Annotated in this window: 44 protein-coding genes and 1 tRNA gene (2 of these 45 only partly in view); 32 read left to right on the top strand and 13 right to left on the bottom strand. The window is 67.2% G+C overall.

The window, feature by feature from the left end:
- The 11 genes from H7A87_RS12255 to H7A87_RS12205 form a co-directional block, all read left to right on the top strand.
- Positions 1-766, top strand: partial view of a glycosyltransferase gene (locus tag H7A87_RS12255; RefSeq protein WP_119128569.1) — the 3' portion only. Its footprint begins 434 nt before the window's first position; only the last 766 of its 1,200 coding nucleotides appear in the window; its start codon lies beyond the left edge, outside the window; the stop codon is at positions 764-766.
- A gap of 36 nt (positions 767-802) precedes the next feature.
- Positions 803-1,597, top strand: coding sequence for a polysaccharide pyruvyl transferase family protein (locus H7A87_RS12250; protein ID WP_104582017.1), 795 nt, complete (start codon positions 803-805; stop codon positions 1,595-1,597).
- A gap of 4 nt (positions 1,598-1,601) precedes the next feature.
- Positions 1,602-2,393 (top strand): WecB/TagA/CpsF family glycosyltransferase, encoded by a 792-nt coding sequence (locus tag H7A87_RS12245; RefSeq protein WP_104582018.1) that lies wholly within the window; start codon positions 1,602-1,604, stop codon positions 2,391-2,393.
- 35 nt (positions 2,394-2,428) lie between these two features.
- Positions 2,429-2,890 (top strand): cupin domain-containing protein, encoded by a 462-nt coding sequence (locus tag H7A87_RS12240; RefSeq protein ID WP_104647970.1) that lies wholly within the window; start codon positions 2,429-2,431, stop codon positions 2,888-2,890.
- Between the two features lie 91 nt (positions 2,891-2,981).
- Positions 2,982-4,001: a TraB/GumN family protein gene (locus H7A87_RS12235; protein WP_167766596.1), complete on the top strand. Its 1,020-nt coding sequence runs from the start codon at positions 2,982-2,984 to the stop codon at positions 3,999-4,001.
- A 135-nt stretch (positions 4,002-4,136) separates the two neighbouring features.
- Positions 4,137-5,168 (top strand): 3-oxoacyl-[acyl-carrier-protein] synthase III C-terminal domain-containing protein, encoded by a 1,032-nt coding sequence (locus H7A87_RS12230; protein WP_180496661.1) that lies wholly within the window; start codon positions 4,137-4,139, stop codon positions 5,166-5,168.
- 35 nt (positions 5,169-5,203) lie between these two features.
- Entirely contained in the window at positions 5,204-6,052 is an 849-nt protein-coding gene (locus H7A87_RS12225) for an MBL fold metallo-hydrolase (RefSeq protein ID WP_104647969.1), read from the top strand.
- Entirely contained in the window at positions 6,049-7,008 is a 960-nt protein-coding gene (locus H7A87_RS12220; RefSeq protein WP_104582021.1) for an NAD(P)-dependent oxidoreductase, read from the top strand. Before H7A87_RS12225 ends, H7A87_RS12220 begins: the two co-directional genes overlap by 4 nt.
- Positions 6,999-8,153 carry a glycosyltransferase gene (locus tag H7A87_RS12215; RefSeq protein ID WP_119128848.1) on the top strand — a complete coding sequence of 385 codons (1,155 nt, stop codon included), beginning with the start codon at positions 6,999-7,001 and terminating at the stop codon, positions 8,151-8,153. Before H7A87_RS12220 ends, H7A87_RS12215 begins: the two co-directional genes overlap by 10 nt.
- Complete coding sequence (locus tag H7A87_RS12210; RefSeq protein WP_119128571.1) at positions 8,131-8,742, top strand: hypothetical protein; 612 nt, start codon at positions 8,131-8,133, stop codon at positions 8,740-8,742. Before H7A87_RS12215 ends, H7A87_RS12210 begins: the two co-directional genes overlap by 23 nt.
- Positions 8,732-9,988 (top strand): glycosyltransferase, encoded by a 1,257-nt coding sequence (locus tag H7A87_RS12205; protein WP_119128572.1) that lies wholly within the window; start codon positions 8,732-8,734, stop codon positions 9,986-9,988. Before H7A87_RS12210 ends, H7A87_RS12205 begins: the two co-directional genes overlap by 11 nt.
- Before the next feature lie 135 nt (positions 9,989-10,123).
- Here the strand turns inward: H7A87_RS12205 and dxs are convergent, their stop codons facing one another.
- The 5 genes from dxs to H7A87_RS12180 form a co-directional block, all read right to left on the bottom strand.
- Positions 10,124-12,040, bottom strand: a complete 1,917-nt coding sequence (dxs, locus tag H7A87_RS12200) for a 1-deoxy-D-xylulose-5-phosphate synthase (RefSeq protein WP_115677728.1) — start codon at positions 12,038-12,040, stop codon at positions 10,124-10,126.
- Positions 12,041-12,439: 399 nt separating this feature from the next.
- Positions 12,440-13,096: an HNH endonuclease gene (locus tag H7A87_RS12195; RefSeq protein ID WP_053045183.1), complete on the bottom strand. Its 657-nt coding sequence runs from the start codon at positions 13,094-13,096 to the stop codon at positions 12,440-12,442.
- A 451-nt stretch (positions 13,097-13,547) separates the two neighbouring features.
- A complete protein-coding gene (locus tag H7A87_RS12190; RefSeq protein ID WP_119128573.1) occupies positions 13,548-15,341 on the bottom strand; it encodes an acyl-CoA dehydrogenase C-terminal domain-containing protein in 1,794 nt (597 codons plus the stop codon).
- A 37-nt stretch (positions 15,342-15,378) separates the two neighbouring features.
- Positions 15,379-15,855 carry an LEA type 2 family protein gene (locus H7A87_RS12185; protein ID WP_104647964.1) on the bottom strand — a complete coding sequence of 159 codons (477 nt, stop codon included), beginning with the start codon at positions 15,853-15,855 and terminating at the stop codon, positions 15,379-15,381.
- Positions 15,856-15,980: 125 nt separating this feature from the next.
- Positions 15,981-16,517, bottom strand: coding sequence for a lipocalin family protein (locus H7A87_RS12180; RefSeq protein WP_119128574.1), 537 nt, complete (start codon positions 16,515-16,517; stop codon positions 15,981-15,983).
- A gap of 179 nt (positions 16,518-16,696) precedes the next feature.
- Here H7A87_RS12180 and H7A87_RS12175 point away from each other — a divergent pair.
- The 3 genes from H7A87_RS12175 to H7A87_RS12165 all read left to right on the top strand — a co-directional run bounded on the left by H7A87_RS12175 (position 16,697) and on the right by H7A87_RS12165 (position 18,153).
- Positions 16,697-16,772, top strand: a tRNA-Phe gene (locus H7A87_RS12175).
- Between the two features lie 322 nt (positions 16,773-17,094).
- Positions 17,095-17,352, top strand: a complete 258-nt coding sequence (locus tag H7A87_RS12170) for a hypothetical protein (protein WP_104582079.1) — start codon at positions 17,095-17,097, stop codon at positions 17,350-17,352.
- Positions 17,353-17,550: 198 nt separating this feature from the next.
- Positions 17,551-18,153: a hypothetical protein gene (locus H7A87_RS12165; RefSeq protein ID WP_119128575.1), complete on the top strand. Its 603-nt coding sequence runs from the start codon at positions 17,551-17,553 to the stop codon at positions 18,151-18,153.
- 13 nt (positions 18,154-18,166) lie between these two features.
- On the opposite strand, the gene H7A87_RS12160 is transcribed toward H7A87_RS12165, so the two are convergent.
- The gene (locus H7A87_RS12160; RefSeq protein WP_104647962.1) at positions 18,167-18,841 is read right to left on the bottom strand and encodes a methyltransferase domain-containing protein; all 675 of its coding nucleotides are present in this window, start codon (positions 18,839-18,841) and stop codon (positions 18,167-18,169) included.
- 507 nt (positions 18,842-19,348) lie between these two features.
- Between H7A87_RS12160 and H7A87_RS12155 the strand changes: the two genes are divergently transcribed.
- The gene (locus tag H7A87_RS12155; protein ID WP_104648251.1) at positions 19,349-20,971 is read left to right on the top strand and encodes a hybrid sensor histidine kinase/response regulator; all 1,623 of its coding nucleotides are present in this window, start codon (positions 19,349-19,351) and stop codon (positions 20,969-20,971) included.
- A gap of 258 nt (positions 20,972-21,229) precedes the next feature.
- Here H7A87_RS12155 and H7A87_RS12150 read toward each other — a convergent pair whose 3' ends face one another.
- The 5 genes from H7A87_RS12150 to H7A87_RS12130 form a co-directional block, all read right to left on the bottom strand.
- Complete coding sequence (locus H7A87_RS12150) at positions 21,230-21,508, bottom strand: oxidative damage protection protein (RefSeq protein WP_104647961.1); 279 nt, start codon at positions 21,506-21,508, stop codon at positions 21,230-21,232.
- Between the two features lie 22 nt (positions 21,509-21,530).
- Positions 21,531-22,604 carry an A/G-specific adenine glycosylase gene (gene mutY / locus H7A87_RS12145; RefSeq protein WP_119128577.1) on the bottom strand — a complete coding sequence of 358 codons (1,074 nt, stop codon included), beginning with the start codon at positions 22,602-22,604 and terminating at the stop codon, positions 21,531-21,533.
- Positions 22,605-22,680: 76 nt separating this feature from the next.
- Complete coding sequence (locus tag H7A87_RS12140; protein WP_119128578.1) at positions 22,681-22,944, bottom strand: hypothetical protein; 264 nt, start codon at positions 22,942-22,944, stop codon at positions 22,681-22,683.
- A complete protein-coding gene (gene ftsY / locus H7A87_RS12135; protein ID WP_180496659.1) occupies positions 22,945-24,585 on the bottom strand; it encodes a signal recognition particle-docking protein FtsY in 1,641 nt (546 codons plus the stop codon).
- Positions 24,586-24,790: 205 nt separating this feature from the next.
- On the bottom strand, positions 24,791-25,507 hold the full coding sequence (locus H7A87_RS12130; protein ID WP_104582088.1) for an AraC family transcriptional regulator: 717 nt from the start codon (positions 25,505-25,507) through the stop codon (positions 24,791-24,793).
- Positions 25,508-25,667: 160 nt separating this feature from the next.
- On the opposite strand from H7A87_RS12130, the gene H7A87_RS12125 reads away from it, so the two are divergent.
- The 13 genes from H7A87_RS12125 (at position 25,668) to H7A87_RS12065 (ending at position 43,376) form a co-directional block, all read left to right on the top strand.
- Positions 25,668-26,606, top strand: a complete 939-nt coding sequence (locus tag H7A87_RS12125; RefSeq protein WP_119128580.1) for a proline racemase family protein — start codon at positions 25,668-25,670, stop codon at positions 26,604-26,606.
- A complete protein-coding gene (locus tag H7A87_RS12120; protein WP_119128581.1) occupies positions 26,606-27,856 on the top strand; it encodes an FAD-dependent oxidoreductase in 1,251 nt (416 codons plus the stop codon). The genes H7A87_RS12125 and H7A87_RS12120 overlap by 1 nt, the downstream gene beginning before the upstream one ends.
- A complete protein-coding gene (locus tag H7A87_RS12115) occupies positions 27,853-28,098 on the top strand; it encodes a 2Fe-2S iron-sulfur cluster-binding protein (RefSeq protein WP_024937895.1) in 246 nt (81 codons plus the stop codon). Before H7A87_RS12120 ends, H7A87_RS12115 begins: the two co-directional genes overlap by 4 nt.
- Complete coding sequence (locus H7A87_RS12110; protein WP_119128582.1) at positions 28,091-29,404, top strand: FAD/NAD(P)-binding oxidoreductase; 1,314 nt, start codon at positions 28,091-28,093, stop codon at positions 29,402-29,404. Before H7A87_RS12115 ends, H7A87_RS12110 begins: the two co-directional genes overlap by 8 nt.
- On the top strand, positions 29,401-30,309 hold the full coding sequence (locus H7A87_RS12105) for a dihydrodipicolinate synthase family protein (RefSeq protein ID WP_119128583.1): 909 nt from the start codon (positions 29,401-29,403) through the stop codon (positions 30,307-30,309). Before H7A87_RS12110 ends, H7A87_RS12105 begins: the two co-directional genes overlap by 4 nt.
- A gap of 186 nt (positions 30,310-30,495) precedes the next feature.
- On the top strand, positions 30,496-32,112 hold the full coding sequence (locus H7A87_RS12100) for an aldehyde dehydrogenase family protein (RefSeq protein ID WP_119128584.1): 1,617 nt from the start codon (positions 30,496-30,498) through the stop codon (positions 32,110-32,112).
- Positions 32,109-33,308: a Xaa-Pro peptidase family protein gene (locus H7A87_RS12095; RefSeq protein WP_119128585.1), complete on the top strand. Its 1,200-nt coding sequence runs from the start codon at positions 32,109-32,111 to the stop codon at positions 33,306-33,308. Before H7A87_RS12100 ends, H7A87_RS12095 begins: the two co-directional genes overlap by 4 nt.
- Before the next feature lie 139 nt (positions 33,309-33,447).
- On the top strand, positions 33,448-35,265 hold the full coding sequence (locus H7A87_RS12090; RefSeq protein WP_180496657.1) for a DUF885 family protein: 1,818 nt from the start codon (positions 33,448-33,450) through the stop codon (positions 35,263-35,265).
- Positions 35,262-37,133, top strand: coding sequence for a DUF885 family protein (locus tag H7A87_RS12085; protein WP_119128586.1), 1,872 nt, complete (start codon positions 35,262-35,264; stop codon positions 37,131-37,133). The genes H7A87_RS12090 and H7A87_RS12085 overlap by 4 nt, the downstream gene beginning before the upstream one ends.
- A gap of 155 nt (positions 37,134-37,288) precedes the next feature.
- Positions 37,289-38,875, top strand: coding sequence for an APC family permease (locus H7A87_RS12080; protein WP_119128587.1), 1,587 nt, complete (start codon positions 37,289-37,291; stop codon positions 38,873-38,875).
- Positions 38,865-41,213 carry a S9 family peptidase gene (locus tag H7A87_RS12075; RefSeq protein ID WP_119128588.1) on the top strand — a complete coding sequence of 783 codons (2,349 nt, stop codon included), beginning with the start codon at positions 38,865-38,867 and terminating at the stop codon, positions 41,211-41,213. The genes H7A87_RS12080 and H7A87_RS12075 overlap by 11 nt, the downstream gene beginning before the upstream one ends.
- A complete protein-coding gene (locus H7A87_RS12070) occupies positions 41,210-42,850 on the top strand; it encodes a DUF5597 domain-containing protein (RefSeq protein WP_119128589.1) in 1,641 nt (546 codons plus the stop codon). Before H7A87_RS12075 ends, H7A87_RS12070 begins: the two co-directional genes overlap by 4 nt.
- Positions 42,851-43,079: 229 nt before the next feature.
- Entirely contained in the window at positions 43,080-43,376 is a 297-nt protein-coding gene (locus H7A87_RS12065; RefSeq protein WP_119128590.1) for a hypothetical protein, read from the top strand.
- A 635-nt stretch (positions 43,377-44,011) separates the two neighbouring features.
- Here H7A87_RS12065 and H7A87_RS12060 read toward each other — a convergent pair.
- Complete coding sequence (locus H7A87_RS12060; RefSeq protein WP_220452890.1) at positions 44,012-45,178, bottom strand: DUF5694 domain-containing protein; 1,167 nt, start codon at positions 45,176-45,178, stop codon at positions 44,012-44,014.
- Positions 45,179-45,677: 499 nt separating this feature from the next.
- On the opposite strand from H7A87_RS12060, the gene H7A87_RS12055 reads away from it, so the two are divergent.
- The 4 genes from H7A87_RS12055 to H7A87_RS12040 all read left to right on the top strand — a co-directional run bounded on the left by H7A87_RS12055 (position 45,678) and on the right by H7A87_RS12040 (position 56,560).
- A complete protein-coding gene (locus H7A87_RS12055; RefSeq protein ID WP_119128851.1) occupies positions 45,678-48,035 on the top strand; it encodes a Tat pathway signal protein in 2,358 nt (785 codons plus the stop codon).
- Between the two features lie 186 nt (positions 48,036-48,221).
- Positions 48,222-50,561: a S9 family peptidase gene (locus tag H7A87_RS12050; protein WP_119128591.1), complete on the top strand. Its 2,340-nt coding sequence runs from the start codon at positions 48,222-48,224 to the stop codon at positions 50,559-50,561.
- 583 nt (positions 50,562-51,144) lie between these two features.
- Positions 51,145-54,042 (top strand): TonB-dependent receptor, encoded by a 2,898-nt coding sequence (locus tag H7A87_RS12045; protein WP_119128592.1) that lies wholly within the window; start codon positions 51,145-51,147, stop codon positions 54,040-54,042.
- Between the two features lie 142 nt (positions 54,043-54,184).
- Entirely contained in the window at positions 54,185-56,560 is a 2,376-nt protein-coding gene (locus H7A87_RS12040; RefSeq protein ID WP_119128593.1) for a glycoside hydrolase family 127 protein, read from the top strand.
- Between the two features lie 327 nt (positions 56,561-56,887).
- Here the strand turns inward: H7A87_RS12040 and htpG are convergent, their stop codons facing one another.
- Positions 56,888-57,671 carry the final stretch of a molecular chaperone HtpG gene (gene htpG / locus H7A87_RS12035; protein WP_119128594.1) on the bottom strand. 1,121 nt of this gene lie beyond the right edge of the window, so only the last 784 of its 1,905 coding nucleotides appear in the window; its start codon lies beyond the right edge, outside the window; the stop codon is at positions 56,888-56,890.

The following is a 57,671-nucleotide window of genomic DNA, read 5'->3' as shown; positions in this document are numbered from 1 at the left end:
TCCGGCAGCCAAGCTGGTCTATCGCGCCTCCGATGGACTGAGCACGATCAACGTCGCGTCCTATATCGAACGCGAGTTCGACCGGGTTGCACCGACGCTGGATGTGATCGCACTGGTGTCGCCGGCAATGGCGGAGGAAGTGGCAAGCCGCGACAACGTGTACCACGTCGGTCACGGGGTGGACCACAACCTGGATCAGCTGGGCGACCCGTCGCCGTATGGCGAGGGCATCCATGCAGTCGCGGTGGGCTCGATGTTGTTCGATCCGGAGTTCTTCGTGGTGGCCAGCAAGGCGTTTCCGCAGGTCACGTTCCATGTGATCGGCTCGGGCATGGGCCGGCACCCCGGTTACGGCGACAACGTGGTGGTCTATGGCGAGATGAAGCACGCCGAGACCATCGGCTACATCAAGCACGCCCGTTTCGGGATCGCACCTTACGCGTCCGAACAGGTGCCGGTGTATCTGGCCGATAGTTCGATGAAGCTGCTGCAATACGATTTCTTCGGCCTGCCTGCGGTGTGTCCGAATGCCGTCGTCGGGCCGTATCAATCGCGTTTCGGCTACACTCCCGGCAATGCTGAGTCGGTCATTGCGGCCATCAGTTTCGCGCTGGAAGCACCGCGCGTGCGTTACCGCCAATGCCTGAATTGGTCCGACACCACCGACCGCGTACTCAATCCCGGTGCGTACCCGGAAACCCGTTTGTACCCGCAGCCAGATGGCGCAGCTGTGCGTGCTTCTTCCGAGGCCGCGCTCTCGCACTGATGCGGCGCACCCAACTTTAGAAGGAGACTGCTCGTTATGGCCAATGCTTTGCTGCAGAAATGGATCGAACATGCGGAACGCCGTGCCTTGTTCTGGTGGCAGCCGAAGAATGCCGGCGTCAACATGGGCGATCATCTGTCCAAGGTGATTGTGTCCTGTGTGCTCTCCCTGCAGGACAAGACGCTGATCGAGAAGCGCGATCTCAGCAAGAAACTGATCGCCATCGGTTCGGTGCTGCATTTTGCCAAAGACGGCGACACCGTCTGGGGCAGCGGCATCAACGGCAAGATTCCCGCCGAGCGCAATACCTTCAGCACGCTGGATGTGCGTGCAGTGCGTGGGCCGAAGACGCGGCAGTTCCTGCTCGATCGCGGGATCGCGGTGCCGGAGGTGTATGGCGATCCCGGTCTGCTGACGCCGATGTTCTTCCCCGCCGATGCGCTGGGAACGGCGAACAAGCGCCCCTTCGCCATCGTTCCGCATTTCAACGAGCCGGTCGAGAAGTACAGCGCGTACGCCGATCATCTGGTGTTTCCCAACGTCAAGCCCGCGACGTTCATGAGTGCGCTGCTGGGTGCCGAGCTGGTGATCAGCAGTTCGCTGCACGGGTTGATTCTTGCCGAGGCCTACGGGATTCCGGCGGTGTACCTGGACTGGGGCAACGGCGAGGATCGTTTCAAGTACGACGACTACTACAACGGCACCGGACGCATGCAGTGGCACTCCGGCAACAGCGTGGAAGAATGCCTGCAGCTTGGTGGCAACGGCGACTTCGACCTGGAAAAACTGCAGGCCGGGCTGCTGGCCGCGTTTCCTTACGACCTTTGGTGATTCGATGATGCAGGGCCGGCACGTGGATACGGAGACGACAGCAACCGCCAGCGCCACCACGCAAGGCGTGGTGATTCCGCTTGGCGGGTTTCCGGTGCTCTCCACCACGCAGGAAGCGTTTGCACTGGAGTTGTTTCACGCATTGGCCGCCCGGCAACCACGCCGGGTGTTTTTTGCCAACACCAATTTCATCGTGCAGTGCCAGGCACTGCGGCTGCGCATGCGCGAGCCCAGCGTGCGCATCGTCAATGACGGCATCGGCATGGATCTGGCGGCCCGCCTGATCCACGGCCGCCGCTTTGCCGGCAACCTCAATGGCACCGACCTGATTCCGTATCTGTGTCGCGAAGCGGCGCAGCCGCTCAAGTTCTTCCTGCTCGGCGGTCGCCCGGGCGTGGGCAAGACCGCTGCCGCGACCTTGACCGGCACCCTGGGCCAGCAGGTGGTGGGCATGTGCGACGGCTACGGCGAATTTGCCGCCGCTGGCGAGGGCCTGGCCGAGCGCATCAATCGTTCGGGTGCCGATGTGCTGCTGGTGGCCTTCGGTAACCCGCTGCAGGAGCGCTGGATCTTGGATCATGGCCAGGCCTTGAACGTGCCGCTGGTCTTCGGTGTCGGTGCGTTGCTGGATTTCCTGTCCGGCACCGCCAAGCGCGCGCCGGATTGGGTGCGGCGCCTGCATATGGAATGGATGTACCGGCTGCTCAACGAGCCGCGTCGTCTGCTCAAACGCTACAGCTGGGACCTGTTGGTGTTCTTCCGCACCTGCCTGCGTGCGGGCAAGCATCTGCCGTGATGCACGTGCGGCGTTGGCTGGCTTAGCATGTACGTATGCATCCGACCGCCGCCACCCTGATCCGTTCGCTCGAACTCGCCCCGCATCCGGAGGGCGGGCATTTCCGTCGGGTGTATGCGTCCGCGCGCCAGGTGACCGATGGCGGCCAGCCGCGCCCGGCGCTGACCGCCATTCGCTTCCTGCTCGCTGCCGGCGAATCCAGCGCCTGGCATCGCGTGGATGCGGAAGAAAGCTGGCATTGGCAGCAGGGCGATGCGCTGGAGCTGTCGATCTACGACGAGGCCAGCGGACAGCTGCAACGCCTGATCCTGGATGCCGCCGGGCGCGGCGAGCCGATGCACGTGGTGCCGGCGGGGTGCTGGCAGGCGGCGCGGTCGCTTGGCGAGTTCACCCTGGTGGGCTGCACGGTCTCGCCGGGGTTCGTCTGGGAGGGCTTCGCACTGCTCGATGGCGCCTCGCCGCTGGCTGCGCACCTGGCCAGCCTGGAGCCACGCTGAGCCAGCGACGACGGCGGTGTCGAACGTTTCCCTAACGCGGCCAGGGCCGGCTTGGCGTAGTGTCCGCGTCTCACACAGGGGGCAAGACGTGATGCGAGGCCAGCGGGCGGTATGCGGCGTGGGAGCGATGCTGGTGTCGTTGCTGGCGGCGGCCAGCGCTGGCGCGAAGCCGCAGCTGGCCGCGCCATCGCCGCCGGCCGTGGTCGAGCTGGAAGCGATGGTGGTGCGCGGCGTGCAGCCCGGCCCGGGCTTGTGGAAGGTCAGCAAGGGCGATCATGTGCTGTGGATCCTGGGCACCGTGTCGCCGCTGCCGAAGCGGCTGCAGTGGCAGTCCACCGAGGTGGAAACGATCATCGCCCAGTCGCAGCAGGTGCTGATGGCACCGACCGTCCAGATCGATGCGGACATGGGATTCTTCGGCAAACTGACCCTGCTGCCCTCGGCGATGAAGGCGATGAAGAACGAAGACGGCCGCCAGCTGCGCGAGCTGCTGCCGGCCGAGCTGTATGCACGCTGGTCGGTTGCCAAGGCGCGTTATCTCGGCAGCGATCGCGGGGTGGAGCGCAAGCGCCCGATGCTTGCCGCCGGGGAGTTGTATCAGGCGGCGATCAAGCGTTCCGGCCTGGCGCGCTCGCCGGTGATCTGGTCGGTGGTGGAGCGTGCCGCCAAGCGCGCCGGGATCAAGCCGACCCCCACCGCGCTGGATTACAAGATCGCCGACCCACGCCAGGCCATCAAGGAGTTCCGCGCCGGCGGCATGGACGACACCGCGTGCTTTCGCAGCATCCTGGTCACCGTCGAGCGCGACCTGCCCACGATGGTCGAGCGCGCCAACGCCTGGTCGGTGGGCGATATCGAGGCACTGCGCCAGTTGCCACGCGAAGATCCGCAAGCGGCCTGCATGAGTGCCATGGCCAGTTCCGGCGCCGCCAGGAAGCGCGGGATCGACGATCTGGAACGGCGCATGCGCGAGCACTGGCTGGGCATCGCCACCACCGCGCTGCAACGCAATCGCAGCACCTTCGCGGTGCTGCCGATCAGCCGGCTGACCGCGGCCGATGGTTATCTGGCGCGCTTGCAGGCGCTGGGGTACGCGGTGGAAGCGCCCTGAAACGGGGGCACGCATGCGTGGCGATCGTCGGCTGGAACGAGGTGGTGAGCGGCTGCGCGCTCGCCGTCCTCGCCGGCAGGCGCTGCGCACTGCGCGATCCGGCGACCGATCGGCTCGGCCCACGCCCGCCACGGTATGCTGCGCGCCTTGTCCAACGAGACCTCCGTGTTGAACGCATTGCCGCTGCGCATCCTGGGCACCGGGCGCCATGTCCCCGCGACGGAGGTGACCTCGCAACAGCTGGATCAACGCTGGCAGCTGCCGGCGGGCACCACCTTCGCGCGCTCGGGGGTGGCCACGCGCCATTACGTGGGCGAGGGCGAGACGGCCTCGTCGATGGGCGCGGCGGCGGCGGCCCAGGCGCTGGCAAGCGCGGGCATCGACCCCGATCAGATCGATTGCCTGATCTCGGCCTGCAGCGTCATGGAGCAGCCGATTCCCTGCCAGGCGGTATTGATCCAGCGCTCGCTCGGGCTGGGCGATTCGGGCATTCCTGCCTTCGACGTCAACGCGACCTGCCTGAGCTTTCTGGTGGCGCTGGACATGGCCGCCAATGCGTTGGCGCTCGGACGCTACCGGCGCGTGTTGATCGTCTCCAGCGAGGTGGCATCGGGTGGGCTGGATGCGTCGACGCCGGCCACGGCCGGCTTGTTCGGCGATGGGGCGGCTGCGGTGGTCGTGACGCGCAGCGCCGCCGATGATGGCTCGGCACTGCTGTCCAGCCGCCTGGCCAGCTACGGCGATGGCGCGGAGCTGTGCCGCATTCGCGGCGGCGGCACGCGCTATCCGCGTGGTGAAGAGCAGGCGCCCGATGCCTTGCGCAGCTTCAGCATGGATGGGCGTGGCGCCTACCGGTTCGCTGCACGCCAGCTGCCTGCATTCTGGGAACAACTGCTGCGCGAGGCCGGCACCACCACGGCAGCGTTGCGCTGCCTGGTGCCGCACCAGGCCTCCGGCGGCGGCCTGGAGCATGTGGTACAGGCGCTGGGGCTGCGCCCCGACCAGGTGGTTCGCATCCTGCAGGACACCGGCAACCAGGTCGCCGCATCGCTGCCGCATGCCTTGCATCACGCCCGGGTCGAGCAACGCCTGCAGCGCGGCGATCTGTTCGCGCTGCTCGGCACCGGTGCCGGGCTGGCGATCGGCGGCATGGTGTTGCGGTACTAGGGCATGTGCGCATGCTCCGACCAGGTCGCGCCCTGATGCCGCCGCGCGTGTCGCTCGAGTTGCTGCGTATCGGCCATTGCCGCCACTGCGAGCGCATGGTGCGTGCGGATGGTCACTGGCATGCGGTGGAATTCCCCGCGTTGAGCGTGCTGATCCGGCATCCGCAACGGGGTGCGCTGTTGTACGACACCGGGTATGCCGCGCATTTCTTCCGCGCAACCGATCCCTGGCCCGAGCGTCTGTATCGCTGGACCACGCCGGTGCGCCTGCCCGCGCACGAAACGCTGGGCGCTCAACTGGCACGCCGCGGCGTGCAGCTGGAGGAGATCGCCTGGTGCCTGATCTCGCACTTCCATGCCGACCATGTCGGCGGCCTGCGCGATCTGCCGAACGCCCGTTTCATCTGCCTGCGTGCCGACTATCAGCAGCTGCGTGCCTGCTCACGCGTCGGCGGCCTGCGGCGTGCCTTGTTGCCGCAGCTGCTCCCCGAAGATTTCGATCGGCGCCTGCGGTTTGCCGAGCAGGCACCGGTGCGCGCGCTGACCGGCGCCTGGCAGGGCCTGGGCGCGGCCTACGATCTGTTCGACGACGGCAGCGTGCTGGCGGTGCCCTTGCCCGGGCACGTACCCGGGCAGATGGGCCTGTGGTTGCGCGACCAGCACGACCGCGAGGTGTTGCTGTGCGCCGATGCGGTGTGGTCGTCGGCAACCTGGGCGACGCTGCAGTGGCCCGCCTGGCCCACGCGTTTGTTGATGCACGATTGGCACGCGTTCCGGCGCACCGTGCAGCAATTGCATGCGCTGTCGCTTGCCCATCCCGAGTTGGCCATCCTGCCTTCGCATTGCCAACCCAGTCTTGACCGTTATCAACCGGAGTGGCGATGAGCCTGCGTATTCTCGTGACCGGCGCATCCGGCTTTGTCGGTGGTTCCTTCCTGCGACGTTTTCAGGGGCAGCCGGGTGTGGAGATCCACGGCATCGGTCGTCGTGCCAGTGATCTGCCCAACTACCATCGCATCGACCTGAGCCAGCCGTTCGCGCTGCAGTGGCAGCCGGATGTGGTGATCCACGCCGCGGCCTTGGCCTCGCCGTGGGGCACGCGTGCGCAGTTCCAGCGGCACAACGTCCAGGCCACCGCCAACGTCATCGACTTCTGCAAGCGTCACGGCTGCCCGCGTCTGCTGTATGTGTCGTCCAGTTCGGTGTTCTATCGCGAGGCGCATCAATACGACCTGAGCGAGGACAGCCCGATCGGGCCGGCGTTCGTCAACACCTATGCGCAGACCAAGTACCTTGGCGAAATGTTGCTGGAGCACTATCCGGGCGACACCTGCGTGCTGCGCCCGCGTGCGGTGTTCGGGCCGGGGGACACGGTGCTGTTCCCGCGCGTGATCGCCGCTGCGCGCAAGGGGGCGCTGCCACGCTTCGTCGGCCAGACGCAGCCGGTAATCGGCGACCTGATCTACATCGATACGCTGTGCGATTACCTCTATCGCGCGGCGACGGCGCCGCAGTTGCAGCCGGCCTACAACCTCACCAACGCGCAGCCGGTGGATCTGCAGCAGCTGTTGCTGGACCTGCTCACGCGCCTGCAGCTGCCGCTGCCGCGACGCGAGGTGCGCATCGCCACTGCGCTGCGCATGGCCAGCGTGGTGGAGGCGGCATATCGCGTGCTGCGCCTGCGCGGCGAACCGCCGATCACCCGCTTTGGCGTGGGCGCGTTCGCCTATTCCAAGACCTTCGATCCACGACGCACGCTCGCCGACCTCGGTCCTCCCAGCGTCAGTCTGGAACAGGGCATCGAGGCATTCGTGCGTTGGCAGGCGGCGCAGTGGGCGTAGTCGTTCCGTTAGTGGCAGCCACCTATCTGGCGGTGCTGATGGTCAAGACGGCTGCGGTGCTGTGGGTGATGCGTGGGGCACGCGCGCTGCCATCGGGGGGCGCCATCGCACCCCAGGCCGAGGTGGCGATCCTGCAGCCCGTGCTGGGCGGCGACGCGCACTTGCAGCAGGTGCTTGCCGCCAACCTGCAAGCGCTGCCGGACGCGCAGTTTTTCTGGCTGCTGGATGCAGACGATGGCCCGGGAAATGCCGTTGCCGAGACCTTGGCGGCGCTGCATCCGCATGTACGTATCGCGCGCATGCAGGTGCCGGCCGCGCCCGCCGGGATCAATCCCAAGGCGTGGAAGCTCGACCACGCGCTGGCGCATGTGCAGGCGCCGATCAGCCTGATCCTCGACGACGATGCACAACTGGGCGCCGGCGCGCTCGCACGTTTGCTGCAGGATCTGGCCGATGCCGATCTGGTCACCGCACTGCCGTACTACCAGGACGGCAGCACGCTGGCGGGCCGGCTGTTGTCGCAGTTCGTCAACAACAATGCGGCGCTGACCTATCTGGGCTGGCTGCCGTTCGCCGCGCCGTTGACCATCAACGGCATGTGCTATGCCGCGCGGACCGAGCAACTGCGCGCCTGGGGCGGGTTTGCCGCGTTGCTCGAGCAGCTCACCGACGATCTGGCCGTTGCCACGTTGGTGCGCGGGCGCGGCGGGCGGCTGCACCAATCCGTCGCGCCGGTGGCTATGCGCACTGCGATCCCGGATCTGGCCAGCTACGCACGCCAGATGCATCGCTGGATGTTGTTCGCGTCGATCCTGCTGCGTCGGCAGACAGTGGGCGTGGGCCTGGCCATCGGCCTGCTGCAGGGGCTGCCGCCGTTGTTGCTGCTGGCCTTGCTGGGGTGTGCCTGCGTGCAGGCGACCTGGCCGGCAGTGGCCGGCGTGCTGTGCACCGTGCTGCTGCGTGCGCTGCTGCTGTGCCTGGTGCAATGGCGGGTGACCGGTGCGGTGCGCCACCGTCCGTTGCTGTCGGTCGTCGCGGAGTGCCTGCAGCCGCTGCATCTGGCGCATGCTGCGCTGGTGCGCACGATCCGCTGGCGCACCCGGCGTTACCGCGTGTTGCCGGATGGACGTTTCCGTGCGGACTGACGGCGCCAGCCTGCAGGTCGCCTTCCTCACCGGGCAAAGCGATCCGGAGCGCTGTGCGTTGAGCGGGGAACAACAGCAGTTTCTGCAGCAGCTGCAAGGCGCGGGCCGGCGGCTGATCGACTGCAATTATCCATATCGCTCCGCGGGCCCACCGCATCGGCGCACACCGCTGTGGCGCGCCAGCGTGTGCAACGCGCGCCAGTATCTGGCTGCACGCGGCGCACGCGCCGCGGACGCCGATCGCATGCGCGTGGTGGCGTTGCTGGAGCAGACACCGAGGACGGTGCTGTTGGCCGGCAGTTGTGGTCTGCAGCTGCTGACCGCGTTGCAGCTGCCGCAGGCGCTGCGCGCGCGTCTTGCCGTGTTTGCCTATGGCCCGGTGTGCACTGCGCCTGCGACGTTCGGACAGCTGCGCATCGTCCAGGGCAGCGGCGACTGGATCTCGCGCCTGCTGTTCGGCGCCGCGCCAGATCTGAGGCCGGCATGCGGGCATCTGCACTATCTGCGCGATGCAACGGTGCTGGCCGAGTGTCAGGCCTTTATCGCGCAGATCGAGCAGGCAGTGCAGGGGAGGGACCATGCGCATTGATCTGATCGCACCCCCGTATAGCGGCCATCTGCATCCGATCCTGGCGATCGCCCTGCAGCTGGCGCCGCATCACGAGGTCCACGTCATCAGCACGCCGGCGGCACTGGCGCGCATCCATGCCTGCGGGCTGAGCGGCGTCAGCGTGCTGGACGCGCAAGCCGACCGGCAACTGCGCGAGATCGCCAATCCGCCGTATGCGGTGGGCCACAATCCCCTGCGGCTGCGCCGCCAGTTGCACCAAGCGCTTGGCCTGATGGCGCGGCTGGGCGATGCGGTACGGCAGCGCTGGCGCGACCGTAGGCCGGACCTGGTGATCGCCGATTTCACCTTGCCCAGCGCGGGATTGGCGGCGCAGGCGATGGGCATCGCCTGGTGGACCAGCATGCCGTCCCCATGCGTGATCGAAACCGTCGACGGGCCGCCGGCGTATTTCGGTGGTCTGCTTCCGGCATCCACGGCACGGCAGCGGATCTGGCATGCCGTGGCGCGGCGGCTGACGCATGGATTCAAACGGAGCCTGCACCTGTGTTATCGCGGTCAGATGCGTGCAGCCGGATTGCCGGCGATCTATCGCAACGACCGCAGCGAGGCGGTGTATTCGCCGCACTGCATCCTGGCCCTGGGGCTGCCGTCGTTCGAGCTGGCCCGGCGCTGGCCTGCGGCAGTGCGCTTCGTCGGGCCGCAGCTGTGCACGCCGCCATCGGCGGTTGCGCCGCCGCAGTTCGTCCCCGGTCGTCGGCACGTGCTGGTGACGCTGGGCACGCACCTGCAGTGGGTCAAGCAGCGGATGGATCAGGTGCTGCGTGCGGTGGCCGTGCAGTTCCCGCAGGTGATCTTCCACTTCAGCGATGGCGATACCGCCGCGCCGCCAGCGCAGACGCAGGGCAACTACCAGCGCCTGCCGTACGTGGACTACGCACGGCAGCTGCATCGCTACGCCCTGGTCGTCCACCATGGCGGTGCCGGCATCCTGTATGCCTGCCTGGCCGCAGGGCTGCCGTCGATCGTCTATCCGCTGGATTACGACCAGTTCGACCACGCCGCGCGCCTGCACAGCGCAGCTGCGTCGCGGTGGCTGCGCAAGCTGGATGACCTGCCTGCGTTGTTGCGCCAGGCGCTTGCTGCCACCGGGGTGCCGGCGGGCGTGGGTAGATTGCAGGCAGAACTGCGCGACATCGAGGCGCAGGCGCGCATCGTGCGGCTGGTGGATGCGTTTGCACGCACCGGTGCAGTGCCGCAGATCTGAGGCCTCATCGGGCGGATCGCTTACGCCCGGCGGCAATCCATCAGCGTCAACACGCGGCGCACGGCATTGCCGGGACCGGCAGGCGATTTTCCAACCGCCTGCCGCAACTACCGCTGCGTGCAACCAGCGCAGGCCTCAGCCTGCAGCCGCATTCCGCGAGGGCGCCTTGCCTGCCATCAACTGCGGCCAGCGCTTGAGCACGGCGGCGCGGATGCCGGCCTGGTCGATGCCGGCTTCGGCCAGCAGGTCTTCGCGGCTGGCGTGGTGCTGGAAGCTGTCCGGCAGGCCCAGGTGCAGCATCGGCAGGGTGACCGCTTCGGCGTTGAGCAGTTCTGCCACGCCCGAGCCAGCGCCGCCGGCGACGACATTGTCTTCGATGGTGACGAAGCCTTCGTGGCTGCTGGCCAGCTCCAGCAGCATGGCCTTGTCGAGCGGTTTGACGAAGCGCATGTTGACCACGGTCAGGCCAAGCTCGCGGCCGACCGCTTCGGCCGCGTCCACGCTCGCGCCAAAGCCCAGCAGGGCGATGCGTGTGCCACTGTGGCGCAGCTGCGCCTTGCCGATCGGCAGGGTGGTCAGCGAGGCGTCCAGGGCCACGCCCGGGCCGGTGCCGCGCGGGTAGCGCACGGCCGCCGGGCCTTCGTAACGCACGCCGGTGGTCAGCATCTGACGGCATTCGGCCTCGTCGGCCGGCGCCATCACCACCATGTGCGGGACGCAGCGCAGGAAGCTCAGATCCAGGTTGCCGGCGTGGGTGGCGCCATCTGGGCCGACCACGCCGCCGCGGTCGATCGCAAACAGCACGTCGAGCTTCTGTACGGCCACGTCGTGCACCAGCTGGTCGTAGCCGCGCTGCAGGAAGGTGGAGTAGATCGCCACCACCGGTTTGGCGCCTTGCGTGGCCATGCCGGCGGCCAGCGTCACCGCATGCTGCTCGGCAATCGCCACGTCGAAATAACGCTGCGGATATTCCTTGCTGAAACGCACCAGGCCCGAGCCTTCGCGCATCGCCGGGGTGATCACCAGCAGCCTGGGTTCGGCCGCGGCCATGTCGCAGACCCAGTCGCTGAAGACATCGGTATAGGTCGGCTTCTTGGCGCCGGTCTTGGCGACCAGGCCCTTGCTCGGGTCGAACGGGCCGACGGCGTGGTAGCCGATCTGGTCGCCTTCGGCCAGTTCGTAGCCCTTGCCCTTGGTGGTGATGACGTGCAGCAGCTGCGGGCCCTTGAGGGTCTTGAGCGTCTTCAGCGCGCCGACCAGGCCGGGCAGGTCATGGCCGTCGATCGGGCCGGTGTAGTGAAAGCCCATTTCCTCGAACAGCGTGGACGGCACGAACATGCCTTTCCAGTGTTCTTCCCAGCGCCGCACGAAGCGCGCGGTGGGGTTGTTCTTCTTGTCGCCGAGGATCTTCTTGCCGCCCTCGCGGATCGCATTGAGGGTGCGGCTGCCGCTGGCACGCCCCAGCATCTTGGTCAGCCCGCCGACCGCTTCGGAGATCGACATGCGGTTGTCGTTGAGGATCACCAGCAGGTTCGGCTCCGGGTCCATGCCGCCGGCGTGGTTGAGTGCCTCGTAGACCATGCCGGCGGTCATCGCGCCGTCGCCGATCACCGCCACAACCTTGCGCTCGTCGCCACTGCGCTGGGCGGCGATCGCCATGCCCAGCGCAGCCGAGATCGAGGTCGAGGAATGCCCGACGCCGAAGGTGTCGTAGATGCTCTCTTCGCGCTTGGGGAACGGCGCCACGCCGTCCTTTTGCTTGACCGTGTGGATCTGGTCGCGGCGGCCGGTGAGGATCTTGTGCGGATAGGTCTGGTGGCCCACGTCCCACACCAGCTGATCGACCGGGGTCTGATACAGGTAGTGCAGGGCGACGGTGAGTTCGATCACGCCCAGGCCGGCCGCAAAATGCCCGCCGCTCTTGCCCACCGATTCGATGAGGTAGGCGCGCAGCTCCTCGGCGATCGCGGTGAGATCGGCCTCGTCGAAAGTGCGCAGATCGTCGGGGGTCTGGATGCGGGACAGGCGCGGATAGCGGGTGGAGTCGATCATCATCGTGTCAATGTTCTGAAGCCGTATTGTCCTCCCCATGCGAAGGCCCGGCAAGCAAACCGGTTCAGCTGTCAGCGGGAAGTGACGGCTGGGCACGGTGGGCAGTGCAGGCGCGTGCGTTGCATCCTTGGCGCAGGTGCGGCAATCCGCCGCACCCGGGTCAAAGGGCCTGTGACACTGGCCAGCGAGGCTGCATGGCCATGCGATGGGCAGGCTGGCCGGGTCGCCGTGAATGCTCGAGGAAGCATCGGGGCTGCGCATTGCGTGGAGGCGCTGTGTGCTGCGGGTTGCGTCGAGTCGACGCGCCCGCCGGTGCGCGTTGCCACACATCGGTCGGACGATCCCACCGCCGTCCCGGCGATCCAGCCGGAGCGTCGTGTCGAGCCAGCGGGTAGCGGCCTACAGCGACAGTTTCGAGCGCTTGGGCAACTGCGCGCGCAGGAACGCCATCTGGTCGGACAGGATGTTGCGGTTGGACAGGATCAGGTGCTCGATCCAGCTGGGGCGATAAGGCACGGCCAGCAACGGCATATGCGCCTGCTGTGGCGTCCGGTTGGCCTTGCGCGAGTTGCACTGGAAGCAGGCGGTGACCACGTTCTCCCAGCTGTCGCGGCCACCCTTGGAGACCGGCATGACGTGATCGCGGGTCAGCTGCGGGCGACTGAAGTGCTGGCCGCAATACATGCACAACTGCGAGTCGCGCGCGAACAGGGCGGTGTTGCTGAGGGTCGGCGTCGGGTCCAGCGCGCGCGAACGGGCATGCCCGCGTGCGGCGATGATGGGATGCAGTGCCAGCGTGCTGCGCTCGCCGGTGAGCCGCGACATGCCGCCGTGGATCTCCATGCAGGGCTCGCCCAGGGTCCAGGACACCGCACCGCGTGCGTACAGGCAGGCGGCGTCCTGCCAGTTGATCCAGTCCAGTACGCGACCATGCGCATCGAGCGAAAGCAGGCGCAAGGTGGGAAGTTGCTGGATTGCAGCGACAGCGCTGCCCGCGACCGGGGCTGAGGAGCCTCCGGGGACGATCACATCACCTGCGTGCGTGTCTGTCTCCATCGGGAAAACAGCTTATACCCGATCGTTGACAGTTTGTGTATCGCAGCGACGGGCCGTGGCGCGCGTCTTGCAATCAAGGGATCAGCACGTGCCCGCCCGGCCGCGATGCCGCCGTGCTGCGTGCCCAGTCCTTGGGCGTTGAAGGCCTGGTTTAGCCGTAGGAGCGCACCTGGGCGCGACATCTCGCTGATCGGTAATGCCCGTCGCGGCCAGGTCCGCTCCTACGACAGCGGTGAATCCTGTGAGTTTGCCGTAGGAGCGCACCCGGGCGCGACATCTCGCCGATCGGTGATGCCCGTCGCGGCCAGGTCCGCTCCTACGATAGCGGTGGAATCCTGTGAGGTTGCCGTAGGAGCGCACCCGGGCGCGACGTCTCGCCGATCGGTACCGCCTCGTCGCGGCCAGGTCCGCTGCTACGACGGCGGCAGCCCGCGGCGAGGAGGGCGCTCGCTCAGGCTTCGCCGAACAGCTCCGCTTCCAGCGTCATCAGCGGGGCGGCGCCGCTGCGGATGGTGGCGGCATGGGCCAGCGTGCGTGGCAACACGCGTGCGAAGTAGAAGCGTGCGGTTTCGCGCTTGGCGCGTTTGAAGTCCTCGCTGTGCGCGGAGGCATCGGCCGCGGCCACGCTGCGTGCCCACCAGTACGCCAGCACCACGTAGCCGGAATAGAACAGGTAGTCGTAGCTGGCGGCGCCGAGTTCGTCCGGGTTGCGCGCGGCGCGATCGAGCACGTCGCGGGTCAGCATTGCCCACTCGCTGCACTTGTCGCGCAGCGGCTTGATGAACTCGGCCAGCGCTGCGTTGCCTTCCTGTGCGTTGGCAAAGCTTTCCACATCGGCCAGGAACAGCTTCAATCCGGCCGCCTGGCTGGCAGCGGTCTTGCGGCCGATTAGATCCAGCGCCTGGATGCCGGTGGTGCCTTCGTAGATGGTGGTGATGCGTGCATCGCGGGCCAGCTGCTCCATGCCGTATTCGCGGATGTAGCCATGGCCGCCAAAGCACTGCAGCGCGTGGTAGGTGTTCTCGATCGACCACTCGGTCTGGCAGGCCTTGGAGATCGGGGTGAGGAAGCTCACCAGGGTCTCGGCATCGGCGCGTTCCTGCTCGCTGGCGCCGCGGTGTGCCACGTCGACCAGGCTGGCGGCATGCAGCGCCAGCAGGCGGCTGCCTTCGGTCAGCGACTTGATGGTCAGCAGCATGCGGCGCACGTCCGGGTGCACGATGATCGGGTCGGCCGGTTTGTCGGGAAACCGGGCGCCGCTGAGCGCGCGCGACTGCAGACGTTCGCGGGTATAGCGCAGCGCGTTCTGGTAGGCCCGCTCGGACAGGCCGATGCCCTGCAGTCCGACGCTCAGGCGCGCAGTGTTCATCATCGTAAACATCGCCTGCAGGCCCTTGTGCGGCTGGCCGACCAGGTAGCCCTGCGCGCCTTCGAAGTTCATCACGCAGGTGACCGAGCCCTTGATGCCCATCTTGTGCTCGATCGAACCGCAGTGCAGCGCGTTGCGTTCGCCCACGTTGCCGTCACGGTCCACCTTGAATTTGGGGGTGACGAACAGCGAGATGCCCTTGGCGCCGGCCGGTGCGTCCGGCAATTTGGCCAGCACCAGATGCACGATGTTGTCGGTGAGATCGTGCTCGCCGGCGGTGATGAAGATCTTGGTGCCGGTGATGGCGTAGCTGCCGTCGGCGTTGGGCTCGGCGCGGGTCTTGAGCAGGCCCAGGTCGGTGCCGCAATGCGGCTCGGTCAGGCACATGGTGCCGGTCCAGCGGCCGTCGATCAGCGGCTTGAGGAAGACGTCCTGCTGCCAGGTTTCGCCGTGCTGGCGCAGCGCTTCCATCGCGCCATGCGAGAGCAGCGGGAAGTTGCCCCAGGCCAGGTTGGCGGCGTTGATCATTTCGCTCAACGGCACGCCCAGCGTGTGCGGCATGCCCTGGCCGCCGAATTGCGTCTCGGCGGTCAGCCCGTTCCAGCCGGCGCCAACGAACTGGTCGTAGGCGGCGCGGAAGCCGGGCGGGGTGGTCACCGCGTGGGTGCCCTTGTCGAAGGCGCAGCCGATTTCGTCGCCGATGCTGTTGAGCGGCGCCAGCACCTGCGCGGTGAAGCGGCCGGCCTCTTCGAGCACGGCGTCGATGATGTCGGTGCTGGCGTCGGCATAGCCGAGCCGGGCAAACAGGGCCTGCGCGCCGAGCACATCGTGCAGGGCGAAGCGGAAATCGGTCAGTGGGGCGGTGTAGCTGCTCATGCGGAATCCTTCAAACGAGTGCGGGAAGGCGTGCGCGTCAGCGCAGCACGCCGTTGAGGCCGGGCGCCGGGCTGAGCGTGTTGCGCGACTCGACGCTGAAATCGCGCTGCTTCTTGTCCTGCGGCGTCGCCCATACCGTGCCCTTGAGCGCGTAAGGCAGCGAGCGGCCACCGGCCAGCACGTCGGCGACGGTGATGCGGCCCAGCGAGGTTGGCTGCACGTTGACGGTCACCACGTCGGCGGTTTCCGGGCCGATCGAGATGCCGACGGTCTGGTCGAGCTTGCCGGCGACCTGATCGCCGGCGGAAATCTCCAGCGCCACGCGCTCGAACTGCATCGGGATGCTGCTGTAGTTCTGCAGCCGCAGATCGACCGACCAGGAGCCATCGGCACGCACGGTCAATTGCTGGATGCTGGCAGCCGGCTCGGACACGCGGCGTACCGCACCGCCGCAGGCGCTCAGCAGCAGGCCGCAGGCCAGCGAGACGATCAGGAGACGGGAGGCGCGACGCATGTACTGAAGTCCTTGGCGGGATGAGGCGGCGCCAAGAATACTACGCAGTACGGTTGCTGCCTTGCTGCCGGCGCGCGTGCAATGCGGCGTGTGATGCGCGGCGCGCGGTGGGCCTGCCACCGGAGTCAGGGCAGCGACGCAGCCACGATCAGCGGCGACAGGTCGTAGCCCATCTGCGCGGCCCGGGCCTTGAGTTGTTCGAACTGCGCGCGCGGCATCTGCGGCGAGCGCGACAGGATCCAGAGATAGTTGCGATCCGGCTCGCCGACCATGGCCCATTGATAGTCCGGGTCGAGGGCGATTACCCAGTAGTCGGCCCACACCAGCGGCAACCAGCTCAACCATTCCGGGGCAAAGCGCACCTGCAGCTGCCCGGGCTGGCCAGCGACCGGGCGCGCCACCCCGTCGGCCTGGGCCAGCTCGCCATCGGCGGTGCGGCAGCCGTTGCGCACGCCGATCAGGCCATCGTCGCGCAAGGTGTAGCTGGCGGTGATGTCGCTGCGGCACTTGTTCTGGAACGACACCGGAAGATGCGCGATCTCGTGCCACTGGCCCGCGTAGCGGGAGATGTCCAGTTGCGGCACTGCGCGTACCGGCGGTTGGGCGGCGGCCGCCAGCGGCAGCAGCAAGGCGAACGACAACAGCAGGCGGGGCAGGCGCATGACAATCTCCTCCGGACCTGCGCAGGCTAGGCCATGCCGCCCGCCGCGCGGCGTGAACCGGTGCAGGAAAGCACAGGCGTCGCGCCGGCCCGCAACAAAGTTCATCGCAAGGCTTGCCCAAACTGCGGCTGCTCGCTATGATGCGCGTCCTCGCAACGCAGGCAGCATGTTGCGATAGTGGCCGAGTAGCTCAGTTGGTAGAGCAGGGGATTGAAAATCCCCGTGTCGGCGGTTCGATTCCGTCCTCGGCCACCATTTCCAAGCCTTCGATCGCAAGGCTTCCCGGCAATCGCCGGATGTGCAATCTCCTCCCGTTTTTATTGATGCCACGTTGCAGCGATTGCTGCAGGTGGATGTGCTGCGTCTGCCGGCAGACCTGTCGCATGCGGCTGGACGAATTGCCGTGTCGCTCTGCGCTGTCACGCCAGCGTCCAGGCGCTGCCGGTTGCGTCCTCAAGGAGGCTCGGCAGCGTGCGCCGGGGGAGTGAAGGGAAGGAATGCATTTGCCCGCGCCCGGCCGGGTCGCGGCGGTTTTTTTCCACGTCGTCTTCAACTGCACGTGGCGATACTTCCGCGCATGACGCACAAAACACTTCGACGCACGTTGATTCACGGGTACTGCGGTGAGTTCCGCGTGGAAACGATGGAAAGTCAGGCCCCTGGACAGACGCAGTGGTCGTCGACGGCGTTCGTGTATCACCGCGACCGCGCCTCGCCGATCGCCACGATCGAAGGTGCGGGGCAGGGCGAATACCGCGGTGATGCGCGCGAGCAGGCGCTGCGTGTGGGCTCCTGCCTGGCCGAGTTTCTGGACCCGAAGGAATATCGCCGCTGACGTCTGACGTCTGACGTCTGGCGCCGGCAGCGCGGCAGACACGCTCGCATCATCGAACCGGCGGCCACGCGATTGAGTGCCGGTGTGATGAAGTGGACTGCAATCGCCCATGCAGACGCGATCTCACGCAGTGCATCACCGGCCGGCCGAGCTGGATCGCCGCGTATGCTGGCGTCCCATGCACATGAAGGAACGGCAATGAGAACGCGATACTGGTGGTTGGCCCTGACCTTGGCAGCCGTAGCGCCGTGCGGCGCAGCGACGCTGCCTGCTGCTGCGTCCAGGCTGCTGCCGTCCGGGCAAACGGTCATCGGCCTTGCCGAGGCGGATCTGAGCGGAGATGGGCGGCCGGATTATGTGGTGGCCCTGCGCGCCGCCACAGAAGATGCACGCAAGGCAGACGGCGCCCCGGCGCCGGCGCGGACCCTGCTGGTCGTGATGGCGACCGCCGATGGCGGCTTTGCGATCGCCGGGCGCAATACGCGGGTGATCTTCAAGGCCGACGAAGGCGGGCAGTGCGATCCGTTTCTGGATGGCGAAGACGGCCTGGTGGCCAAGGGCGCCTACTTCACCGTGCAAAATGGCGTGGCCTGTGGCCAGCACTGGACCGACTACATCACGTTCCGCTATGACCGTGCGCGTGGCGGGGTGTTCTTCCACAAGCGTGTGCTGGAAGGCTGGGAGATGAACTCAGACGACTCGCCCGATGCCGACGCGCTGCGCATGAGCGAGCACAAGGAGATCAAGGCCGATCCGCGCAAGCCGATCGCCCTGTCTGCCTATAACCCTGCAGTCGAGTGAAGCGGCAGGCCGCTTAGCCGCCTGCCGGCCACCAGTTGTCCATGTTGCGCCGGTAGACGAACAGGCGCGGCGCCTTGGCCACCTGGGCGGCGGCCTGGCGCTCGCCGGCGACCAGCGAAAACCCGATGTCCGCCAGCATGCGCGAGAGCGCGTTGGCATTGCCGCGGCCCGGGTCGCTGATGACGATCTCGCACGAGGGCTTGGCCAACGCGGGGATCAGGGTGGCCAGCATGGTGGCGTGGCGGCTCTCGTAGAGCACGTCGCTGGCGATGATCATGTCGAACTGGCCCATGTTCAGCGCGCCGGCGTCCCAGTCGAGCCGGCGATACGGCACCGAGTCCAGCGAGTTGAGCGCAGCGTTGTACGCCAGAAACACCTCGGCCAGCGGGTGATGGTCGCTGGCGACCACGTCGGCGCCGCGCCTGCGCAACACCAGGCTGGCCAGCCCCAGGCCGCAACCGAGTTCGAGAATGCGCTTGCCATCGATCGGGCGCGTGGCCATCGCTTCGGCCAGCAGTCGACCCGCAGGCCAGACCTGTCCGAACAGGCTCCATTGCGCCGAAGAGATGCCTGCATCGGACGCACTCTCGTCCGGATCGGCGTATTGCTGTTTATCGGCAAGTGCGCGGATGACGTAGGTCAGTTGCCCGAAGGTCAGTTCGTGAATCTGGGTCTGGTAGCCCGGCATGGTGGCATCGCATGGTCGCCAGAACCTGCGCTGGCTGGAAGGACGCGCGCAACGGCGCCAGAACGGCCGAATGAAGCGCAGGAGCTGCTTGCTGCCTGCGCATGCTACGGCAAAACCGCCGATGCGCTTGCCTGCCACGGACGGCCTGTCGCGGCACCATTAACCTGCTTTCAGCAAGCGACGGCGCAGGCAATGGCTCACAACTGCGCGCGTGCATGCGCGCCGGTGCCTGCGGCGGTTGGCGCCATCGCGTTTCGCCGGTTGACCGGGCCGTGCACGGACCATGGCTGGATGTGCCGGCGATGCGGGCACGGGGCTGATGGCCGCCGGTGCGGCGGGCATCGACGTGGTGTCAACGCAGGCGCCGCATCGGCACGTGCTGCGTCAGGCGGGTTGGGTTGCATCGGCGGGCGCGGCCGTACGGGAAAGGCTCATGGATGTGAGGGATCAGCTCACCGGCCCCAACTAGACTATCGCCACGGGAATGGCCCCGCGGAGAACATGCACTTGAACGATCCTGGGTACGGAGAGCCACGGGCGCCTCACATCGGCGAATCACGCAGTCTTCCGGTCGAGAAACATCGCTCGGATATCTTCTTTGCGGCGGTGGAGACCACGCGGATGCCGATGACGGTGACCGACCCGCATCTGCCGGACAATCCGATCGTGTTCGCCAACCGCGCATTCCTGGAAATGACCGGGTATTCGGCAGAGGAGATCATCGGCAACAACTGCCGCTTCCTGCAGGGGCCGGAGACCGACCGCTCCAGCATCGACGATGTCCGCGAATCGATCGAAAACCGGCGCGAATTCGCCACCGAAGTGCTGAATTACCGCAAGGACGGTTCGTCGTTCTGGAATGCGCTGTTCGTCTCACCAGTGTTCGACGAGAGCGGCCGTCTGGTGTATTTCTTCGGCTCGCAGCTGGATGTAAGCCGTCGCCGCGATGCCGAGGACGCCTTGCGCCAGGCGCAGAAGATGGAAGCGCTGGGGCAGCTGACCGGCGGCATTGCGCACGATTTCAACAATCTGCTGCAGGTGATGGCCGGCCACCTGGAAGTGATCCAGATGATGGCCAACAAGGGCGGCGACAACGCGCAGCGCATCGCCTTCAGTGCCGAGCACGCGGCTGCGGCAGCCGCCAAGGCGGCCACGCTCACGCAGCAACTGCTGGCGTTTTCGCGCAAGCAGAAGTTGCGCGGGCGGGTGGTGAACCTCAACGGTCTGGTGTCGGGCATGAACAACATGGCCGAGCGCGTGCTGGGCGGCGGCATCACCATGCAGCAGTCGCTGGACGAGCGGCTATGGAATTGCCAGATCGATACCACGCAGGCCGAAGTGGCGTTGTTGAACGTGTTGATCAACGCGCGCGATGCGATGGCGCAGGTCGAGCGCAAGCAGGTCACGGTGCAGACGCAGAATGTGGAAATCACCAGCCATGATCTGGCGATGTATCACCAGCTGGCACCGGGCCGTTATGTGAGCCTTGCGGTGAGCGATACCGGTTCGGGCATGCCGCCGGATGTCGCCAGCCGGGTCATGGAGCCGTTCTTCACCACCAAGGACGAAGGGCAGGGCACAGGCCTGGGCCTGTCGATGGTGTACGGCTTCGTCAAGCAATCCGGCGGCACCGTGCGCATCTCCAGCGAAGTGGGCGAGGGCACGACGGTGCGGCTGTACTTTCCCGCCTCCAGCGAGTTCGAGAACGAGCTGCAGGCGGCCAAGGGCCGCGCGATCGACAAGGGCGGCAGCGAGACCATCCTGATCGTGGAAGACAAGCCGGATGTGGCGGTGGTCGCGCAGATGTTCCTGGAAGATGCCGGTTACCGCATCCTGACCGCATCCAGCGGCCGCGAGGCGGTCGAGGTGCTGGAACAGCATCCGGAGGTGGACGCAGTGTTTACCGATCTGATCATGCCCGGCGGCATGAATGGCGTGGTGCTGGCACGCGAGGCGCGGCGCATGCTGCCCAGGGTCAAGGTCCTGCTGACCACCGGCTATGCCGATGCCAGCATCGAGCGCACCGACGTCGGCGGTGCGGAATTTGACGTGGTCAACAAGCCGTACACGCAGAAGGAACTGCTCAAGCGGATCCGCATGCTGCTGGATGGGCCCACCGGCGTCGGCTGAGCTGCGCGCATCCGGGCATTGCGATGCCCGGATGTCGGTTGCAGCAGGTCGGCGATCGTGCAGTGTCGCTGCACTGCCGGGGATGCGCCAGGCGTATCCCGCTCAGGAACGGTCAACCAGTTGTAGCGAGCAATCCCCTGTTTGCATAAACGGCGCAGGATCCGCAAGGCACACGCGATGCACGCCGATGCGATTCACCGGCCGGCCCTGCCCGGCACGAGCGCAGTCGTCGGTGGGCGGCGGCGAGTCCTGGTGCGCTTACTCTTCGCGCATCGGCGCGACATAGCCGTCGGGCTTGTCGGCATTGCGCTCGAACAGGAACTTCTGCAACTCGGCCTCGAGAAACGCGCGGTGCTTGGGGTCGCGTGGCGAGAGCCGGTTCTCGTTGATCAGCATGGTCTGATGCGCCAGCCACGCCTGCCACGCGCTCTTGCCGATCTGCGCGAACACGCGCTGGCCGAGCTCGCCGGGATACGGCACAAAATCCAGGCCTTCGGTGTCGCATTGCTGGTACTGGCAGAACACGGTGCGGGACATGCGGATTCCTTTGAGTGCGCGCCTAGAGGGCGTCGAGCAGTTTGCGGATCGGCGCCGGCAAGCCCAGCGATGCGAGATCGGCGCGGGCGACCCAGCGCAGGTCCTCATTGTCGCGTACCGCCGGGCGCAGTGCGACCTTGCCGAGGCGCAAGGGCTGCAGATGCAGCCGGTAATGGCTGAAGGTGTGCACGATCAGCGGCAGTTCGTCGGCGCGGTCGTAGTTGCCATCGATGTGTTTGTCGAACCATGCGCGCATGCCGCTGTCGGTCTCGGCCTGCGGCAGCGTCCACAGCGAGGCCCAGATGCCGGTCGGCGGGCGGCGCTGCAGCAGGATCTGCCTGTCTGCGTTTTCCAGCAGCAAGGCAGTGGCTTCGCGCTCGGGCAACGCCTTGCCGGGCTTGGGCGTGGGCAGTGCGTCCACCAGGCCATCGCGGCGCGCGGCGCAAGCGTCCTGCAGCGGGCACAGCACGCAGGCCGGTCTGGCGCGCGTACATAGCGTGGCGCCGAAATCCATCTGCGCCTGCGTGTAGTCGGCCAGGCGGCCGGCCGGCACGTGCGCCACATGCGTCGTCGCCAGTTGCCATAACTGTTTTTCGATCACCGGCAGGCCTGGATAGCCGGCGATGCCGTGGAAGCGCGTCAGCACGCGCTTGACGTTGCCGTCCATGATCGCGAAGCGGTCGTTCCAGGCCTGGCTGAGGATCGCGCCCGCAGTGCTGCGGCCGATGCCGGGCAAGGCGAGCAAGGCATCGACATCGCGTGGCAGTTCGCCACCGTGCAGGGCCAGGCATTGTTTGGCGGCCGCGTGCAGATTGCGTGCGCGTGCGTAGTAGCCCAGCCCGGCCCAATGCGCCATCACGCTGTCGTTGTCGGCTGCGGCCAGATCGGCCAGGGTCGGAAAGCGGGCGACGAACTTCTGGAAATACGGAATGACCACCGCGACCTGGGTTTGCTGCAGCATGATTTCCGACAGCCACACCCGGTACGGCGCACGTGGATGCTGCCAGGGCAGGTCGTGGCGGCCGTGGCCGTCGAACCAGTGCAGCAGGCGGTCGACGAAAGCGTCAGCGGTGGCAGTGGCGTGGTCGGCTGGCATGGGCTCTGCTGGCGATGGAGGGCAAGGGCTTCAGGGCGGGGCCGGCCCGGCGGCGGGTGTGGCGCGACGGTGCCGCTCAGCGCAGCGGAAAGGCCAGTCCGACCAGGCACTGTTCGCAGAAAACGCCTTCATCGCCAGGGCCGTGCGGCGCGGCCGGTGCATGGTAGTAGACTGCCGCGGGAGTGGCGCGGGCCTGTCTGCGCAGCGCCGCCGGCAGGGGTTGGGCAAACTCCAGTACACGTCTGGCACGCGACCAGTCGCCCGACATCTGCCGCACCGTGCAGCCTGCCTGCAGCGCCTGTGCGCACAGCGGCTGCAGATGCGGGCAGGCGCGTTCCACTCAGCTGCCCAAGGCTTCCGGCAACAGGGCGTCGACGAAGGCGACCGGGTCGAACACGCGCAGGTCTTCCGGGCGCTCTCCGATGCCGGCGAAGCGGATCGGGATATTGAACTCGCGCGCCAGTGCGAACACCACGCCGCCCTTGGCGGTGCCATCGAGCTTGGTGACGACCAGGCCGGTGACGCCGACCGCGGCATGGAACTGGCGCAGCTGCGAAATGGCGTTCTGCCCGGTGGTGCCGTCGATGACCATCAGCACCTCGTGCGGTGCGGCAGCATCGATCTTGCCGAGCACGCGGCGGATCTTGCCCAGTTCGTTCATCAGCCCGGTCTGGGTGTGCAGGCGGCCGGCGGTGTCGGCGATCAACACCTCGGTGCCGCGCGCCTTGGCGGCCTGCAGCGCGTCGAATGCCACCGAGGCGGCATCGGCATTCTGCCCCTGCGCGATCACGGCCACGCCGTTGCGATCGCCCCAGGCCTGCAGCTGCGCCACCGCGGCGGCGCGGAAGGTGTCGCCGGCCGCCAGCATCAGGCTGTTGCCGTCGTCCTTGAAGCGCTTGGCCAGCTTGCCGATGGTGGTGGTCTTGCCGACGCCGTTGACGCCGACGGTGAGCACTACGAAGGGCTTGGCCGCGCGGTCGATGACCAGCGGCTTGGAAACCGGCTGCAGCAGCGCGATGAGATCGGCGCGCAAGGCCTTGAACATCGCCTGCGCATCGACGAACTCGCGCGACTTCATGCGCTTGCGCAGCCCTTCGACCAGGGCGGTGGTGGCGCCGATGCCAACGTCGGCGGTGATCAGCGCGGTTTCGATCTCGTCGAGCAGGTCGTCGTCGAGCTTGGGGTTGCGCGAGAACAGACCGCCGAAACTGCGCGCGAAGCTGCTGTTGCGCAGGCGATCGCGCCAGCCCGGTTTGCCGGCCGGGGCGGCCGGTAGCGCATCGCGCTGGCCGACGATGCTGTCGTTGTCGGAACTGGCCGGCACTGGGGCGCTGATCACGGCCGGGGCGACGACAATGGGGGCGGCTGCGGGCGGCGGGGCGACGACCGGCGTCGCTGCGGGCGCAGCGGGTGTGGCGGCAGGCGCAACGACGGCGGGCGTGGCAGCGGGCACGCCGGTCGGCGGTGCGACTGCGGGCGTGGCATGTTGCGACGGCGTCGGTGCCGGCGTAGCTGCCGGTGGCAGGGGCGCGCTCTGTGGCTGCACGACTACCGGCGGCACCACCACTGCCGTGGTGGGGCTGGGCGTGGCAGCGGGCATCGGATCGGGCAGCGCCTGCAGGGCCGAAGGCGCCGGTGTTGCCGGCGGTGTGGGTGCGCTGGGGACTGCGGCAACGCTCTGCGCCTGACCGGCCCGCGCGGCGATGTCCTGCGCATGCTGTTCGGCCGGTGCGGCGGCGGCGGGCGGCGTTGCGGCCGGCGTTGGCGCTACCGGTTCGCTGCTCACGGGTGCGGCAGGCGCAGGCGATGCCGTCGTTGCCGCCGCGCCGGGTTCGGCGGTGGGCATTGCCTCGACCGGCGACGCCGGGGTGGCAGCGGAGGGCGCGGTGGGGAATGCGGCTGCCAGTTCTTCCAGGCTATAGCGCGAGGTACGCGCGCTGTCGGGCGTGGTTGGCTTGTTACGGCGGAAAAAGCTGGCCATTGGCAACGCAGTAGGGGAAACCCGAAATTCTATCATCCGGGCCCTGGTTCGCCTTGACGCGCCCTTCAGCGCGGCCTTGGCCGGGCACCGTCATGCGCGCTGCGACAGCGCCGCAACCACCCAGGCAAACCGCATTGCCACAGCACCGTCGATGCTGCCGAATTCGGCATTTGCGGCAGCGATGTGCCGGCGCGTGTCTGCGTGCCTACAGCTGGCCCTTGAGCGCACGGTAATCGCGCGGGGTCATGCCGACGGTTGCCTTGAACTGACGCGCGAACGCGCTCTGGTCGGCAAAGCCGCAACGTTGCCCGATGCTGGCGATGCTGTCGTCGCCGTACAGCAGCCGCATCGCCGATTCGATACGCAGCTTGGTCAGCAATTGCTGCGGGGTCACCTGGAAGACGCGGCGGAAGTGCCGCTCCAGCTGCGCCACCGACAGGCCGGCCAGGTCGGCCAGGCTCTGCACACGCAGGTTGTCGCCGAAGTTGGCCTGCATGTGATCCATCACCTGACTCAGGCGCTCGTACGCCGAGTGCCGGCTGTCGGGCTGGCCCAGGTCGCGGGAAATGCCGACCACGCCGATCACCTCATTGGCCTCGCAAAGCGGGCGCTTGAAGGTCAGGCACCAGCCGGGCAGGCGGTTGGGATACAGATGCACCTCCAACTGGTTGTCGATGAGCTCGCCACACAGCACGCGGCGGTCCTGCATCATGTAGCTGCCGCCCAGCGGCAGCGGGAACACTTCCAGCGGCGAGCTGCCGATGATGTCGCTGCGCAGTTTGCGTCCGAGCCGGCGCACCAGCGTCAGATTGCAATGGGTGTAGCGGCCCTCGCTGTCCTTGATGAAGAACACCACGTCCGGCAGCGCATCGAACAGCGTCTGCATTTCCAGCGCGGGAAGGTTGAGGTCCATCGGCGTCATGGTGGAGGTCACGATTGACGGCTGCACGAAAGGCGCGGCCCTGTATGGATCCTAGCGCAAACGCGGGGCCGTGAATCGGCTTGTCGATTGTGCGGATTTCCGCATTTGCAACTCGCATTGGACGCTAGTCGCCTGCCAGCCGGCAGTGGGAGCATGAGCCATGCACACGATCGACGTCATCGACTCCCATACGGCCGGCGAACCCACCCGCGTGGTCCTCTCCGGCTTCCCCGACCTGGGCGATGGCGATCTGGCGCAATGCCGCGAGCGGTTTCGCCGTGATTTCGACCCGTGGCGCAGCGCGATCGCCTGCGAACCGCGCGGCTCGGACACCATGGTCGGCGCTTTGCTGCTGCCGGCCCGCGACCCCGGCGCCTGCACCGGGGTGATCTTCTTCAACAACGTCGGCTACCTGGGCATGTGCGGGCACGGCACCATCGGGGTGGTGCGCACGCTGGCCGAGCTGGGGCGCATCGCGCCGGGCCGGCACCGCATCGAGACGCCGGTCGGCACGGTGGGCGTGGAACTGGCCGAAGACGGCACGGTGTCGGTGGACAATGTCGAAAGCTACCGCGTCGCGACCGACGTGGAGGTGGACGTGCCAGGTCACGGGCCGGTGCGCGGCGATGTGGCCTGGGGCGGCAACTGGTTCTTCATCACCGGGCAGGCGCCGTGTGCGCTGGAGCTGGCGCATCAGCGCGAACTGACCGCCTACACCGAGGCGATCCGGCTGGCGCTGGAAGCGGCCGGCATCACCGGCGAGGCCGGTGGCGAGATCGACCACATCGAAATCAACGGCGCCGCGCCCGACGGCAGCGGCGTGGCGCGCAACTTCGTGCTGTGCCCGGGCCTGGCCTACGACCGCTCGCCGTGCGGTACCGGCACCAGCGCCAAGCTGGCCTGCCTGGCTGCCGACGGCAAGCTGGCCGAAGGCGAGCGCTGGGTGCAGCAGGGCATCCTGGGCAGCGCCTTCGAAGGCAGCTATCGCCTCAGCGGGCGCGGCATTGCGCCACGCATCAGCGGGCAGGCCTACCTCACTGCGCGTGCGCAGCTGCTGATCGAGCCGGCCGACCCGTTCGCCTGGGGCATCGTGGCCTGATGGACGAGCAGCTGCGCGCGCAGGAGGGACGTGCCGGCGCAGCATCTGCTGCGGCCGCCCCCTTGCCCGATGCGTCGCTGGCCGCCGCGGATGCGCCAGCCACCGACACCCGCAGCGTGCCGGCCGCTGCCGGTACGCGACGCAGCTACGACCTGATCGTGGTGGGCGCGGGCATCGTCGGGGCGGCCTGCGCCGAGGCGGCGGCCGGCGAAGGGCTGCGGGTGGCGATCGTCGAGCCGGGGCCGATCGGCGGCGGTTCCACTGCCGCGGCGATGGGGCACCTGGTGGCGATGGACGACGACCCGGCCGAGCTGGCGTTGTCCGCGTATTCGCTGCGCCTGTGGGAGCGGTTCGCACAACTGAGCGAAGCCGAGTTCAGCCGCTGCGGCACGCTGTGGGTGGCGCGCGACGCGCGTGAACTGGCGGCGGTGCCGGCCAAGATCGCGCGGCTGGCGGCGGCCGGTCTGCAGGCCGATGCCATCGATGCCAGCCAGTTGTATGCGCTGGAGCCGCACCTGGTGCCGGGCCTGGCCGGCGGCATGCGCGTGCCCGGCGAGGCCGTGGTGTATCCGCCGCGGGTGGCGCGGCATCTGGTGAGCCTGGCCTGCAAGGCCGGCGCGCAGCTGTTTGCCGGCCGCAGGGTGGAGCACTTGCAGGCGCAGGGGGTGCGTCTGGACGATGGCCAGCTGTTGGCGGGGCCGGTACTGGTCGCCAGCGGCGTGGCCTTGCCGCAGCTGTTGCCCGAGCTGGCGCTGCGCCCGCGCAAGGGCCATCTGGTCATCACCGACCGCCATCCGGGGCTGATCCGGCATCAGTTGCTGGAGCTGGGCTATGCCGATTCGGCGCATGGCGCCGACGCCACCAGCGTGGCGTTCAATGTACAGCCGCGGCCGACCGGGCAGATCCTGATCGGTTCCTCGCGCCAGTTCGGCGAGCACGATCGCGCGCTGTCGCTGCCGGTGCTGCAGCAGATGCTGCAGCGCGCCTTCGCGTACCTGCCGGTGCTGCGCGAGTTGCAGGCGATCCGGGTGTGGACCGGGCTGCGCCCCGCGACCCCGGACGGGCGCCCGTATCTCGGGGCGGTACCCGGCCGGCGCGATGTCTGGGTGGCCGCCGGTCACGAGGGGCTGGGCGTCACCACTGCGCTGGGGAGCGCCCGGGTGATCGTGGACAGCCTGCTCGGGCGCACGCCGGCCATCGACCCGAGCCCATACGCACCGGCACGCGCCGTGCACGGTGCCGCCGCATGAGCGCGACGGTGCGCCTGCACGTGGACGCGCAAGCGGTCGAAGTGCCGGCCGGCGCCAGCGTGGCCGCGGCGGTTGCACAGGCGACGCTGCAGTTCCGGCAATCGTGCAGCGGCCAGCCGCGCGCGCCGTTGTGCGGCATGGGCGTGTGTTTCGAATGCCGGGTGCGCATCGACGGCATCGGCCAGCAACGTGCCTGCCTGGTGGATGCGCGCGACGGCATGCAGGTACGCACCGATGGCTGAGCGCGTGCAGCATTTCGATGTGCTGGTGATCGGCGCCGGCCCGGCCGGCCTGGCGGCGGCGCAGGCAGCGGCCAGTCACGGCGTGCGCGTGGGCGTGGTCGACATGCAGCCGCGTGCCGGCGGGCAGGTGTGGCGCAGCGACCTGCTGCATGGCGCGCCCGCCGACGCGCGCACGCTGTTGCAGCAGGTGCAGGGCGCTGCGTCGATCACGCTGCTGACGCGCACGCAGATCCTGCTGGCGCAGCCGGGCTGGCTGTTGGCCGATGGCCCGGACGGTTCCCTGCAGCTGCATTACGCCGCCCTGGTACTGGCCACCGGCGCACGCGAACTGCTGCTGCCGTTCCCCGGCTGGACCTTGCCCGGCGTCACCGGCGCCGGCGCGGCGCAGGCGCTGGCCAAACAGGGCTGGCCGCTGGCCGGCACGCGCGTGGTCGTCGCCGGCAGCGGCCCGCTGCTGCTGGCCAGTGCGGCCACGCTGCAACGGCATGGCGCACGGGTGCTCGGTATTCACGAACAGACGTCGGCAGCCGCGTTGCGGCAGTTTGCGCTGCAGCTGTGGCGCTGGCCGGGCAAGGTGGCGCAGGCGGTGGCGTTGCGCCTGCAATTGCGCGCGGTGGCCTATCGCGCCGGCAGCATCGTGGTTGCCGCGCACGGCGACACGCAACTGCGCGAGATCGACATCGAAGGCCCTGCCGGTCGCGCCCGTATCGCCTGCGATCACTTGGCGGTGGGCTATGGCCTGGTGCCGAACACCGAGCTTGCACAGCTGCTCGGCTGCCGGCTGGACGCATGCGGCGCGCATCAACAGGTGCAGGTGGATGCGCTGCTGCGCACCAGCGTGCCCCAGGTGTTCGCGGCGGGCGAAGCCTGCGGCATCGGCGGGCGCGATTGCGCGCTCGTCGAAGGTGCGATGGCCGGGCATATGGCTGCCGACGCACCGGACGCCGCGCTGCGGCTGCAGCCGCGGCGGCGTGCCGCGCGTGCGTTTGCCGAATTAGTGCAACAGCAATTCGCTCTTGATCCACGCATCCGCACGCTGGCCCGGCCCGACACGCTGGTATGCCGCTGCGAAGACGTGCCGCTGGCTGCGCTGGACAACTTTGACGATGCACGCGACGCCAAGCTCGCCTCGCGCTGCGGCATGGGCGCCTGCCAGGGCCGCATCTGCGGCATAGCGCTGGCCGAACTGGGGCGCTGCCCGCCCGCGCTTTCCACCGACGCCGGCCGCCGGCCGCCGTTGTTCCCGGTCCGCCTCGCGGCGCTGGCCGACCCGTTCACTTCCGACTCGCAAGGGAATCATCCATGAGTATTGCTGCGTTCTGGCACGGCGTGTTGCCGGCCATCACCACCCCGTTCACCGCCTCCGGCGAGATCGACCACGCCTTCCTCGGCAAGCACGCCAATCAACTGGTGGACGCCGGCTGCACCGCGATCGTGCCGCTGGGCTCGCTGGGCGAAGCGGCCACCTTGAGCGTGGACGACAAGATCGCCGTGCTCAAGACGCTGATCAGCGCATTGAACGGCCGCGTGCCGGTGGTGCCGGGCATCGCCAGCCTGGCCACCGGTGAGGCGGTGGCGCTGGCCAAGGCGGCCAAGGAGCTCGGTTGCGGCGGGCTGATGGTGTTGCCGCCCTACGTCTACTCCACCGACTGGCGCGAAATGGGCGCGCATGTGCGCGCGGTGATCGCCGCCACCGACCTGCCGGTGATCCTGTACAACAACCCGGTGGCCTACAAGACCGACTTCGGCCCGGCGCAGATTGCCGAGCTGGCCGCCGAATTCCCCAACCTGCAGGCAGTGAAGGAGTCCTCGGGCGATGTGCGCCGCTTCGCCGCGCTGCAGGAATTGCTGGGCGACCGCCTGGCGCTGCTGGTCGGCATGGACGATGCCATCGTCGAAGGCCTGAGCATGGGCGCCAAGGGCTGGATCGCCGGGCTGGTCAACGCCTACCCGAAGGAATCGGTGCGCCTGTTCGAACTCGCGCGCGATGGCGGCTACCCGGCGGCCAAGGAACTCTACGACTGGTTCCTGCCGCTGCTGCGCCTGGATACCGTGCCCAAGTTCGTGCAGTTGATCAAACTGGTGCAGGAAAAGGTGGGCCTGGGCAGCGAGCGCGTGCGCGCCCCGCGGCTGGTGGTCGACGGTGCCGAGCGCGAGGCCGCGCTCAAGGTCATCGATCACGCCATCGCCACTGCACCCACACTGTCCTGACGATGAGGTCTCGCCGCACGTCCCTGGATACGCGACGCGCACGGAGTCATGCGCGCATGGGGTGGCCGGTGTAGCGAGACGCGGGTCGCCGAGGGTGTCGCATCAACATGGCATCCTCGGCGTTTTTTGGTCGGCCGCTGCCGCATGGCGTGCAGCGTCCGTCCTCATGCAACCGAAGGTGCCGCAATGAACGAGACGCTCCAATCCACCACCATCCAGGAGGCCGAGGTATTGCTGGCCGGCCGGTGGCAACCTAGCCGCGCCGCGACCGGCAGCTTCCGTGCCGCCGACCCGGCCACGGGCGAGGCGATCGGGCCGCAGTTTCCGGTCAGCGGTGCGGAGGATGTCGAAACCGCGATTGCGGCAGCGCAAGCTGTTGCAGCGGAACTTGCCGCGGCACCGGTCGAGAAGATTGCGGCGTTTCTGGACGCCTACGCCGACGCGCTGGATGCCGATGCCGACACCCTGGTGGCGCTTGCCCATGCAGAAACCGCATTGCCCGCACCCACGCGCTTGCGTGGCAACGAGCTGCCGCGCACCAGCGGGCAGTTGCGTCAGGCCGCCCAGGCGGTGCGCAGTTACAGCTGGACCCAGCCCATCATCGATACCGCTGCCGATCTGCGTTCGCATCTGGCGCCACTCGGCAAGCCGGTGGTGGTGTTTGGCCCGAACAATTTCCCGTTCGCCTTCAATGCGATTGCCGGCAGCGATTTCGCCTCGGCCATTGCCGCGCGCAACCCGGTGATCGCCAAGGCGCATCCGCTGCATCCGGCCACCAGCCAGCGCATGGCGCAGCTCGCGCACACGGCAGTACTTGCGGCGGGCCTGCCGGCTGCGGCGGTGCAGTTGCTGTATCACGTCGACAACGCGACCGGCCTGCGACTGGCCGGCGATGCGCGGCTGGGTGCGATCGGCTTCACCGGCAGCCGTGCCGGCGGGCTGGCGCTGAAGGCCGCCGCCGATGCGGCCGGCGTGCCGTTCTATGCCGAGCTGTCCAGCGTCAACCCGGTGTTCCTGCTGCCGGGCGCTCTGGCCGAACGCGGTGCCGCGCTGGCGCAGGAATTCTTCTCCTCGTGCACGCTGGGCAGTGGCCAGTTCTGCACCAATCCCGGGGTGGTGGTGGTGCCGCAGGGCGAAGCCGGGGATGCCTTCGTGGCCGCGACCACGGCGCATTTCGAGGCCGCCCTGCCGATGGTGCTGTTCTCCAACTCCGGGGTGGAAGGCGTGCAACGCGGTGTGGCGGCCCTGCGCGCTGCCGGTGCCACGCTGCTGGCCGGTGGACATACCGGCGAAGACGGCTATCGCTACGCGCCGACCTTGCTGAGCGTGGATGCGCAGGCATTTCTCGCCAATCCGCATGCACTGCAGACCGAGGCCTTCGGCCCTGTGAGCCTGCTGGTGCGTGCGCGCGACCTCGCGCAGATGACGCAGCTTGCCGCGGCATTCGAAGGCAACCTCACCGGCACCTTGTATCGCGCGGCCGATGGCAGCGACGATGCGGCCTGGCAGGCCATCGCACCGGTGCTGCGGGCGCGGGTGGGGCGGTTGATCAACAGCAAGATGCCGACCGGCGTGGCGGTGAGTGCGGCGCAGAATCACGGCGGGCCATTCCCCAGCACCGGGCATCCGGGCTTCACCGCGGTGGGCATGCCCGGTTCCATCCGCCGCTTCGCCGCCTTGCACAGCTACGACGCGGTGCCGGACGCGTTGCTGCCGGCCGAATTACGCCAGCGCAATCCGGGCGGGGTGGCGCGTCTGGTCGATGGGCAGTGGAGCACCGCCGATCTTGGAGCGCGCACATGAGCGGCCAGATCGGCGGGCTGTCGCTGGAGCAGGCGCGCGCGCAACTGGCGCCGTGGACGCAACGCGCCGCGCCGATCGCCGCGCAGGAATACGCACAGCGCGTCGAACGCGCACGCCGCCTGATGCGCATGCACGGGGTGGATGCGCTGTTGATCGGCGCCGGTACTTCGCTGCGCTATTTCACCAGCGTGCCGTGGGGCGCGAGCGAGCGCCTGGTCGCGCTGCTGCTCACGCTGGACGGCGACCCGGTGCTGATCTGCCCCGCGTTCGAAGAAGGCTCGCTGGATGCGGTGTTGAAGATTCCGGTCGCCAAGTATCTGTGGGAAGAACACGAGGACCCGTACGCGCTGGTGGTGCAGGCGATGGATGACCGCCATGCGCATGCACTGGCGCTGGATCCGGGCATCGCCTTTGCCGTGCACACCGGCCTGCGCGCGCACCTGGGCACGGCCATCCGCGATGCCGGGGCCATCATCGATGGCTGCCGCATGTGCAAGTCGCCGGCCGAGCTGGCACTGATGCAGCAGGCCTGCGACATGACCCTGCTGGTACAGCGGCTGGCCGCCGGCATCGCGCAGGAAGGCATCGGCACCGACCAGCTGGTGCGCTTCATCGACGAGGCGCATCGCGCGCTGGGCGCGGACAACGGCTCGACCTTCTGCATCGTGCAGTTCGGCCATGCCACCGCATTCCCGCATGGCATTCCCGGCGTGCAGCACCTGCGCGCCGGTGAGCTGGTGCTGATCGACACCGGCTGCACCGTGCAGGGCTACCACTCCGACATCACCCGCACCTGGATCTACGGCACGCCCAGTGACGCGCAACGGCGCATCTGGGACCTGGAACAGGCAGCGCAGGCGGCGGCATTTGCAGCGATCCGCCCGGCTGTTGCGTGCGAAGCAGTGGACCAGGCGGCGCGCAGCGTGCTGGAGGCGGCAGGGCTGGGCCCGGACTACCGCTTGCCCGGCCTGCCGCATCGCACCGGTCACGGCTGCGGGCTGGCGATCCACGAAGCGCCGTATCTGGTGCGCGGCAATGCGCAGCCGCTACAGCCGGGCATGTGCGCCAGCAACGAGCCGATGATCGTGGTGCCCGGCGCGTTCGGCGTGCGTCTGGAAGACCATTTTCATGTCACCGATGCCGGCGCGCAGTGGTTTACGCCGCCGTCGCCGGCGATCGACCACCCCTTTGCATGAGCCTGTGCAGGCCCACGCACGCGTAGGAGCGCACCCGGGCGCGACGGGCATTTCCGATAAAGCCCGACGGGCATTTCCGATAAAAGCCGTCGCGCTCAGGCGCGCTCCTACCGCCGCCATTGCATCCTGGAGTCACTGCATGAACCACCTGCGTCCTGTCGCCATCGGCCTGCTGGCCGCCGCCCTGTTCACTGCCTGCAAGCCGGCGCCGCCTGCCGCGGAAACGTCGGCTGCGGCCACGGCCGCGCCGACCGGCGAACAGGCCGCCAAGGCCTTCGATGCGCTGCTGGACAAGCAGTGGCAATACCACCTGCAGCACAACCCCGAGTTCGCCAGCATCATCGGCGACAAGCGGTACAACGACCGTTGGAGCGACTATTCGCTTCAAGCGGTGCAGGCCGAACGCAGCGCCACCGCCGAGCTGCTCACGCAATTCGAAGCGATCGACAGCAAGACGCTGGACGAGCAGCGCCAGCTCAGCCTGCAGATGATGCTCGGCCAGCTGCGTGACACGCTGGAAGGCATCGACCTGAAGACCTACGCGATGCCGCTGGAGCCGATCGGCGGCATCCAGCTGGGGCTGGCCGGTTACGGCGATGCGTTTCCGTTCGAGAACGCCAAGGATTACCAGGACTACATCAAGCGCCTGCAGACGATTCCGACGGTGATCGACCAGGTGATCGCGGTGTCGCGCCAGGGCGCGAAGGACGGCCTGGTGCAGCCGCGGTATCTGCTGGAGCGCCTGCCCGAGCAGATCGACAAGATCGCTGCGCTGACCGGCGAGCAGAGCCCGTTCGCCTCGCCGCTGAAAAAGCTCGATGCCGCGGTGCCGGCCGACCAGCGCGCCGCGCTGCGCACGCAGCTGCTTGCCGCGATCGCGCAGCAGGTGCGCCCGGCCTACGCCAAGCTGGCCGCGTTCGTGCGCGACGAATACGCCGCGCAAGGGCGCGCGCAGGAAGGGCTGTGGTCGCTGCCCGATGGCGAGCGCCGCTATCGCTATGCCATCCATACCCAGACCACCACCGACATGGCGCCGGAGCAGATCCATCAGATCGGCCTGAAGGAAGTGGCGCGCATCGAAGGCGAGATGACGGTGATCGCCAAGGCGCAGGGCTTTGCCGACCTGGCCAGCTTCCGCAAGGCGGTGGACACCGATAAGCGCCACTTCGCCAGTTCCGGCGAGCAGATCCTGCAGCAGTACCGCGATTACATCGCCGCGATGCAGCCGGAGCTGCCCAAGCTGTTCGGCCACTTGCCCAAGACCGCGCTGGAGGTACAGGCGATGCCGGCGTTCCGGCGCAGTGCGCCCGGCGCCGAATACTGGCAGAGCAATCCGGAAGGCACCAAGCCGGCCATCGTGAAGGTCAACACCAGCGACTTCGCCAGCCGCACGCTGGTCAATATCGAAACCACCGCCTATCACGAGGGCGTGCCGGGCCATCACCTGCAGATCTCGCTTGCGCAGACGCTGCCATTGCCGCCGTTCCGCCAGCAGGCCGGCTACAACGCCTATATCGAAGGCTGGGCGCTGTATGCCGAGCGCCTGGGCAAGGAGATCGGTTTCTTCAAGGACCCGTACAACGACTACGGCCGGCTGTCGGGCGAGCTGTTGCGCGCCAATCGCCTGGTGCTCGACACCGGCGTGCATTACAAGCGCTGGAACCGCCAGCAGATGGTGGATTTCTTCCACGCGCATCCGTCCGACGACGAGCCCAGCATCCAGTCCGAAACCGATCGCTATATCGTCTGGCCGGGCCAGGCCCTCGGCTACAAACTGGGGCAGCTGCAGATTCTTGCGCTGCGTGCGGAGGCGGAAAAAGAACTCGGCGATCGCTTCGATGTGCGCGCCTTCCACGATGCGGTGCTCGGCGGCGGCGCCATGCCGCTGGCGATGCTGCAGCAGCGCGTGCGCCAGTGGATTGCGCAGGCCAAGGCGGCGCCGGAGGCACGCGGATGAAGACCAGCAGCGTCTGGCGCGCGAGCGCATTGAGTGTATTGATTGCAGCCGCTCTGGGCGGCACCGTGTCGCAAGCACAGGCCGCAGCACCTGCACCCGCAGCAAGCACGCAAGACAGTGCAGCGGCACGCTTCAAGGCGCTGTACACGCGCGAATGGCGCTGGCGCCAGGCACAGCTGTCCGGCGCGGTGGATGAAGACAACCAGGCCACGCAGGACAGGCAGTCCGACCATCTGCCCAAGGTCGATGTGGCCACGCAAAACCTGCGCACTGCGTACTGGCAACAGGCGTTGAAGGAGCTGGATGCGATTCCGGCAACGCAGTTGCCGGCCGAAGATCAGGTGAGCTACCAGGTGTACCGGCAGCAGTTGCTGGTGCTGCTGGATCAGCAGCATTTTCGCGCCTGGGAAATGCCGTTCAACAGCGACTCGGCGTTCTGGAGCGACCTGGGTTTCAGCGCCGAGGCCAAGCTGCGTACGCGCGAGGACTACCAGCGCTATCTGAAGATGCTCGCCGATATCCCGCGCTATTTCGCCGAGCACACCGACAATATGCGTGCCGGCCTGGCGCGCGGTTTCAGCCAGCCCCGGGTGACCCTGACCGGGCGCGACCAGTCCATCGCCGACATGGTGCAGGCCAAGGGCGAGGCCAATCCGTTCTACGCACCGTTCAAGCAGATGCCGGCCACGCTGCCTGCCGACGTGCAGGCGCAATTGCGGCAGCAGGCGGTCAACACCATCGATACGCAGGTGCTGCCCGCTTACGCCAAGCTGCTGGACTTCATCCGCAACGAATACCAGCCACGCGCGCGCACCACGCTGGCCGGCGAAGCCCTGCCGGATGGGCAGGCGTACTACCGCGCGCAGATCCGCGAGTTCACCACGCTCGATCTCAGCCCCGAGCAGATCCATCGGATCGGCCTGCAGGAAGTGGCCAAGCTGCGCACGCAGATGGATCAGACCATCGCCGCCAGCGGCTTCAAGGCGCCGGCCGGGCAGGCGGTGTTTCCGGCCTTCCTGCAGTTCCTGCGCAGCGACCCTCAGTTCTATGCCAGGACGCCGGAACAGTTGCTCAAGCAGGCCGCCTGGATCGCCAAGCGCGTGGACGCCAAGGTGGGCGATTACATCGGCCGGCTGCCGCGGCGACGCTTCGCGATCGAGCCGGTACCGCCGGACCTGGCGCCGTTCTACACCGGCGGCCGTGGCGGCCCCGGCATCTACCTGGTCAACACCTACAACCTGCCATCGCGGCCGCTGTACAACCTGACCGCGTTGACGCTGCACGAGTCCTCGCCCGGCCACGCGCTGCAGATGCCGCTGGCGGCCGAGGCGCAGGGGCTGCCGGAGTTTCGCCGCTACGCCTACATCTCTGCCTACGGTGAAGGCTGGGCGCTGTATTCGGAGTACCTGGGCCAGGAAATGGGCATGTACGACACGCCCTACGACCGCTTCGGCTATCTGACCTACCAGATGTGGCGCGCCTGCCGCCTGGTGATCGACACCGGCATCCACCACCAGGGCTGGACGCGCGCGCAGGCGCAGGCCTACCTGCGCGACAACACCGCCCTGAGCGAGCATGAAGTCACCACCGAGGTCGATCGCTACATCGCCTGGCCGGGGCAGGCGTTGTCCTACTACCTGGGCGAGTTGAAGATCCTGGAACTGCGGCGCAAGGCCGAAGCCGCGTTGGGCGAAAAATTCGACCTGCGCCATTTCCACGATGCGGTGCTGCAGACCGGTTCGGTGCCATTGCCGGTGCTGGAAGCGCGCATCGACCGCTTCATCGCCGACGGGGGTGTCTCGCCCTATGCGGACGGCACTACGGCAGATACCGCCGATGCAGGGACGGGGGCGGCTGCCGATGACTGAGTGCGGCCAGATGCGCCTGCATCCGTTTGCCGGACCTGTGTTGCTGCCGTCGTACAAGACCACCGACGCGCGATCGCAGAACCACTGACCGCCATACGCCACGCACGACCACGCCATCTTCCGCAGCACGCGCTTTCATTTGTCCGGGGCCAGCTATGACCACACACGGTGCGACCACGCAAGGCAAGTTCCACAAGCGACTGAGCCTGACCGACCTGACCTTCATCGGGCTGGGCTCGATCTTCGGGTCGGGCTGGTTGTTCTCGGCCAGCCATGTCTCGTCCATCGCCGGACCGGCCGGCATCCTGTCGTGGATCCTCGGCGGCATCGCGGTGTTGCTGCTCGGCCTGGTGTATTGCGAACTCGGCGCCGCGCTGCCGCGCGCCGGCGGGGTGGTGCGCTACCCGGAGTATTCGCATGGCGCCTTGCTGGGTTCGTTGACCGGCTTCATCACCCTGATCGCGTTTTCCAGCCTGATCGCGATCGAGGTGGAAGCGGCGCGCCAATATGCGGCGGCGTGGTTTCCGGTGCTCAACCAGCCCAACGGCACCCATCCCAGCGTCTGGGGCTGGCTGGTGCAGCTGGCCCTGCTGCTGCTGTTCTTCCTGCTCAACTACTTCAGCGTCAAGACCTTTGCGCTGGCCAACAACATCGTCAGCATCTTCAAGTTCCTGGTGCCGATCCTGGTGATCGTGCTGCTGGTGAAGCACTTCAATCCAAGCAACCTGAGCGTGCACGGGTTCGCACCCTCGGGCATGGCCGGGGTGGAGGCGGCGATCTCCGCCGGCGGCATCATCTTTGCCTACCTGGGGCTGACGCCGATCGTGTCGGTGGCCAGCGAGGTGCGCGACCCGCAGCGCAATATCCCGATCGCCCTGATCCTGTCGGTGGCCTTGTCCACGGTGATCTATGTGCTGCTGCAGCTGGCGTTTTTGGGCAGCATCCCGGCCGCGCAACTGGCGCCGGGCTGGAGCGGCATCGACAAGGTATTCGCGTTGCCGTACCACGACATCGCGTTGGCGTTGGGGATGGCGTGGCTGGCCGCACTGGTGATCTGCGATGCGATGGTCTCGCCCAGCGGCACCGGCAACATCTACATGAATGCCACTCCGCGGGTGGTGTATGGCTGGGCGCGTAGCGGCGGGTTCCTGCCGGTGCTGACGCGGGTGGATCCGGCGTCGGGCATTCCGCGTCCGGCATTGTGGCTGAGCCTGGGCTTGTCGATCTTCTGGACGCTGCCGTTCCCCTCGTGGGAGACCTTGATCGGCGTGGTGTCGGCCGCGCTGGTGCTGAGCTATGCGGTGGCGCCGGTCACGGTGGCGGCGTTGCGCCGCAGCGCGCCGGAGCTGCCGCGGCCGTTTCGCGTCCGTGGCCTTGCCGTGCTGGGGCCGCTGTCGTTCATGGTCGCGGCCTTGATCGTGTACTGGTCCACCTGGCCGACGCTGTCGTGGTTGCTCGGCCTGCAGGTGCTCGCGTTCGCGCTGTACGTGCTGTACCGCCTGCCTTCGCGCGCGGGCAGGGCACGCCTGCTGCGCCAGGTGCGCGCATCGCTGTGGTTGATCGTGTTCTTCGTGCTGGTGATGGCGGTGTCCTGGGCCGGCACGTTCGGCGGCCATGGCTGGATCGCGCATCCGTTCGACACCTTGAGCGTGGCGGTGATCGCGTTCTTCATCTATCACTGGGGCGCGCGCAGCGGCTTGCGCAGCGACGAGCTGGCGCTGGAAGAAGACGATGGCGAATGACGCTCGGCGTCCCGCATGGGCAGTGCAGGTCTCGCGCGCCATGGCCGCCTGCATGCTGTTGCTCGCCGCCACTGCGCAGGCGGAGCCCGGGGTGCCCGATTACCAGCGTTCGCTCGGCCTGCGCGCGCACTGGAGCACGCTGACCGAAAACGTCGCCTGGCCGGCGCAATGGCAGGACGACGGTACGTTCTACTACCGCAAGACCGTGCCTGGTGGTTTCGCCTTCGTTCGCGCGGACGTGGCGACAGGGCACAAGCAGCCGGCCTTCGACCAGGCGCGCGTGGCGCAGGCGCTGCAGGCCGCCACCGGCGCCGCATATGCGGCGTTGGCGTTGCCGTTCGAGCGGTTTGCGTACTCGCAGGAAGGCGCGCGCGAAGACGGCGCGATCGTGTTCGCCATCGGGGAAGCACCCTGGCGCTGCAGCTTGGCCACGTATCAATGCGCGCCCGATGCCCCCGGCCGGCAACCGCAGTCGCAGCAGCGACCACGCGGCTTTGGCGTGGTGCGCGACCCGGATGTGGCGGCCGACACCACCCCGCGCCGTTCGCCCGACGGGCAATGGGAAGCGCTGGCCGATGGCTGGAACCTGATCGTGCGCCGGGTGGCCGATGGCCGAAGCGTGCAGCGCACCGACGATGGACGCGCCGAGGATTATTTCGATCCGGAAAGCATCGCCTGGTCGCCTGATTCGCAGCGGTTGGCGGTGTATCGGGTACGGCCGGGTACTGCGCGCCGCGTCACCCGCGTGGAGGCCGCGCCGGCCGGACGTCTTCAACCGCTCGTGCACACCCAGCTGTATCCCAAGCCGGGCGATGCGGTGGATGTGGAACGGCCGGTGCTGCTGGCGGTGGATGGCACGCGGCGGGTGGTGGACAACGCCTTGTTTGCCACGCCGTACTCCTTGTCGCCGCTGCAATGGCGGACGGATGGGTGCAGCGTGAGCTTTGAGTATGTGCAACGCGGCTTTCAGCACATGCGCGTGATTGCGGTGGATGCCCGCAGCGGGCGGGCGCATGTGGCCGTGGCCGAAGACGCACGCACCTTCGTCTATGCGGACCGCAGCTTTCGTCACGATGTGGACGCGCATGGCAACGAGATTGTGTGGATCTCCGAACGCGACGGCTGGCGGCACCTGTATCTGGTCGATGGCCGCAGCGGCAGGTTCAAACGCCAGCTCACGCGCGGGCCGTGGATCGTGCGCGATGTGCTGCGGGTGGACGACGCACAACGGCGCATCTGGTTCACCGCCAGCGGCATGGATGCAGGCAAGGATCCTTACTACCGGCAGCTGTACAGCGTGGATTTCGACGGCCGCCGGTTGACCCGGCTGACCCACACCGATGCCGATCACGATGTGGCCATTGCAGAAGACGGCCGGCATTACGTCGATGTCTACTCGCGTCCGGATCTGCCGCCGGTGATGGAGCTGCACGCCATCGATGGCCGGCTGCTGCAGCAGGTGGAGCAGGGCAACATCGACAAGCTGCTGGCGGCCGGCTGGCGCGCGCCGGAGACCTTCGTGGCCAAGGGTCGCGATGGCCGCACCGACATCTGGGGCATGGTGGTGCGCCCGCGCGACTACGACCCGCACAAACAGTATCCGGTGATCGAGAACATCTACGCCGGCCCGCACGACGCTTTTGTGCCAAAGACATTCTGGCCGTTCGGTTATCACTCCGGTGGCGACAAGCAGATCGGCATGCAGGCGCAGGCCGATCTGGGCTTCATCGTGGTGATGATCGACGGCATGGGCACCGCCAACCGCTCCAAGGCCTTCCATGATGTGGCGTGGAAGAACCTGGGCGATTCCGGCTTTGCCGATCGCATCGCTTGGCACCGTGCGCTGGCCGCCAGGGATCGGTCCTACGACATCGGCCGGGTCGGCATCTACGGCGCCTCGGCCGGTGGGCAGAGCACGCTGGGCGCGCTCGAACGCCATCCGGAGTTCTACAAGGTGGGCGTGGCGTTTGCCGGTTGTTACGACAACCGCATGGACAAGATCAGCTGGAACGAGCAGTGGATGGGCTGGCCGGTGGATGCCGGGTATGCGCAGGCCTCGGGCGTGGTCAATGCCGCCAAGTTGCAGGGCGACCTGCTGCTGATCGTCGGCGAGCAGGACAGCAATGTGGACCCGGCCTCCACCGCGCAGGTGGTCGATGCGCTGATCAAGGCCGGCAAGGACTTCGAGCTGCTCAACGTGCCCGGTGGCGAGCATTCGGTGGGCCGTTCCAGCGGGCCTATCGACTATGTGCAGCGTCGCCAGTACGACTTCTTCGTGCGCCACCTGCGCAACGAACCCACGCCGCACTGGAATTCACTACCGTCGGAGGCGCGATGATGCATGTGTTTGCCCTGAACATACCGCAGCCGCGTGGCCGCCTCGCGGCCCTGCTGTGGTCGCTGGCGATGTTGGCCGCCAGCGTGCCGCTGCTGGCCAGTGCAGAAGAGCTGCCGCGCTTCGTCACCCAGAATGGCCGCCATGCGCTGTTTGTCGATGGCGCGCCATACACCGTGCTGGCCGCGCAGCTGCACAACTCCAGTGCCTGGCCGGCCGTGCTGCCCAAGGCGCTGGACGAGGTGGTCGCGCTGCATGCCAACACGGTGGAAGCGCCTGTGTACTGGGAGCAGTTCGAGCCGGCGCCCGGGCGCTTCGATACCACCAACGTGGATGCACTGATCGCCGGCGCGCGCAAGCGCGGCCTGCGCGTGGCCTTGCTGTGGTTCGGCAGCTGGAAGAACGGCCAGATGCATTACGTGCCGGAGTGGATCAAGCGTGACGACGCCACCTACCCGCGCATGCGCGATGCCAATGGCGAACCGGTGGACGTGCTGTCGCCGCATGTGGCCGCCAACATGCAGGCCGATGCGCGCGCCTTCACCGCGTTGATGCAGCACCTGCGCAAGGTCGATGGCGACCGCCACACGGTGATCCTGGTGCAGGTGGAAAACGAGCCCGGCGCGATCGGCACGGTGCGCGACCATGGCCCGGCCGGCGAGGCGGCGTTCGCGCAGCCGGTGCCCGCTGCGATCGCGCAGGCGCTGGGCAAGCCGCAGGGCAGCTGGCAACAGCTGTTCCGTGCCGAGGCGGCCGAAGCCTTCAATGCGCATGCAACGGCGGCGTATATCGAACAGGTGGCCGCGGCCGGCAGGCGCGCGTATCCGCTGCCGCTCTACGTCAACACCTGGCTGCGCTACAAGGGCAAGCGTTACCCAGGCATGGATTACCCGTCCGGCGGTGCAACGGTGAACGTGTTCGCGCTATGGCGCGCGGCCACCCCGTCGATCGACTTCATCGGCACCGACATCTACACCAGCGACTACAACGAATACACCAAGGTCATCGGCCAGTACGCGCGGCCGGACAACCCGGCCTGGGTTTCGGAGACCGGCTTCGAGGCGGCCACCGCGCCGTATCTGTTCCATGTGCTGGGGCAGGGTGGGATCGGCTTTTCGGTGTTTGGCATGGATGGCAACCAGGACAGTCAGGCCAACCGTGACGCGATCGCTGCGCACGCCGCCAACTTCAAGCTGCTGGCGCCGCTGCAGCGCGTGATCGCCCAGGCCGCCTTCGATGGCCGGCTGCAGGCGGTGGCCGAACAGCCCGGCGCCCCGCAACGCACGCTGCGCTTTGGCGACTGGCAGGCCAAGGTGTCGTTCGGTGCGCCGATGTGGGGCGATGCGCCGGCGATCCTGCCCGGCAACGACGACCGCGCCGGCCGGCTGCTGGTGGCGCAGCTGGGGCCGGAGGAGTTCCTGGTCACCGGCATGGCCGCGCGGATTGAATTTTTCCGCGACGCAGCCGATACCCGTCATGGACAACTGTTGCGGGTGGAGCAGGGGCGGTACGTGGACGGGCGCTGGCAGGTCGAAAGACAGCTCAACGGCGACCAGACCGACTACGGGCTCAACTTCGGGCGGGTGGATGCGGCCGGCGAAGTGCCTGTGGTGTTGCGTGTGCGGGTGGGCACCTATTGAGCCTGCGTGAGGCGACTGCGCAGCCATGAGGTGGGCGTGATCGGAATCGGAGGGTGGGACACGTCATTGCGGTTCCTGTTGGCTGGTTCCAACTCGTGAGACACGCTCGCCACGCGCATTGGTGGGCGTAAGAACGACAGCAGTGCGGCGCGACTGCCGGCAACGATTGTGTTGATTGGTTGGTAAACAAACGTCATTGGTTATTTCTCTGTTCTGCACCGGAGCCATCATGAGCATCAGCAGTATCGCCAGTTCCGGAATGCAGGTCGCCGCACTGCGCCAGCAGGTGGCCGCCAGCAATGTGGCGCGTCAGCCGGTGGACGGCAGTCCGCGTCAGGCCGTTGCAGCCAGCACGCAGCTCAATGGTGGAGTGGCAGCCAGCGTGGTCGATGCCAACGCCGATCCAGCGGCACCGGCCACCGATCTGGTCGAGGGCCTCTCGGCACGCAACGATTTCCAGGCCAACGCCAATGCGCTACGGCGCTCCGACGAAATGCTGGGTAGCTTGCTGGATGTGCTGACCTGAGAGCCTGGATTGACGAAGGCCGGTTGTCGGTCTAGTGCATTAAGTGCACGGCCTTCGCCTTGATGCCGCATCTGGCTGCACCTGAAGCCGGACTCACGTTCTGCATCTCGTGGAGTCAGCGAATTGATGGCTGCTGCTCATGCCGGTATCGATAACTGCGGTTGTCTTGTCTGCGGGTGTTAGGACCGTGCGGGCAGCCCGCAAGCGTAGAGCGGCTGATCTGTTATTTGGCTGCCGGGCCCTTGCCCGCCCACCATCGCGGGACACGCCGTGAATCCGTCCATGGAGGCTCTTACGCGGCATCCATGCCGCGTAAGGTCCCGCGACTGTAGGCGGGCAAAAACCAGTCGAGATGGTCGGCGCGCAAGGTCGCGAGCAAAACATGACGTGTGTTGTTTGGAGCGTCGCCTCCGATCAGCCTTCCAATGCACCCCGAGCAACAAGCAGATTTTTGCCAAATCACCGGCCAACTCTCTGGTGCGGTGTCCTCGCCGGCTGCGGGACCGTATGGCGGCATGGATGCCGACACCGAGCCCCTAGCGAAAGGTTTACGGCGTGTCCCACGAGCGGCGAGGGCACCGCGCCCTCGGCCAATCAGGCTTTTGCGTTAGAGCGTCACGCTGAAGTCGTTGTACTCACTTTCCGTCAGCACCCAGCACCTGCGCCGCATCCACGATATCCACGCCCTGCAGCTGTCCCAGCCAGTTGTCGAACCAGGGCTTGTGAGTAGCGCCCACCACCGCCAGCACACGTGCACCGGGTTGGTCGGCAAAGCTGGCACGCACGTTGGACACCATGCGCAGGTTGCGGATCTCCCAGCCGGATACGTAGCGATAGCCGTAGTGTTGCGGCGAGGTGTCGCTCAACGCAGCGCGGAAGTCCACCTCGATCGACAACTGCTGGTTGGCCGGAAGGTTGATTGCGCGGTAAAGCTCCAACAGCTTGCCTTGTTGCACCAGCTGTTTTTTCTGCGCGCGCATCGTGCCGGCGCGATGCGCGGCTTTTTCCCAGGCCGCCCGGACCGCATTTCCATAGGCCGCCGTGTCGTCCACCTCCGCGTTATCGCCGGTGTGATCGTCGACCGGGTAGATGCGCTGCAGGCCCAGCCGTACCGCCAGTGGCACGGAGATCTGGCTACTCTCGTCCTGGCGATGTTCCATCGCACGCAGCCGTGCCACCAGCGTGGCATCCAATCCATTGCCAGGGCGTTGCTCCGTCTGTGCAAGCTGCAACCACTGCACCAAGGCAGACCATGGATCGCCCGAGGCCAGAAACAATGCAGCCAGCTGTCGGCGCTGCGCCGACGTCGGCGCACTGGGCCAGCTCTTGAGTGTTGCACGCACCTTGCCGATGGCGGCCGGCACATCCAGGCCGGTCGCACGTGCCGCGTCGTCGACCTTGGGACAATAGGCTGCACTGTCTTCCGGCAGATAGACCGTGGGGTGCCGGCGTATCAAATCGCAGGTTTCGCCCGACAGATCCTCCGTCGTGATGATGGTTGGCTTGTAGGCCGCCAATCGGTCCAGCAACGGTTGCAGCCGTGCTGCACTTATGTCGCTGCCCTTGGGCAACTGCGACAGGTGCACGCTGCCGAGTACCAGCACCTGAGTGCGCGGCGCGGCCATCTCGGCATCGAGCTGCGACAGGTCCACCTGCGCCTGCGCGATGCAGGGCGCGATCAAGGCCAGCCACAGCCAGCAATGCGCCGGACGTTTCAACCGCCTGGCGGACGCGCTGCCGGCATCGAAAAACCGCGCTGTGGCGCGGGCACTGTGCGCGATGCGCGGTGAGGATGGCTGCATGACGGTCCTTGTGGTGGGCTTGGGATGCGCGGCGATCTGGCGACGGTGCCGCCTGCGTCTGTACAGCCAGTTTGGCTGCCAGCGCAGATGCCGGCGTGGCCAGAAAGTCACGTGGCTAAATGGCAGGGGCGACGGACAGGCGCTGCACTGCTGCCGCGATGACCGGGCGTCACCAACTGCAGCCGACATCCGGCAGCCGGCAGCCTGCGGGTTGGAGCAGTCTGCTCAGATGCGTGTCGTCGATGGCGCCAAGGCTGGTGTTGGCGTCTCGCTGGCGATGCGCGGAAGCCGCTCCGTCGGCACGCCAGCGCTGCTGCCGCCCTCACTGCCGGTGCTCGATCACGCGCCAGCCAACCGGCACGGCAGCGCAGCAGGCGCGATCGTTGGTCGACCGGTGCGCGGTTATGTGCGGATTTCCGCACACGTGCCAGACACGCGCCACAAGACGCAGGGTGCGCAGTCGCGCACGATGTGGATGAGATCACTCGAGGGCGCGACGATGGACCGCAGGACCTTTTTGCGTCAGGGCATGGCCGCGACCGCGGCGGTGGGCGCAGGTGCCGCGCTCGCAATGCCGGGCACGCCGCACACCCCGGCGACGTTGCCGCCACCGGCGCTGCCACGTCTTGAAGCACTGCCGTCGGCCGCGCATGTCGGCAGCAAACTTTGCAGCTTTCGGCATCTGCAGCAGGACTGGACCGTCTACGAGCATCTCGACGACCCGCAGGGTGCGCTGACGCTGTGGACCGACAGCGGCATGCTGCGCCTGGATAAACGCACCGAGCCGGCCTATCCGGCCGAGGGCAAGCCCTACTTCGGCATGCCGCTGGCCGAGGTGGCGATGGCCGAGGCGGATCTGCTCGCCGACCGCCTGCTGCGCGATGGCGACCCGGACGAGGCGCAGGTGCGCGATGTCGCGCCGCCGCCGGCCTCGCTGCTCGACCCCAAGGACAATGGTGGCCGCTGGCCGTGGACCACCTTCGTCGGCACGCGCGAAGGCCTGGACACCATGCCGATCCTGCCCAACGGCCGCAGCCGCACCTCGCGGCCGGAACACGCCTTCGCCGAGCTGGGCGAAGAGGCGCTGATCAAGCGGCGCGAGGAAGGCCTGCTGGGCGGCTGGATGCCGGCGGTGCGCAAGGTGATGCGGCGCGACGGCGAGGCCGATGGCTGGTACGACGTGCTGGTGTTTGCCGATGTGCGTGCCAGCGATCGCTTCGTGGTGCAGACCTGGCACCGCACGATGCATGTGCGCGGCGGCGAGATCGTCGGCGTGCATTACACCCACAGCTATCCCGCGTTCGCACCGTCACGCAAGCCGGCCACTGCCGAACAGTTCTACGCGGCCTTGCTCGATTTTGCCGCGTACTGGCAGCAGGCCCTGGACGGCACGGTGCAGGCGCAACTGCCCGATGCCAGCTGGAATGCCATGGCGCAGTTCGCCTTCGCACGCGAGCTGGTGGTGCGCCCGGGTGGCGATTACCCGAAGTACGGTGCAGTGGAGCGCGACTACTACGGTAACGAGTACGACGGCTTCCAGGACACCTTCACCAGTTCGCTCTACGCCAATCTGGAATGGGGCCGCTTCGCGCAGGCCGCTGCGGTGCTGGACAATTACTTCGACGAGTTCGTGCAGGACGACGGCCTGCCGAACATGCGCGGGCCGGAGGTCGGGCAGTTCGGGCTGACCCTGTCGCTGCTGGCGCGCTATCTGCGCTACACCGGCGATGCGGCGCGGTTGCGGCGCCTGCTGCCCAAGATCGCCGCCACCGCGCAGCTGCTGTGCGAGCTGCACGACCAGGCGCTGGCCTTGCCGCGCAGCGCGCATGGGCATGGCCTGCTGCACGGCTGGAACGAATCCGATGCCTGCCTGTTTCCCGACCCGTCGCTGTGGTGGAAACCGTATTACGCCAACAGCGCGCTGACGATTCGCGGCTGGGAAGACATTGCCCAGGTCTGGAGCACGCTCGGCGGCGATGCCGGCCTGGCCGCGCAATGGCAGCGTCGCGCCAGGCAGTTGCGTGCACGGCTGCACGCCAGCCTGCGTGCCAATGTGCGTCGCGATCTGTCGCCGCCGTATGTCGGCCCGTTGCCGGGCACCACGCTGACGTTTCGCCAATCGCTGCTGCAGGAAAAACCCAGCGAGCAGCAGTGGCCGCACCGCGCCTACGCCGAGTTGCTGCAGGCCGATGTACTGCCCGAGGACCTGGCCAACCTGGTGGTCGACTGCCTGCGCGGCCATGGCGGCACCAGCATCGGCGTGGTGGCCAATATCGCACCGCCGGAGCCGGGCAGCCGCGATCTGCTCGGCTTCATTTCCTACGGCTATGCGCAACAGCTGCTGCGGCTGGATCGCATCGAAGAGTATCTGCTGTTCGTCTATGCGCATCGCTACCAGGTGCATACCCGCGGCAGCTGGACGGCCGGCGAGGTCAGCGGCATCACCGGCGGCATGCCGTTGTTCTGCATCCCCGCGCAGATGACCATCCCGTTGCTGCTGCGCTGGATGCTGGTCAGCGACGACAGCGCGGGCGAGCAGTTGTTCCTGGCGCGTGCGCTGCCGCGCGCATGGCTGGGCAGTGGCGCTGCGGTCGGCATCTCCGCGGCGCCCACACGCTGGGGCACGCTCACGCTGAGCTTGCGCGCTGACGTGGAGGCACGCCGTATCGATGCCGAGGTGCGACTGCCGGAACGGTCACCCAGGCACACCTGGCTGAGCCTGCGTGTGCCCAAGGGTCAGAAGCTCACCCGCGTGCTCGTCGACGGCAAGCCGGCGCGCCCGCAAGGCCCGCATGCCGATCGTGTGGCATTGCCCGGCAGCACGGCGGTGGTGAAGGTGCAGGCCTGGTACGCGTGATGGGCCGTTGGCGCGATGACCGTGTCAGCCCTGTCGCGTTACCGCGGCCGCCATCGACCACGGAGGCCTTCGCAGGCCGTTGTGTACAGGCCGCTTCGGGCATGCACTCCACTGCCAATGCACGTCCTCTCACCTCGACGTGCACGACGCGCAGCCAATGACCACGCCATCTCGGCAGATAGACACATGACGCCACTCCTGCATCAGACCTTTCGGTGGCACCGCAGCGCTGCGTGCTGCCTGAGCATTGCACTCTGGACGCTGTCGGCAAGCGCGGCGGCTGCATCGCCAGCGCCCACGCCGGCACAGTACGCGCAGGCGATCGGCCTGTCCGATCACTACGCGTCGCTGGTCGACAGGCAACCGATTGCGCCGGTGTGGATCGATGCGGGGCATTTTCTGTATCGGCGTGGCGTTGCACGTGCCGATCAGGCGCCGGCCATCGAGTATCGCCTGGTGGATGCGGCCAGCGGCCGCAATACGCTGGCCTTTGACCACGCGCGGCTGGCGGTGGCCTTGACGCAGGCAGGTGCGCAAGGTATCGACGCCACGCATCTGCAGCTGGAACAACCCACGCTGCAACAGCAGCGTCTGGGCTTCCAGCTGGCGAAGCAAGGCTGGCAATGCGACCTGGCCCGCTATCGCTGCACGCATGTGCCCGACCGCGACCTGCAGGCCGAATCGATGGACATGCGGCTGCCGCTCAAGCAGGGCGAGCGGCAGGCCAGGCTCTCGCCGGATGGCCGCTGGCGCGCCTGGGTGGAGCAGGCCAATCTGGTCATCGCACCGGTCGGCGGTGGCGCGCGCAGCGTGCTCAGCCGCGATGGCAGTGCCGATGATTACTACGCGCTCGACAGCGTGGTGTGGTCGCCGGACTCGCAGCATCTGGCTGCGTATCGGGTCAAGGCGCCACCGCCGCGCATGGTCTATTACATCGAATCGGCGCCAACCGATCAGCTGCAGCCGAAGCTGCACCAGCAGGTCTATCCCAAGCCCGGCGATGCCTTGCCGGTGATGCAGCCGGTGTTGTTCGACATCGCCACGCGCGCGGCGCATCCGGTGGCGATGACGCTGCTGCCCAATGCCTTTAGCTTGAGCGAGATGGTCTGGTGGAAGGACAGCCGCGGGCTCACCTTCGAATACAACGCACGCGGGCACCAGCTGTATCGGGTCATCGAAGTGGACGCACGCACGGCCGCCGCGCGCACCCTGATCGAGGAAACCTCGCCCACCTTCATCGAATACTCCGAACTCAGCGGCGAGCACGAAGACGGCGGCAAGCACGCGCGGCGCGACCTGGCCGACGGCGCGCAGATCCTGTGGGCCTCCGAGCGCGATGGCTGGGAGCATGTCTATCTGTACGACGGCCACAGCGGCGAAGTGATCCGCCAGGTCACGCGGGGCGACTGGGTGGTGCGCAAGCTCGACTACCTCGACGAGGCCGCAGGCCAGCTGTATTTCACTGCCTCCGGCATGCAGCCCGGCGAAGACCCGTATTACCGCCATGCCTACCGCATCGGTCTGGACGGCAGCGGGCTCACTGCATTGACGCCAGCGGCCGCCGATCACCAGGTGCGCTATTCACCCGATGGCAAATGGTACCTGGACCTGTACTCGCGCGTGGATCTTGGCCCGGTGCTGGAGTTGCGGCGCAGTGCCGACGGCGGCTTGGCACACACGGTGGAGCGCACCGACCTGCGTCGTCTGCAGGCTGCCGGCTGGCAGCCACCGTTGCCGTTCCACACCACCGGCCGCGACGGCAGGACCGAGATCTGGGGCGTGATCCAGCGCCCGCAACACCTGGATCCGCAGCAGCGCTACCGCGTGATCGAAGACATCTACGCCGGCCCGCAGGGGTCCTTCGTCCCCAAGACGTTCAGCACCCGCACGCCAGCGCTGACCGCGCTGGGATTTGCGGTCGCGCAGATCGATGGCATGGGCACCAACAATCGCTCGCGCGCCTTCCACGATGTGGCCTGGCGCAACCTCAAGGATGCCGGCCTGCCGGATCGCATTGCCTGGCACAAGGCCGCTGCCGCGCAGTATCCCTGGTACGTCATCGACGGCGGTGTCGGTGTCTACGGGACCTCGGCCGGTGGCCAGAACGCATTGGGTGCGCTGCTGTTCCATCCGGAATTCTATGTGGCAGGCGTGGCCAATTCCGGTTGCCACGACAACCGCATGGACAAGATCTGGTGGAACGAGCAATGGATGGGGTGGCCGGTCGGGCCGTGGTATGCCGAATCGTCGAATGTGGAAAACGCCGCGCGGCTGCAAGGGCATCTGCTGCTGGTCACCGGCGACATGGACATGAATGTCGATCCGGCCAGCACCTTGCAGGTGGCCGATCGCCTGATCAAGGCCGGCAAGGATTTCGACCTGCTGGTGGTGCCCGGCGGCGATCACGGTGCCGGCGGCGACTATGGCAAGCGCCGCCTGCTGGATTTCTTCCTGCGCTGGATGCAGCAAGCGCCAACGCCGGACTGGAACCACAGCCAGGCAGCGACACCGACGCAGACGCCGTGACAGTTCAGGTTCGGGCCTGCCGACACACCGGTTGACGGCACTGCATAGACCGCGGCCGTTGAACGAGTGCGCGCAGGGCAATGCACGTTGACGGCCCTCAGTGCACTCGTGCATGCAGACGCATCACGCGATGCCTGGATCGACCGACATTGCAGATGGTCGCACGGGATACATCGCCCAGGGTGCATCACCATTGGTCTTGCGCCTAGCATCCAGCTGCCGACATCGCTGCAGAGCGCATCGACACAGGCTGGTTCATTTGCGAACCATGCGGTTATCCGCATGCGCTGTCGCCAAATGCGACAAGACGTGGCGCATGCGCACAGGCACATTGTGACCAGCTGATGAAACTGGAGCGCATGGGCGCCTCCGGTGCGGAACCAACACCTTTTTCGACAACACGCGCTGCTGCGCGACCCTGGGTGGTCGTGCGCGTCGCAGGTTGTCTGCATGTCTGCAGCACGGCCGTGGCGAGAGATGTCGCTGCGTGTGCGTCTGCCATCCATCTTGCCCTGCGCTGGTGTCCGCCGGCACGGGCGTGTGTTGCCCATCGTTTGTCTGCCATACGACTCAGGAGCCCTGCATGCCGATGTTGCTGTTGCCTCTCTCCCGGACCACCGGCACGACCACGCGCCCGCTGCCGAGCATGCTCAGCGCCGCACTGCTGCTGGCGCTCTCTGCGGGCGCCGCCGCTCCCGTGTCTGCGCAGCAGGCAGGCAACAGCGCTGATGCGCCACAAACGCTGGATAGCGTGGTCGTTACCGGCTCGCGTCTGCGCCGCGTGGATACCGAAACCGCCAACCCGGTGGTCACGGTCAGCCAGGAACAGATCGCCGCCACCGGCAAGGCCACGGTCGGCGACCTGCTGCAGGAGCTGCCATCGATCGCTGGCAACGCCACCAACCCTTACACCAACAACGGCGGCGGCACCGGTGCGTCGGCCATTTCGCTGCGCGGCCTGGGCGACAAACGCACGCTAGTGCTGGTCAACGGTATTCGTCTGGCCTACAACGACGTCAACGCGATTCCGTCCAGCATGATCGAGCGCATCGAAGTGCTCAGCGACGGCGCCTCTGCGGTCTATGGCTCCGACGCCATCGGCGGTGTGGTCAATTTCATCCTGCGCAGCCAGTTCGACGGTGTGCAGTTCAGCAGCGACTTCGGCACCAGCAGCGAAGGCGATGGCAATCGACGCAACTTCACCCTGACCACCGGCAAGACCTGGGAGCGCGGCAGCCTGATCGGCGGGCTGTCGTATCACAATATCGATCCGGTCTCGGCAGCGGCGCGCGACTATTCCAGGGACGCGCTCGCACTGACCAACGGGCAACCGGTGAAGCAGGGCTCGTCCGCAACGCCGACCGGTACCGTGAATTTCAACGACGGCTCGGATCAGTCCGCGCAGCTGGCGCAGGCCAACGGCTGCGGGCGGGTCACTCTCAACAGCGGCGTCAGCGGTCGTGCTGGCCCGGGCGATTTCCACTGTTACGACGCCAGCGCCGACTCCTACAACTACCAGCCGTTCAACCTGTTGCAGACCCCGCAAAAGCGCACCAATGCGTTCTTGCTGGGCAGCTATCGCTTCAGCGACAACGTCGAAGGCTACGTCAACACCTGGTTCAGCAAAACAGAGTCCGCCTCGATCATTGCGCCGATCCCGATCTTCGCCAACGGCGACAACATCCTGGTGTCGGCGCAGAGCTACTACAACCCGTTCGGCGTGAACTTCGGCACCGATCGCAGCACCGGCACCTCCTACAACGACCTCAACACGCGCGCCACCGTGCTGGGCAACCGCAGCTATCAGTACAACACCTACAACTTCCAGATCAGCCCCGGCCTGCGCGGCCGCTTCGGCGAGAGCTCCTGGCAGTGGGATGCAACCTTCAACTACGGCAAGGTCAAACAGAAGTCGATCAACAACGGCTTTCTCGACTATGCCGCATTCAACCAGGCCATCGGCCCGTCGTTCCTGGACAGCGATGGCGCAGTCAAGTGCGGCAGCGCAGGCGCGGCGATTGCCGGCTGCACACCGCTGAACTTCTTCAACCTCAACGACAGCGCCAACCTGTCCACCTTGCAGGGCATGGTGGTCAACCCGATCGTGACCAGCGTCTACACGGTCAAGCAATTCGAGGCCAATGCCAACGGCTCGCTGTTCGATCTGCCGGCCGGCACCGTCAGCCTGGCAACCGGCGTCTCCTATCGCAAGGAGCGCTCGACCACCGCCTCCGACCCGCTATGGACCGGCGATGAAGACGGCTTGTGCGGGGTGATCGAATTCTGTTCGTCCACCCTTGCCGGCAGCTTCGACGTCAAGGAAGCCTACGCCGAGGCGCTGTTTCCGCTATTGAAGGACTTGCCCGGCATCAACGCCCTGAACATCACCCTGGGCACGCGCTTTTCCGATTTCAGTTCGGTGGGCAGCAAGACCAACAGCAAGGTGTCGCTGGAATATCGCCCGATCGAGAACCTGCTGATCCGCGGCACGGTGTCGGAGGTGTTTCGCGCGCCCAACATCAACGAACTGTATGCCGGCGTGGCCGGCGATGCGGCCACCGTCAACGACCCCTGCAATGGCTACACCGGTGGCAACAGCGTGGCCTGCGCCAATGTGCCCACCGACGGCAGCTACCAGCAATCCGATGGCCAGGTGTCGGGCAAGGTGTCCGGCGCGGCGGTGGCCGGGTACCAGCTCAAGCCGGAAACCGGCAAGTCTTACGACGTGGGGCTGGTGTACGACCCGCAGTGGATCGACGGCCTGTCGCTGAGCGCGGACTGGTGGCGCATCGATCTGGAAGACACCATCACCACGGTGTCGGCGCAGACCGTACTCAATCAATGCTTCGCCAACCCGGCCAGCGCCTTCTGCGCGTTGATCCATCGCAACGGCAACGGCACCATCAACTACATCGCCGAACCCACCGTCAACCTGGGCAAGCTGTGGGCCAAGGGCATGGACTTCAACCTGACTTACCGCGCGCCGCCCACCGCGTGGGGCAATCTCAGCGCCGGGCTCAACGGCACCTATCTCACCCGTTACGACGTGCTGCCCGACACCACCGACCCCAGCTCGGTCACCATCCACAACGTGGGCCGCTACACCCAGGCCTACGGCAATTTCCCGCGCTGGCGTGCGCTGGGCACGGTGAACTGGGCGTTGGGCGACTGGAGCGCCACCTGGCGCATCCGTTATGTGGGGCACACCGCCATCGGCAGTTCGGACCCGGACCAGAGCCTGTCGGCCGATTCCAGCGAACCGATGGTAGTGCGCAAGATCGGCGCCTACGTCTACAACAACCTGCAGCTCGGCTACAACGTCGAGCCGTGGCACACGCGTTTTGAGGTGGGCGTGGACAATATCGCCAACAAGCAGCCGCCGCTGTACTACTCCAACAACGTCGGCAATGCCAATACCGATGTGGCTACCTACGATCTGCTGGGTCGGTTCTACTGGGCGCGTGCCACGGTGAAGTTCTGATCGGGCGGTTTGTCGCCGGTGCGTGCGGCCAGATGTCATCGGTCGCGCGCATGTCTGTGCAGTCGCGGATGTGCGCGGTTGCGCAGGTGTGTGTCGCAATGGCGCGCGGTCTGTGCGCGCGGACAGGAGTTAAGCTGAGCCCATGACGGATATGCATGCAAGCGAGTTGCCCGACGACCACGCGCCGAGTCTGTCACGGCGCCGTTTTCTGGCCTGGAGCAGCCTGGCGGTTGCGGCGGGTTTCCTGAGGTTTCCGGCGCAGGCCAGTGCCGCGCAACCCGGCAGCGTGCGCGCCGTGCCGCTGGCGCAGGTGCGGCTCACGCCGTCGCTGTTCCTGGACGCGCTGCAGACCAATCGTCGCTATCTGATGCGGCTGCAGCCGGACCGGCTGCTGCACAACTTCGTGCTGTACGCAGGGCTTGATCCCAAGGCCAAGGCATACGGCGGCTGGGAGGCGGATACCATCGCCGGGCATACGCTGGGCCACTATCTCAGCGCGCTGGCACTGATGCATGCGCAGACTGGCGATGCGCAATGCCGCGCACGCGCAGCCTATCTGGTGGGCGAGCTGGCGCGGTGCCAGGCACACGCAGGCGATGGTTACGTGGCCGGCTTCACCCGCAAGAATGCCGCAGGCAAGATCGAAAGCGGCCGCGCGGTGTTCGATGAGCTCAAGCGCGGCAAGATCGACCCGGCCCCGTTCTACCTCAACGGCAGCTGGGCACCGCTGTACACCTGGCACAAGCTGTTTGCCGGCCTGCTCGACGTGCACGCGCATTGCGACAATGCGCAGGCGCTGCAGGTCGCGGTGGGCCTGGCCGGCTATCTGCAAGGCATCTTCGCCGCACTCGACGACGCGCAGCTGCAGAAGGTGCTGTCGTGCGAATTCGGTGGCCTCAACGAATCCTTCGTCGAGCTGCATGTGCGTACCGGCGATGCGCAGTGGCTGGCGCTGGCGCAGCGCCTGCATCATCACGCCGTGCTCGACCCACTCGTCGCCCAGCGCGACGAGCTGGTGCACCAGCATTCCAACACCAACATCCCCAAGCTGATCGGCCTGGCGCGCGAGTACGAAGTCACCGGCGATGCCGCCTCGGGCGCGGCGGCGCGCTTCTTCTGGCACACCGTCACCGACCACCATACCTACGTGATCGGCGGCAACGGCGACCGTGAGTATTTCCAGCAGCCGGACAGCATCTCGAAGTTTCTCACCGAGCAGACCTGCGAGCACTGCGCCAGCTACAACATGCTCAAGCTCACCCGGCACCTGTACCAGTGGGGCCCGCAGGCCGAGTTCTTCGACTACTACGAGCGCACGCTGCTCAACCACGTGATGGCGCAGCAGCATCCGCGCACCGGCATGTTCACTTACATGACACCGATGCTGGCCGGCGAAGCGCGCGCCTGGTCCTCGCCGTTCGACGATTTCTGGTGCTGCGTCGGCAGCGGCATGGAAGCGCATGCCCAGTTCGGCGATTCGATCTACTGGCAGGACGGGCAGGGCGTCTACGTCAACCTGTATGTGCCCTCCAGCGTGCGCGATGCCGCCGGGCTGGACATGACCCTGCGCAGCACGATGCCGGAGCAGGGCAGCGCCTCGCTACGCATCGACGCCGCGCCGGCCGAGCAACGTACGCTCGCACTGCGCGTGCCCGGCTGGGCGCAGTCGCCGAAGCTGCAGCTCAATGGCCAGCCGGTCGATGCCGCCGTCAGCGAGGGCTACCTGCGCATCACCCGCCGCTGGCGCGCTGGCGACACGCTCACCTTGTCGTTGCAGATGCCGCTGCGCCTGGAAGCCACAGCCGACGACGCGGCCTGGGTCTCGCTGCTGCGCGGGCCGCTGGTGCTGGCGGCCGACCTGGGCGATGCGGCAAAACCCTGGTCGGGCAAGGCCCCGGCACTGATCGGCGGCGAAGAGGTGTTGCAGCGCCTGCAGCCGGTGGCAGGCCAGGCCGCGTTCGACTACCGCGACGGCGATCAGCAGTGGCGCTTCTCGCCGTTCTACGCGCAGTTCGATCGCCGCAGCGCACCCTACCTGGAGCATCGCGATGCCGCCGCATGGCAGCAGCGCCAGGCCGAACAGGCCGAAGCAGACGCGAAGCAACAGGCGCTGGACGCCCGCGCACTGGACCGCATCGCCCTGGGCGATGACGCGTCCGAAAAAGCCCATGGCCTGCACAGCGAAAGCTCCTACGCACTGAGCTACCGCCGCCGTGCCGGCCGCGACGCCCGCACCGGCGGCTTCATCGCCTTCACCCTGCGCAACACCGCCCGGGCCCGCATCCTGCGCCTGCGCTACTGGGGCGACGAAACCCGCCGCCGCTTCCGCATCCTCGCCGACGGCGAACTCATCGCCAACGAACGCCTAGATGGCAACCGCGGCCTGGACTTCGTCGATGTGGATTACGCCTTGCCTGCATCGGTCGCCGGACGCGACACGCTGCAGATCCGCATCGAACCGGAGACTGGCTACTCGGCCGGGCCGGCGTTCGGGTGCTGGGTGCTGGCGTCGGCGTAAGCGCCGCCGCAGCTGGTCTTCAATGACATTATCTGCGCTTTGGCCGGAGCGCGCACGATGCGCGCAGGCATCGCGACGCACCCGGCCATGATCCCGACAACGAGGACCCGATAAACGTCCGACTAACCTTTCCCTAGGGCCGCATTCGGCAGGACTGTCGTCATCGTCCCATGTGCATCTGCGTTATGGAGGAGTGCGAGCCGTTACCGAGGCGGTGTGGTGTCGGACACCGCTGTCGCCGCTCTTCCAATCGTCGCCACGAGACAGGCCCAAAAAAAAAGACCGGCGCATGCGCCGGTCCTGGTGTCACGAAAGGTGTCGCAACCCTTACGCCGACAACTCCAACAACAACTTGTTCAACCGCTTCACATAGCCGGCTGGGTCCTTGAGGCTATCGCCCGCTGCCAGCGCGGCCTGGTCGAACAGCACCCGGCTCAGATCGCCGAAGCGGTCCATGTCGGCTTCCGCATCCAGCTTTTCGATCAGCGGGTGGGCCGGGTTGAACTCGAATACCGGCTTGGTCTCCGGCACGGCCTGGCCGCTGGCTTCCAGCAGCTGACGCATCTGCAGGCCCAGGTCGCCCTGGCCGATGGCCAGGATCGCCGGGGAATCGGTCAGGCGGTGCGAGACGCGCACTTCGGCCACGTCGTCGCCCAGGGCGGCCTTGATCCGCGAGGCCAGGCCTTCCTTGGACTTGGCGACTTCTTCCTGCGCCTTCTTGTCTTCTTCCGAATCCAGCTTGCCCAGGTCCAGGTCGCCGCGGGCCACGTCCACGAACGACTTGCCGTCGAATTCGATGAGGTAGCTCATCAACCATTCGTCGATGCGGTCGGTGAGCAGCAGCACTTCGATGCCCTTCTTGCGGAACACCTCCAGATGCGGGCTGTCCTTGATCTGCGCGTAGCTTTCGCCGGTGAGGTAGTACAGCTTGTCCTGGCCCTCGGCCAGGCGGCTCACGTAATCGGCCAGGCCCACGCTCTGCGCGCCAGTGGTGTCATGCGTGGAGGAGAAGCGCAGCAGGCCGGCGATCTTTTCGCGGTTGGCATAATCCTCGGCCGGGCCTTCCTTCAGCGCCTGGCCGAAGTTGCGCCAGAACGTCGCATAGTCGTCC

Source organism: Xanthomonas sp. CPBF 426 (genome assembly GCF_903989465.1).
In the GTDB taxonomy this organism is placed as follows: domain Bacteria; phylum Pseudomonadota; class Gammaproteobacteria; order Xanthomonadales; family Xanthomonadaceae; genus Xanthomonas; species Xanthomonas euroxanthea.
The sequence above is the reverse complement of the archived record's forward strand: the minus strand, read 5'-3'. Positions and strand labels throughout refer to the sequence as shown.

Excerpts from the sequence above, each read along its gene's own strand:
- H7A87_RS12250 (WP_104582017.1), top strand. The coding sequence starts at position 803 with ATGGCCAATGCTTTGCTGCAGAAATGGATCGAACATGCGGAACGCCGT.
- H7A87_RS12245 (WP_104582018.1), top strand. The coding sequence starts at position 1,602 with ATGATGCAGGGCCGGCACGTGGATACGGAGACGACAGCAACCGCCAGC.
- H7A87_RS12240 (WP_104647970.1), top strand. The coding sequence starts at position 2,429 with ATGCATCCGACCGCCGCCACCCTGATCCGTTCGCTCGAACTCGCCCCG.
- H7A87_RS12235 (WP_167766596.1), top strand. The coding sequence starts at position 2,982 with ATGCGAGGCCAGCGGGCGGTATGCGGCGTGGGAGCGATGCTGGTGTCG.
- H7A87_RS12230 (WP_180496661.1), top strand. The coding sequence starts at position 4,137 with ATGCTGCGCGCCTTGTCCAACGAGACCTCCGTGTTGAACGCATTGCCG.
- H7A87_RS12225 (WP_104647969.1), top strand. The coding sequence starts at position 5,204 with ATGCCGCCGCGCGTGTCGCTCGAGTTGCTGCGTATCGGCCATTGCCGC.
- H7A87_RS12220 (WP_104582021.1), top strand. The coding sequence starts at position 6,049 with ATGAGCCTGCGTATTCTCGTGACCGGCGCATCCGGCTTTGTCGGTGGT.
- H7A87_RS12210 (WP_119128571.1), top strand. The coding sequence starts at position 8,131 with ATGGACGTTTCCGTGCGGACTGACGGCGCCAGCCTGCAGGTCGCCTTC.
- H7A87_RS12205 (WP_119128572.1), top strand. The coding sequence starts at position 8,732 with ATGCGCATTGATCTGATCGCACCCCCGTATAGCGGCCATCTGCATCCG.
- dxs (WP_115677728.1), bottom strand. The coding sequence starts at position 12,040 with ATGATCGACTCCACCCGCTATCCGCGCCTGTCCCGCATCCAGACCCCC.
- H7A87_RS12195 (WP_053045183.1), bottom strand. The coding sequence starts at position 13,096 with ATGGAGACAGACACGCACGCAGGTGATGTGATCGTCCCCGGAGGCTCC.
- H7A87_RS12190 (WP_119128573.1), bottom strand. The coding sequence starts at position 15,341 with ATGAGCAGCTACACCGCCCCACTGACCGATTTCCGCTTCGCCCTGCAC.
- H7A87_RS12185 (WP_104647964.1), bottom strand. The coding sequence starts at position 15,855 with ATGCGTCGCGCCTCCCGTCTCCTGATCGTCTCGCTGGCCTGCGGCCTG.
- H7A87_RS12180 (WP_119128574.1), bottom strand. The coding sequence starts at position 16,517 with ATGCGCCTGCCCCGCCTGCTGTTGTCGTTCGCCTTGCTGCTGCCGCTG.
- H7A87_RS12170 (WP_104582079.1), top strand. The coding sequence starts at position 17,095 with ATGACGCACAAAACACTTCGACGCACGTTGATTCACGGGTACTGCGGT.
- H7A87_RS12165 (WP_119128575.1), top strand. The coding sequence starts at position 17,551 with ATGAGAACGCGATACTGGTGGTTGGCCCTGACCTTGGCAGCCGTAGCG.
- H7A87_RS12160 (WP_104647962.1), bottom strand. The coding sequence starts at position 18,841 with ATGCCGGGCTACCAGACCCAGATTCACGAACTGACCTTCGGGCAACTG.
- H7A87_RS12150 (WP_104647961.1), bottom strand. The coding sequence starts at position 21,508 with ATGTCCCGCACCGTGTTCTGCCAGTACCAGCAATGCGACACCGAAGGC.
- mutY (WP_119128577.1), bottom strand. The coding sequence starts at position 22,604 with ATGCCAGCCGACCACGCCACTGCCACCGCTGACGCTTTCGTCGACCGC.
- ftsY (WP_180496659.1), bottom strand. The coding sequence starts at position 24,585 with ATGGCCAGCTTTTTCCGCCGTAACAAGCCAACCACGCCCGACAGCGCG.
- H7A87_RS12130 (WP_104582088.1), bottom strand. The coding sequence starts at position 25,507 with ATGACGCCGATGGACCTCAACCTTCCCGCGCTGGAAATGCAGACGCTG.
- H7A87_RS12125 (WP_119128580.1), top strand. The coding sequence starts at position 25,668 with ATGCACACGATCGACGTCATCGACTCCCATACGGCCGGCGAACCCACC.
- H7A87_RS12120 (WP_119128581.1), top strand. The coding sequence starts at position 26,606 with ATGGACGAGCAGCTGCGCGCGCAGGAGGGACGTGCCGGCGCAGCATCT.
- H7A87_RS12115 (WP_024937895.1), top strand. The coding sequence starts at position 27,853 with ATGAGCGCGACGGTGCGCCTGCACGTGGACGCGCAAGCGGTCGAAGTG.
- H7A87_RS12110 (WP_119128582.1), top strand. The coding sequence starts at position 28,091 with ATGGCTGAGCGCGTGCAGCATTTCGATGTGCTGGTGATCGGCGCCGGC.
- H7A87_RS12105 (WP_119128583.1), top strand. The coding sequence starts at position 29,401 with ATGAGTATTGCTGCGTTCTGGCACGGCGTGTTGCCGGCCATCACCACC.
- H7A87_RS12100 (WP_119128584.1), top strand. The coding sequence starts at position 30,496 with ATGAACGAGACGCTCCAATCCACCACCATCCAGGAGGCCGAGGTATTG.
- H7A87_RS12095 (WP_119128585.1), top strand. The coding sequence starts at position 32,109 with ATGAGCGGCCAGATCGGCGGGCTGTCGCTGGAGCAGGCGCGCGCGCAA.
- H7A87_RS12090 (WP_180496657.1), top strand. The coding sequence starts at position 33,448 with ATGAACCACCTGCGTCCTGTCGCCATCGGCCTGCTGGCCGCCGCCCTG.
- H7A87_RS12085 (WP_119128586.1), top strand. The coding sequence starts at position 35,262 with ATGAAGACCAGCAGCGTCTGGCGCGCGAGCGCATTGAGTGTATTGATT.
- H7A87_RS12080 (WP_119128587.1), top strand. The coding sequence starts at position 37,289 with ATGACCACACACGGTGCGACCACGCAAGGCAAGTTCCACAAGCGACTG.
- H7A87_RS12075 (WP_119128588.1), top strand. The coding sequence starts at position 38,865 with ATGGCGAATGACGCTCGGCGTCCCGCATGGGCAGTGCAGGTCTCGCGC.
- H7A87_RS12070 (WP_119128589.1), top strand. The coding sequence starts at position 41,210 with ATGATGCATGTGTTTGCCCTGAACATACCGCAGCCGCGTGGCCGCCTC.
- H7A87_RS12065 (WP_119128590.1), top strand. The coding sequence starts at position 43,080 with ATGAGCATCAGCAGTATCGCCAGTTCCGGAATGCAGGTCGCCGCACTG.
- H7A87_RS12060 (WP_220452890.1), bottom strand. The coding sequence starts at position 45,178 with ATGCAGCCATCCTCACCGCGCATCGCGCACAGTGCCCGCGCCACAGCG.
- H7A87_RS12055 (WP_119128851.1), top strand. The coding sequence starts at position 45,678 with ATGGACCGCAGGACCTTTTTGCGTCAGGGCATGGCCGCGACCGCGGCG.
- H7A87_RS12050 (WP_119128591.1), top strand. The coding sequence starts at position 48,222 with ATGACGCCACTCCTGCATCAGACCTTTCGGTGGCACCGCAGCGCTGCG.
- H7A87_RS12045 (WP_119128592.1), top strand. The coding sequence starts at position 51,145 with ATGCCGATGTTGCTGTTGCCTCTCTCCCGGACCACCGGCACGACCACG.
- H7A87_RS12040 (WP_119128593.1), top strand. The coding sequence starts at position 54,185 with ATGACGGATATGCATGCAAGCGAGTTGCCCGACGACCACGCGCCGAGT.